Origin of the sequence: Paraburkholderia oxyphila NBRC 105797 (assembly GCF_000685075.1) — a bacterium.
GTDB classification, from domain to species: domain Bacteria; phylum Pseudomonadota; class Gammaproteobacteria; order Burkholderiales; family Burkholderiaceae; genus Paraburkholderia; species Paraburkholderia oxyphila.
Map to the genome: position 1 here is coordinate 1 of NZ_BAYD01000073.1, position 44,279 is coordinate 44,279.

Genomic DNA, 44,279 nt, shown 5'->3' on the forward strand with positions numbered 1-44,279 from the left:
GGGAAGAATGAGCCCCTTGTCACCAAGGCGGAGTGTGCGAGAAGACGGATGCCCCGGAGCCGCTCCGATGGACAGGGCAGTGGTGAACTGCGTCACACTGGCGGTGTGAGCGGCTTTCTTTTGCCTACTTTTCTTTGCCGCGGCAAAGAAAAGTAGGTGCCGCCCCGCACAGGGGCAACGCCCGCGGCCCGCCGCGAAAACAAGTCAAGGCCAAAGCGGCCATCAAAGGCGCCAATCCCGACTGCGCGATCAAATTTCTACGCGCGCCCCCAACTCAATAACCTGATTAGCAGGCAACTTAAAAAACGCCGCAATATTGCCAACGTTATGAAGCATCACAGCAAACAGCCTCCCGCGCCAGAACACCATACCCCGGCCTGGCGCGGCCACGACCATCGCCCGACTCAGGAACCAGGAAGTCTCCTTAGGCTCGAACACGAGCCCGGCCATCTTGGCATCGGCAAGCGTGAGCGGGAGGTTCACATCGTCCTTGAACCCATAGGCGACCATCACCTGATAACACCCCGGCTCCAGCAACACGACCTTTAGCCGCTCGTTCTCGGGCACATGCGGCACGCTCTGCGTCGTGACCGTGAGAAACACAACACGCTCATGGAGCACGCGGTTATACCGCAGATTATTAATCAGCGCATGAGGCACAGACTCGGTATCAGGCGTGAGAAAAATCGCAGTCCCACCAACCCGCACAGGCGAACTGGCAAGCAACGAAGCAAGATAAGGCTTAAGCGGCTTCTTGCCCGCACGAGCACGCGCCTCTGCCATCATCATTTGCCAGCCACGGCCCCACGTGGCCATGATCGTGAAAACGATTGCACCAATAGCCAGCGGGAACCACCCCCCTTCCACAATCTTCAGCAGATTAGCCGAGAAGAACAGCGCATCGATCACGAGAAAGAACGCGGTAGCCAGCACACAAAGCGCCCAGTTGTAATGCCACGCATAGCGCACGACGAAGAACGTGAGGCACGTAGTAATAAGCATCGTGCCAGTAACGGCAATGCCATAAGCAGACCCCAGCGCGGTAGACGACCCAAACCCAACCACAGCCGCGACCACAGCAATGAGCAGAATCCAGTTGATACCAGGCACATAAATCTGCCCAAACTCACGCTCGGACGTATGGACGATATTCATACGCGGCAGGAACGACAGTTGCATGGCCTGCATCGCCATCGAGTACGTGCCGGATATCACGGCCTGCGAGGCAATGACTGTAGCGAGCGTGGCAAGCACGATCATCGGAAAGATCGCCCATTGCGGAAAGAGCCGATAAAACGGGTTCTGCACAGCACCGGGGTTTGCCAGCAGCAACGCGCCCTGCCCGAGGTAATTGAGCGCGAGCGCCGGAAACACCACGCCAAACCAGGTGAGCCGGATCGGCCGCTTGCCGAAATGGCCCATATCGGCATAAAGCGCCTCGGCGCCCGTGAGCGAAAGCACAACCGCACCGAGCGCAACAAACGCAAGCCACCGGTGATGCAGACAAAACGCCAGCCCGCGCAGCGGATTGAGCGCCACCAGCACGACGGGCGCGGAAGCGATATTGGCGATACCGGCCACGCCGATCACGACGAACCAGAGCACCATCACCGGCCCGAACACCGTGCCGATGCCTCCGGTGCCGCGCTTTTGTGCGATGAAAAGCAAGATCAACGCGGCGAGCGTCACCGGAATCACGAAGGTCTTGAGCTCCGGCGCGGCCACCTCCAGCCCTTCCACAGCGCTCAGCACCGAGATCGCCGGCGTAATCACGCTGTCACCGAAGAACAGCGACGCGCCCATCACACCCACGACGAGCAGCGCATTGCGCAACCGGGGCCGGTGCGCAACCGACGAAGCGGCAAGCGCCAGCAGCGCCATGATCCCGCCCTCGCCATGATTGTTGGCCCGCAGGATCAACGCGACATACTTGAGCGAGACCACGACCATCAACGACCAGAAGATCAGCGAGACAATGCCTACAATATTGAAAGCATTGAGCGCCAGCCCGTTGCCCGGATCGAACACGGTGGAGAGCGTGTAAAGCGGGCTCGTGCCGATGTCGCCATAGACGATGCCGAGCGCGGCAAGCGCGAGGCCGGCCAGCGCCTCGCGATGCGGCTCGGCGCCGTGCGTGGGATCGGCCGCGGGCGTGGCGGATGAGGAGTCTCCCATGTCTGCCTCCTGGCTCGTTTCGGCTTTAAATGTCACGAATACGACATGTCATTTGCTTGCAATGTGCGTGCAAGCGGGGCGGCAATCTCAGGCGCTGCGAATTTGTTCTTGTTTTATAGGCTATCTTGCGCGACCGGGGATGAATAACGTCCACTGAACCAGCGCGCCTCTAGCGCACACCATCGCATCCCTCCTCGCCCTCGCCGCCTTTTTCGTCCGACACCTCGATGCCATAGCGCTTGAGCTTGGCATACAGCAACTGCCGATTCACGTTCAGCCGCCGCGCGGCGTCGGTGCGATTGTTGTTGCTGTGCACGAGCGCGCGGCGAATCAGCATTTCCTCGAGACGCGCGAGCGCGGAAGGCAGGTCCTCGTCGGGCCAGTCGAGCAGCGGGTCTACGCCCGAGCGCTCGCTCTGGAGAAACGCGAGATCGAGCGCGTGGATGTACTCGCCGCGCACCATCACGGCGACGCGCTCCATCGCGTTCTTCAGCTCGCGCACGTTGCCGGGCCAGCCATAGCGGATCAGGTGTGCCGCGGCGTCGGCCGAAAGCCGCTTGGGCGTGCCCGCGCGCGCGAGGAAATGCTCGGCGAGCGGCACGATGTCGGAGATGCGCGCCGAAAGCGGCGGCAGATGGATCGGCACGACGTGCAGCCGGTAATAGAGATCCTCGCGAAAGCTGCCCTCGCGCACGCCGCGCATCAGGTCGCGGTGCGTCGCGGCAATCACGCGCACCTGCACGGGCACGGGCCGCCCGCCCACCGGCGTCACCACGCGCTCTTGCAGCGCGCGCAGGATCTTGGCCTGCATCGCCATGCCCATGTCGCCGATCTCGTCGAGAAAGAGCGTGCCGTGCTCGGCCTGGCGGAACGCGCCTTCGCGCTCGGCGCTCGCGCCCGTGAACGCACCGCGCGTATGGCCGAACAGCTCGCTCTCGAGCAGGTCGGGCGGAATCGCCGCGCAGTTCACGGCCACGAACGGCCCGCGATTGCGCTGCCCGTGCTCGTGGATCGCGCGCGCGACCACTTCCTTGCCCGTGCCCGTTTCACCGGTAATGAGCACGGTGGCGTCGCTGTCCGCGACCACGCCGATGGTCTTTTGCACCGTGCGCATCGCCTCGCTGGAGCCGATCAGCGTTTCGGGCTCCACGCTCGCGGCGCCCGGCTGCGGCTCGACGATGCTCGCCAGCATGCGCTCGAGCACCTGCGCGAGGTCGTTGCGGCCGATCGGCTTGGTGAGATGGTCGAAGGCGCCCAGCCGCATCGCCTCGATCGTGTTCGATGCCGTCGCGTGCGCGGTCAGCACGGCCACGGTGGGCGCACCGGGACGCTCGCGCAGGCGGCGCAGCACTTCGAGCCCGTCGATGCCGGGCATGCGCAGGTCGAGGAACATCGCATTCACGCGCTCGCGCTCGACCAGTTCGAGCGCCATAGTCCCGTTCGCCGCGAGGCACACGCTGTGGCCGAGGTCGCGCACGACTTCGGCGAGCGCGTCGCGCATGGTCTCGTCGTCATCGACGATCAGGATGTGGGCCATGGCAGCACCATTTCAAAAGTCGTTCCGCGCTCGCTGTGGGTGAAGCGCGCCGCGCCGCCGTGCGCCTCCGCCACTTCGCGCACGATCGAGAGGCCGAGGCCCGTGCCGTCCGGCCGGCCGGTCACGAACGGCTCGAACAGGTGCTCGAGGATCGCGGCGGGCGGCCCCGCGCCCACGTCGTGCACGGCAAGCACGGCCCCTTCGGGTTCGTTGCGCGCGGCCACTTCGATGCGGCTGCCGGGCGGCGCCGCGTGGATCGCGTTGAGGATCAGGTTGTCGAGCGCACGCTGCATCTGGTCGGGATCGAAGCGGGCTTCGCGCAGGTCGCCCGTGCGCGTCATCGTAACCTGCTTCGCGGCCGCCTCGTCCGTGTACTGCGCGAGGCACGCGTCGAGGAACGGCGCGAGCGCCACGCGCTCGCGCTTGGGCTCGTCGTGCTCGGTGATGCTGAGCAGGCGCCGCACGAGTGCGTCGAGGCGCTCGATCTGCCCGAGGATCACGTGCAGCGCCTGGGGCTGGCGCTCGGGGCCCGCCGCCACGGCGCTCTCGGCCTTCAGGCGCATGGCCGCGATGGGATTGCGGATCTCGTGCGCGACGCCCGCCGCCACGCGGCCGATCGCGGCCATGCGCTCGGCCGTGGCCATCTGGCGCGCGAGCGTGTCGGCGCGCTGCCGCGCGGCCGCGAGCCGGCGCGCCGCCTCGTTCAGCGCCAGCACGATGCGGTCGAGCTCGCGCTCGCGCGTGGCGGGCAGCACCGGCAGCTCGGCCACGTCGTAGGCGTTGAGCGCGCTCTCGATCTGCGAGACGTGGCGCGACCAGGTGATGGTGAGATGCGTGAGCAGCGCCGCCGCCGCCAGCACCGTGACGAGCAGCACGCCGAGGCCCGCCATCAGCTGATGGTAGCTGCGGCCCGCGAAGGTGAGCGTCCAGCTCATGGTCCACGCGGTGAGGTGCGGGATCGGCCCCGGCAGCGGGCACGCCGCCAGCAGCAGCGTTTGCGTCTGGCCGCTGTAGCGCATGCTCGTCGTGCGGTCGTTCGCGAGCGCCGCCGCGTTGAGCGCGCGAATGCGCGGCAGCTCGCCGGCGGGCGGGTCGGTGCGCTGCACCGCGCCCACGTAAGTTGGATAGGCGTAGGCCAGCGAGCCCGTCGCGCCGCTCCAGACGCCCCCCTGCACGCCGGGCCGCGTGCGCAGCGCCTTGGCCAGCAGCACGCCCAGGCGCTCGCGCAATGCGGCGCCCTCGGGGCCGTCGAGCACGACGTCGCGAATCTTCGCGTCCGCGTGAGCCCTGCTGGGCGCGCCGCTGGACGCCCCGAAGGCTCCGCTGTTGGCCCCGAAATTGGCCCGATACGCCGCCGCGATGGCATCGCATGCGCGGCTATTCTCGGCCGCCGCCTGGCCTTGCTGCGCGGCCGCCGACTGATGGAACAGCCCCACCATCAGGATGCCCGTTGCCAGCGCCGCGCCAACGAGAAGAACGAGCAGCAGGATCAGCCGGCCGCGCAAGGATCGGAGCATGTCGGTCCAGTTTCCGGTTTTCAGTCGTGACGAGAGCAGGGGCATGATCCGATGCGAAAGCCGTGCCAGCGCGCGCCGCTTGCCATGCCATTGCGCTGTCGCGCGAACGCACAGCGATGGCGGCCGAAAGTGTCGCGAATCATGACACCGCGTGTTGGGATTCACGACAGCCTCACGCGCGCCGTGTCCTTCATGGGCCCGCCCAACCCAAGCCGCATCGTTCGACGCGCGGTGGCATGGCCCTTGCAGTAGCACTTCACAAATATTATCCCTCCCCAGCGTAGACCGGATGGCCCCGCGCGAGACCGGCCCAGCCACGGCAGCACGCGCAACACGCCAGGGGCCGAGGGAAGCTAACGGGTTCCCGAACGAGGCGTCATGAAAAGAAAACCCCTCAACTGGGCGGCACTCGCTGTCGCGCTGCTGCTGATCGCCGTTGCGGCGTGGTTCTTCCTGATCCGGCGCCCCGCCGCGCCCCCGCCCGCCGCGCCACGCGGCGTGCCCGTCTCGGCCGTTGCCGCGAAGCTCGCCAATGTGCCCGTCTATATCGACGCGCTCGGCACCGTCACGGCCATCCGCACGGTCACGCTCATCACCCAGGTCAACGGCATACTCGATTCGGTCGACTTCCGCGAAGGCCAGCACGTCACCAAAGGCCAGGTCATCGCGCACATCGACTCGCGCCAGCTGGAAGCGCAATTGCAGCAGGCCCAGGGCACGCTCGTGCACGATCAGGCCACGCTCGCCAATGACCGCCTGAACCTGCAGCGCTACCAGACGCTCATCAAGACCGGCTCGATCACGCAGCAAACGCTCGACACCCAGGTCGCCACCGTCAAGCAGGACGAAGGCACGGTCACGGCCGACACCGGCAACGTGAAGAGCCTCCAGGTACAGGTCGATTACTGCACGATCACCTCGCCCGTGGATGGCGTGATCGGCCTGCGCCTCGTGGACCCGGGCAACTACGTGACGACGACGAGCACCACCGGCATGGCCGTCATCACGCAACTGGACCCCGCCACCGTGATCTTCGCGGTGCCGGAGGATTATCTCGGCCAGATTCACGAAGCGATGGCGCGCGGCCCCGTGAAGGTGCTGGCCTACGACCGCGACAAGCGCAAGCTGCTGGCCACCGGCGCGCTGTACGCGCTCGACAACCAGGTGGACACCACCACGGGCACGGTGAAAGTACGCGCCCAGTTCGATCACGCGGGCGACACGCTGTTTCCGAACCAGTTCGTGAACGCGCGCATGCAGGCCGACACGCTCGACCAGGTGCCGGTGATCCCGACCGTCGCGATCCAGCACGGCACCAACGGCGACTTCATCTTCGTGGTGGGCGCAGGCAACAAGGCCGTGCTGCGCAACGTGAAGGTGGGCCCGGTGAGCGGCGACGACACGGCCATTCTCGACGCCGGCGTGAAGCCCGGCGAGCGCGTGGTCACCGACGGCGCCGACAAGCTCGACAACGGCTCGCTCGTGCGCGTGGTGGCGTCGGCAACGGCGGCTTCAGCCGGCTCCGCCGCTCCGTCCGCCTCGTCCGCTTCCTCTGGCTCGTCTCATTCGTACTAACAGGCCGCGCTCATGAACATCTCGCGCCCGTTCATCGAGCGGCCCATCGCCACCTCGCTCCTGATGGTGGCGGTGCTGCTCGCCGGCCTGCTCGGCTACCACCTGCTGCCCGTCTCCGCGCTGCCCGAAGTCGACTACCCGACGATCCAGGTCTACACACAGTACCCGGGCGCCGCGCCCGACGTGGTGAGCTCGTCCATCACGGCGCCGCTCGAAGTCCAACTCGGCGAAATGGCGGGCCTGAAGTCGATGAACTCGACCAGCTCCAACGGCGTTTCCGTCATCACGCTCGAGTTCGATCTCTCGCTTTCGCTCGACGTCGCGGAGCAGGAGGTGCAGGCCGCGATCAACGCATCGGCGAGCTACCTACCCGCGAACCTGCCCTACCCGCCCGTCTACAGCAAGGTCAATCCGGCCGACGCGCCGGTGCTCACGCTCTCGCTCACGTCCGCCACGCTGCCGCTCACGAAGATCGAGGACCTCGCCGACACGCGTCTCGCGCAGAAGATCTCGCAGATCTCGGGCGTGGGGCTCGTGACGATCAGCGGCGGCCAGCGCCCCGCCGTGCGCGTGGAGACGAACACGGGCGCGCTCAATGCGCTGGGAATGTCGCTCGACGACGTGCGCACCGCCCTCGCCGAGGCCAACGTGAACCAGGCGAAGGGCAACCTCGACGGGCATTTTCAGTCGTATTCGATCGGCGCGAACGATCAGTTGCAAACGGCCGATGCCTACACGGACCTCGTGATCGCGTACAAGAACGGCGCGCCCATCCGCCTCTCGCAGGTCGCGCAGCCCGTGAACGGCGCCGAAGACGTGCGCCAGGCCGCGTGGACCAACGACAAGCCCTCGATCGTGCTCAACATCCAGCGCCAGCCGGGCGCGAACGTGATCGACGTGGTGGACCGCGTGCAGAAGGTGCTGCCGCAGTTGCGCGCGAGCCTGCCGGGCACACTCAAGGTGGACGTGCTGACCGACCGCACGCAGACGATCCGCGCCTCCGTGAAGGACGTCGAGTCCGAACTGGGCATGGCCGTCGCGCTCGTGGTGATGGTGATCTTCATCTTCCTGCGCAAGCTATCGGCCACGATCATTCCGGCCGTGACGGTGCCGCTCTCGCTGATCGGCACGCTCGCCGTGGCCTATGGGCTTGGCTTCTCGCTGAACAATCTCACGCTCATGTCGCTCACGGTGGCAACGGGCTTCGTGGTGGACGACGCCATCGTGATGATCGAGAACATCACGCGCCACCTGGAGATGGGCGAGACGCCGCTCGAAGCGGCGCTCAAGGGCGCGAAGCAGATCGGCTTCACGATCGTTTCGCTCTCCGTATCGCTGATTGCCGTGATGATCCCGCTGCTCTTCATGGGCGACGTGGTCGGGCGGCTCTTTCGCGAGTTCGCGCTCACGCTCGCGATTGCGATCGTGATCTCGGCAATCGTCTCGCTCACGCTCACGCCGATGATGTGCTCGCGCATGTTCAAGCCGCACGACGCCGAACATGCCAACGCGCACCACGCCGACTTCTTCGACAAGATCAATGCGCGCTACGTGCGGGCGCTCGGCTGGGTGCTCGAGCACCGCGTGCTCACACTGATCTCGGTGGCCGTGACGGCGGGGCTCACCTTCGCAATTCTCTTTTTCATGCCCAAGGGCTTCTTTCCCGAGCAGGACACGGGCCTGATCGAAGGCATCTCGCAGGCCGCGCCCGGCATTTCGTTTCCCTACATGGTGAAGAAGCAGGAGCAGCTCGTCGCGCAAATCCTGAAAGACCCCGCGGTGGCGAGCCTCTCGTCGTTCGTCGGCATCAACCAGACGAGCCCGACGCTCAACCAGGGCACCATCCTCATCAATTTGAAGGACAAGGGCGAGCGCGACAGCAGCGCCGCCGTGATCCGCCGCCTTGCCGACTCCACCGCGAGCGACGCGGGCATGCGGCTCTTCCTGCACCCTGTGCAGGACCTCACGCTCGACGACACCATCTCCACCACGAGCTACCGCGTGGGCCTGCAGGCGACCGACCCCGTGGTGCTGGGAGAATGGACCGGCAAGCTGATTGCCGCGCTGCGCGCGGACCCCGCGTTCGCCGACGTGCAGAGCCAGTCCATGCAGGAAGGTAACCAGATCCAGCTGACCTTCGACCGCGACACGGCCTCGCGCCTCGGCATCACGCCCCAGGCGATCGACGACGTGCTCTATGACGCGTTCGGCCAGCGCCAGGTCTCGACCATCTACACGCAGCTGAACCAGTACCACGTCGTGCTCGCGGCCGACCACGCATCTAGCGCCGTGGCGCATCTGCTAGACGGCCTCTATGTGGACACGTCCTCGGGCGGCGTGGCGCCGCTCGCCTCCATGGCGAGCATGAAGGTCGTGCCCGTGCCGGTGACGATCAACCGCCAGGGGCAGTTCCCCTACGCCGATGTTTCGTTCAACCTGGCGCCGGGCTACACGCTCGGCACCGCGCTCTCGCATCTTACTGACGCGGAGCGGCGCATCGGCCTGCCGACCACCGTGCAGGCGTCGCTCGAAGGCTCGGCGGCCACCTTCCAGGCCTCGCTCGCGAACGAGGCCTTCCTCGTGGCGGCTGCCATCGTCGTGGTCTACCTGATGCTCGGCATCCTCTACGAGAGCTTCATCCACCCGGTGACGATCCTCTCGACGCTGCCCTCCGCCGCGCTCGGCGCGCTCGCGGCGCTCGTGCTCACCGGCACGCAGTTCGACATCATCGGGCTGATCGGCATCGTGCTGCTGATCGGCATCGTCATGAAGAACGCGATCATGATGATCGACTTCGCGCTCGAGCTCGAACGCAATGAACGGCTCGCGCCCGTGGAAGCGATCCGCCGCGCCGCCAGGCTGCGCTTCCGGCCCATTTTGATGACCACCATGGCGTCGCTGTTCGGCGCCCTGCCGCTCGCGTTCGGCACCGGCATGGGCGCGGAGCTGCGCCATCCACTCGGCATCGCGATCATCGGCGGGTTGATCGTGAGCCAGCTCCTCACGCTGTTCTCCACGCCCGTGATGTACCTCGCGCTGCACCGCGTCGAGGACTTCTTCAGCAAGCCGGCGCAGGGCGCGGCCGACGCGGCCACGGAGTAAGCCGCGATGAACCTCTCCGAACCGTTCATCCGCCGCCCCATCGCGACCACGCTGATCGCCGTGGGCATTGCCCTCTTCGGCATGCTCGCGTTCAAGCTGCTGCCGGTGGCGCCGCTGCCCGAGATCGACTTTCCGACCATCAACGTGTTCGCGCAGCTGCCCGGCGCCGATCCGACCACAGTGGCCACTTCGGTGGCCACGCCGCTCGAGCGCCAGTTCGGCCAGATCGCCGGCATCACGGAGATGACCTCGGTCAGCTCGCTGGGCGGCACGCGCATCACGATGCAGTTCGACCTGAACCGCAACATCGACGGCGCGGCGCGCGACGTGCAGGCCGCCATCAACGCGGCGCGCACCAACCTGCCCGCCAACCTCGACGGCAACCCCACGTACCGCAAGGCGAACCCCGCCGACGCGCCCATTCTCGTCATCAGCCTGACCTCCGATACGGCCACGCGCGGCCAGCTCTACGACGCCGCCTCGACGGTGCTGCAGCAAAAGCTGCTGCAAACGCCGGGCGTGGGCGACGTGAACGTGGGCGGCGGCGCGCTGCCCGCGGTGCGCATCGAGCTGAATCCCGACCGCGTGAGCCACTACGGCGTGAGCCTCGAGCAGATCCGCTCGGCCATTGCAAACTCCAACACCGACCTGCCGAAGGGCTCGGCCTCGCTCGCCGGGGTGAACTACACCATTGGCGCGAACGACATGCTCTACGACCCGGCCGACTACGCGCCCATCATCGTCAAGCGCGTGGGCAACGACGTCGTGCACATCTCGGACCTGGGCTACGTGCGCCAGGAAGTGGAGAACCTCGAGAACTTCGGCCTCTCCGACGGCAAACCCGCCGTGCTGCTGATCGTCTACAAGGAGCCGGGCGCGAACGTCATCAACACCGTCGACAACGTGAAGGCCGAGCTGCCCTTCCTCGAAGCGTCGATCCTGCCGACCATCAAGCTCAACATCCTGATGGACCGCACGACCACGATCCGCGCCTCGCTCATCGAAGTGGAAATCACGCTGCTGATCTCGATCCTGCTCGTGACCGCGGTCGTGTTCGTGTTCTTTCGCAGCTGGCGCACGACGCTCGTGCCCGCCATCGTCGTGCCGCTCTCGCTGCTCGGCACGTTCGGCATCATGTACTTCCTCGGCTACAGCCTGAACAACCTCTCGCTGATGGCGCTCACGATCTCCACGGGCTTCGTGGTGGACGACGCCATCGTGGTGGTCGAGAACATCATGCGGCACCTCGAGCGCGGCGAGCGGCCCGTGCTCGCCGCGCTCAACGGCGCGCGCGAAGTGGGCTTCACGGTGCTCTCGATCAGCGTCTCGCTGGTGGCCGTGTTCATTCCGCTGCTGCTGATGGGCGGCATCGTCGGACGGCTGTTTCGCGAGTTCTCGGTTTCGCTCTCGGCAGCGATCCTGATGTCGATGCTGATCTCGCTCACCGTCACGCCCATGCTGGCCAGCGTGGCGCTGCGCGGCGAGCACGCAGGCCACCGCGAAACGGACTATCCCGACTCGCGCTTTCACCGCTTCTATGCGCGCACGCTCGGCTGGGTGATCCGCCATCCGCTCTTGATGGGCATCGTCACGATCCTCATTCTCGCGCTCAACGTGATGCTCTATGTGGTCGTGCCCAAGGGCTTCTTTCCGCAGGAAGACACGGGGCGCCTGATTGGCTCGATCCAGGCTTCGCAGAGCATCTCGTACCGGCTGATGCAGCAGAAGTTCCAGGCCATCTCGAAGCAGGTGCTGGCCAATCCCAATGTCGAGACCGTGGGCGGCTTCATCGGCGGCACGAACGCGATCAACACGGCGATCATGTTCGTGACGCTCAAGCCGCTCGGCGTGCGCCATGCGAGCGCCGACGAAGTCATCGCGCAGATCCGCCACACGCTCGGCAATATTCCGGGCGCGCGGCTCTACCTGCAATCGTCCCAGGACATCACGGTGGGCGGGCGGCAGAGCGCGGCGCAGTACCAGTACACGCTCACCGCCGACGACCAGAGCGACCTCGACAACTGGGTGCCGCAGGTGGTCGCCCTGATGCACAAGATCCCCATACTCGAAGACTTGAACACGGATCAGCAGGACAACAGCATGCAGGCGACGGTGGACGTGAACCGCGACGCTGCCGCGCGCATGGGCGTGAATTACACCTCGATCGACAACGCGCTCTACGACGCGTTCGGCCAGCGCCAGGTCTCCACGATCTACAAGTCGGCGAACCAGTACCACGTGGTGATGGAGCTCGCGCCCGAGTACTGGACCAACCCGGCCGCGCTCAAGGGCATCTACGTGAGCGCGGGCGCGCCGAACCCGGGCCAGGGCGGCTCGAGCGGCAGCGGCAGCCCGACTGCCCCGAGCGTCGCCATCTCCGCGAGCGAGGCCGCCGCCACTGCCGCCGCGGCATCGGCGGCGGCCGTTGCGGGCCCCGGCAGCACCACCAACACGCCCGCCACGGCGGTGCTCGCCAACGGCGAGGCACTCGTGCCGCTCACGGCCATGGCGCGCTTCTCGATTGACCGCACCGCCATCTCGATCAACCACCAGGGCACCTTCCCGGCCGTCACGGCCTCGTTCAACCTGGCGCCAGGCGCCTCGATCGGCGACGCCACGCGCGAAGTGGACGACGCCGTCGCGCAACTGCGCATGCCCGCCAGCATCACGGGCAGCTTCGCGGGCACGGCGCAAGTATTCCAGCAGGCGGTCGCGAGCGAACCGCTGCTGATCCTGGCGGCGCTGCTCTCCGTGTACATCGTGCTCGGCATCCTCTACGAGAACCTGATGCACCCGCTCACGATCCTCTCGACGTTGCCCTCGGCCGGCGTGGGCGCGCTGATCGCGCTGCTCGTCACGCATACACAGCTCTCGATCATCGCGCTGGTGGGCGTGATCCTGCTGATCGGCATCGTGAAGAAGAACGCGATCATGATGATCGACTTCGCGATCACCGAAGAGCGCGAGCACAAGCGGCCCGCGAGCGAGGCCATCACGCGCGCCTGCCTGATCCGCTTCCGGCCGATCATGATGACGACGAGCGCCGCGATACTCGGCGCGCTGCCGCTCGTGTTCGGCTCGGGCTACGGATCGGAATTCCGCAAGCCGCTCGGCATCTCGATCATTGGCGGCCTGATCTTCAGCCAGATGCTCACGCTCTATACGACGCCCGTCATTTATCTGTGGCTCGACCGGGCCTATCAACGCTTGCGTCCTCGCAAGAAGGCAGCATGACCATGACACCTGCGTTCCTCATTGCGCGGCCTTCTCACATCAGGCTCTTGCGGCCGCGAACCCTGCTGCGCCGCTGCGCGGCCACACTCGCATTGGTATGGCTCGCGGGCTGCGCGGTCGGCCCCGACTACCACAAGCCCCCGGTGGACGTGCCGGCCACGTTCAAGGAAGGGGTGGACTGGCAGCGCGCGCGGGCCAACCCGCAGGCGTCGCTCTCCAGCGACTGGTGGACGCTCTACGACGACCCCACGCTCACGCAGCTCGTCGAGCAGTCGCTGAAGGCGAACCAGTCGATCATCGCAGCCGAGGCGGCCTACCGGCTGGCGCAGGCGACGGTGGACGCGAGCGTGGCGAGCCTCTTTCCGGTGGTCACGGCGGGGATGTCGGCCACGCGCAGCGGCACGGGGCCGGGCGCCGCGACGGGCGGCGTGAGCTCGACGACGGGGACCGTGCCGGGCGTGCACAACAGCGTGAGCGTGAACGTGGCAGCGAGCTGGGAGCCTGATCTGTGGGGGCAAATCCGCCGCGAGATTGAATCGAGCAAGGAAAGCGCGCAGGCCACCGACGCGCAACTTGCGGGCGAGCGCCTGTCGATCGCGACGAGCGTGGCCGACGACTACATCGCGCTGCGCCAGGCCGACATCGACATTGCCTCGCTCAAGCAACAGCAGGCGATTGACGCGCGCCTGCTCGACATCACGCGCGCGGCCTATGCACAGGGCACGGCCTCGAACGACGACGTGCTAGCCGCACAGGACACATTGGAGCTGGTGGTGGCGACATTGCAGAGCACCGAGACGGCGCGCGAGCAGGACGAGCACGCGATAGCCGTGCTGATCGGCGAGCCGCCCGCGAGCTTCACGCTTGCGCCGCGCGAGGACTACGCATTCAACACGCCGGCGGTACCGCTGACGTTGCCATCGCAACTGCTCGAACGCAGGCCGGACGTGGTGCAGGCCGAGCGCACGGCGGCGGCGGCGAACGCGAAGATAGGCGTGGCCGAGGCGGCATTTTTCCCGGTACTGGACTTGGGTGTGCAGGGCGGCTTCGAGCACAACACGTTCGCGCAATTATTCTCGCTACCGAGCCGCGTCTGGACGCTGGGCCCGGAACTGGCGGCGACGCTGTTCGACGCGGGCGCGCGCACGGCGGCGGTGCACGAGGCACGCGCGACCTACGACGAGGCGGTGGCCAATTACCGGCAAGCGGTACTGAGCGCATTCCAGAACGTTGAAGACAGCCTGTCCTCCTGGAACCACCTGACACAACAGGAGGCTGCCTACGCGCACATATACGAGCGCAATCAGGCCTTGTTTGCGAGCACGCAGGCGCAATTGAGCGCGGGCACGGCGAGCGAGCAGAACTTGCTGACGCAGCAGCTTACGCTGCTGCAGGCAGCGCAGAGCTTGAAGGATACGCAATCGTTGCAAATGCAGAGCAGCGTAGCGTTGATCAAGAACCTGGGTGGGGGGTGGGAATGGGATGAGAAACGCGGGGCGGCGGTGTTGGGGGACAGCGCGGCTGGCAGCGCCGATAACGACGGCGAAAAAACAGTGCGGTAATCGCTAGCGGTGTCCCCGGCACTGTCGTCGCGCGCTATGCGGTGCTACGCGTCAAGGGCGCCGCTCATGCTCACGCGTGTGCTTTCATTGTGATGCGTGACGAACTTTTCGAGCAGCGCGAGGAACGCGCGGCTCTCCTCTTTGGTGAACGGCGCCAGCAACCTCTCCTTTTCCTTCTCGGCGAGCTTCGCGGCCTGGCGCAGCGTCTTCCTCCCTTCTGCCGTAATGAGAATTTCGACCTTGCGCGCATCCAGCGGACTCGGCGACTTCATCGCGAGGCCGCGCTCCGTCAGCAGCTTGATGACGAGGGCCGTCGTCGATCGATCGAGCCCGATCAGCCTCGCAACGCCGATCTGACTCACCGGCCCCGCCAGATTGAGGATGTACAACACGCCGTACTGGCTCGGCGTGAGATCGACAGGCGCGCAGGCCTCGATGAACATATCGATGGCGATCTGATGCGCCCGGCGAATCAGGAAGCCGGGACGCCGATAAAGCTCGTCCAGGACAGGTTCGGGAGCGGGTTGAGGTGCGGCTTTCTTGGTCATGGCGAATCGGAACGGGATGCACGTGTCAACGCCGATTTTACCGCAGCAAGCGACGCACGCCTGCCCTCGCCTCACCGTTGACATGACATTTCATCAACTCTAATATTAGGCAGACGTCTGCTTATTCACCTGCAACACCCCTTATTCAGCAGATGTATGTCAATTTATATTGATGCCGCTTGCCGGTGTCGACCATTGATCGCACAAGTGTGCCTGGAGGAGAAATGTCGAAGGAATGTGACGTACTAGTAATTGGCGCAGGCATCGGCGGACTGACGCTGGCGCTCGCCCTGCACGATGCGGGAATCAGTTGCCGCGTGTATGAGGCCGTGCCGGAGCTTCGCCCGCTCGGCGTCGGCATCAACGTCTTGCCACATGCAACGCGCGTGCTCGGCCGTCTCGGGCTTAACGAGCGTCTGGGCGAGGCCAGCATCGCGACGAAGGAGGCCGCGTTCTTCAATCGTCATGGTCAGCTCATCTATCGGGAACCGGCCGGTATCCCGGCGGGTTATGCAACGCCACAGTTTTCGATTCATCGCGGCGATCTTCAATCGGTCTTGCTGGACGCGGTACGCGAGCGCCTGGGGGCGCACGCCGTGGTGCTCGACCACAAATGCACCGGTGCATCAAGCTCGGACGATGAAGCGACAGTCCATTTCGTCGATTCGAAAGAAAACACCTATACCGCGAAAGCCTCGGTCGCCGTCGCGTGCGACGGCCTGCACTCGGCGCTGCGCAAGCAGTTCTATCCCAACGAAGGCATGCCGCGCTATTCCGGCGTGAACATGTGGCGTGGCGCGGTTCACTGGAAGCCCTTTCTCAGCGGCGCGACGATGGTTCGTGCAGGCGCGCTCGTTCCGGGTGTCGGCAAGATGGTGATCTATCCGATCAGGGACAACGTCGATGCGCAAGGACGTCAACTCGTGAACTGGGTGGCGGAGATCAACGCGCCGCAACCCGCGCGCCGCGACTGGAACGGCGCGGGCCGTCTGGAGGACTTCTTTCCGGCGTTCGCCGACTGGCATTTCGACTGGCTCGACGTGGCCGGCATGATCGAAGCCACGAGCGGGATTCTTCAGTTCCCGATGGTCGATCAGGACCCGCTGCCGCGCTGGACCTTCGGCCGCCTCACCCTGCTCGGCGATGCAGCCCATCCGATGGTGCCGCGCGGCTCCAACGGCGCAGGCCAGGCGATCGTCGACGCAGACGTTCTTTCGAGGCGCTTCGCCGAACTCGGTGTCGGCCCGCAGGCGCTGCTGGCCTACGACAAGGAACGCGTGAAGGCGACGGGCGACGTCGTGCTGACCAACCGCAACGCGCCGCCCGACAAGATCCTCCAGGTCGTGCATGAGAGAACGAACGGCCAGCCGTTCTCGTCGCTTGCCGGCATCATCGACGATGCAGAGCTTCAAAGCATCACCGCGAGCTACAAGCAGGTCGCGGGTTACACGGTAGCGGGTCTGGAAGCGGCTGAACGCATGTGAGGAAAGCAGGCGTGCGCCCCTCGTTGCGAAACGAGGGACGCGAGACTGACTGGGGGACACCTAGAACATGTGCCGCACGCCGAGCGCGGCACCCACTGCCGCGCCCGCGCCTTCGTTCAGCGCGCCGTTGACGGACAGGCCCGTGGTCATCGCGCCGTGATTGTTGACGACGCCCACCTGTCCATACAGCGTGGTGGCTTTCGACAGAAAGTAGTTGACGCCCATCGCGCCAAGCAGCGAATGATTGGCCGTATCGTTGCGGTCGCTGGTCACCCAGATGCCCGCGTTCACGTCGAGCGCGGGTGTGATCAGATAGTCGGCGCCGCCTCCCCAGACGCTATTGCTCCCCGCGCCAGCGACTTTGTAGCTCGCATACGATGCCTTGACAGTCAGGCTGCCGAAGCGGTAACCGGCTCCGATCATGCGCCCCACGAACTCGATCGTCGTGGGAATTGGCGTTGCCGCCGCGGTGCCCCCTGCGTTGCCGTTGTACATCGACGCCGCCAGCAGCAGACTGCCGTTGTCGTACTTCACGCTAACGGAATACTGCTGGCCCGCCCGGAAGTTGCCGGCCGATCCGCCCAGCGCATACATCGCGCTCGCCTCGACTCCGGCTATGACGGGACTCGTGTACGAGATGGCATTGGCGTTGGTGAGGCCGGTGCCGACCACACTGTTGACGTATTGAACGACACCGCTGCCGAACGCCGTGAGGCCGCGCGGATCGAGCTCATAGAGCGTCAGGAAGAAAGGCGAAAACTGCAGGCCCATCTTCAGGCTGCCGAGATCGCTGCGCAATTGCATCCACGCCTGCCGACCGAAGAGGTTGCCGTTGGAGTCGTTAAACGATCCGTTCGTCATATTGATGCCGCTTTCCAGATCGAACGCCATCTTCAATCCGCCGCCGAGATCCTCCACGCCCCTGAAGCCAAACTGCGATGGCGAAAGGCCGCTATCGATCAACGCCCAGCTCTTGCCCGCGCTTTGCCCGGAGGCATTGAGCGATTTGCTTGCATAGAACAGACCGCTGTCCGCCACGCCATAAAGCGTGACACTGCTTTGCGCGCTCGCATGCGCGCTCAAGGCGAAAAACCCCATGGCGATCGCAGAGCGTACCGCCGCCGATTTCTTCAACATTGACCGTCTCCTCCTGTCTTTATGTTACGAGACTTTCCTGATTTTTTATTTCGTATATCTAATTTATATTCGCAGCGCCATTGAACAGACCGGAAAATATGCGCTCTCGACCGATAACATCGAGAAGCAATTCGATTCTAGAGTCGGCTGCTGGCTCGAACCAATCGCCGCGCTCTAAGGTTCGATACAAATGCGGTCTATAGCAGTGATGCGCGCATCAATGAAAACGCCCCGGAGATTACGCATGAGCGGCATCTCCGGGACGTCATGGAAACAATCGGATCGTTGGCGCGTTAGCGCCTAGAGCGCGAGAAATCCTCCGTCGACGGCAATCTCGGCGCCGGTCACAAAAGACGACCGGTCCGACAGCAGCCACACCACGGTATCCGCGACCTCGTTCGGCGTGCCGAGGCGTCCGATCGGATGCCGCCCTTCCAGCTCCGGCAACAATCCCGAGAATTGTGGCTGCTGGATGAGCGACTCGATCATCGGCGTGCGGATGATGCCCGGCAGCACCGCGTTCACGCGGATACCCCGCGCGCCGTACTCGACCGCGGCGCTCTTTGTGACACCGAGCACCGCGGCTTTCGATGCGCAATACTCCGCCGCGTTCGGAATGGCCACGCGCCCGAGACCCGACGACGTATTGACGATCGCACCGCCACCCGACTTCAGCATGGCGGCAATCTCGTGCTTGAGGCAGAAGAACACACCCTTCAGATTCACGTCGAGCACGAAGTCCCACTGCTCTTGCGTCAACTCGTGCAGCGCGGTATTGCGTTGTTCGACGCCCGCATTGTTGAATGCACCGTCGATACGCCCGAACGCTTCGCGCGCACGCTCGACGAACGCTGCGACATCGGACTCGCGCGCGACGTTCGTCTTCACCGCGATCGCTTTCGCGCCCGATCGCTCGACGCGCTCCGCCGTTTCCAGCAGACCGTCTTCGTCGAGATCGGCCAATGCCAGTGAAGCGCCCGCATCGGCCAGTGCATGGGCCGCCGCCCGCCCGATGCCGCGTCCCGCGCCGGTCACGATCACGACCTTGTCTTCCAATGGCTTGTACATCATCGTCCTCGTGAATGGAGCGTCAGTGAACCGCAGGTGCGAACACGGGCGAAAGATCGGTGTAGATGCGGTAATCGTCGATGCGTCCGTCCTCGATGTGATGCAGGATCACCGAGCACGGCACCTCCACGTCGTTGCCGTCGTGGCGCGTATAGACCGTTTTGAAGCGGAGCACGGTCGTCTCGCCGACCTCCCATTTGCCGGTGATCTCGTGACTGAGGGCCGCGATGCTGGTATAGAAACTGGCCACCCCCTCTCTCACCGCGCCCTTGCCGTTCAGCGGCGAGGCATTGGCGAACTGAAAGACCACGTTATCGGCGAGATTGGCAAGAAAGCCGTCCACGTCCTTCGCGTCGATGTTCGAGAACATCGTTTCGATGTTGCAGCGCATCTCTGTCTCCGTCGTTGATGAATTGTCGTGAGCGCGCGTTGCGCCCTGTTTCAGACTTGCGCGGACAGTTCCTCGCGAATGCGCCGCAAGGTCGTGCGCACCGCATCCAGATAGGCCTGCTCCATGCCGGCCGCGAACTCTGCTTCCTTCGCGCTGCCCGGCTCCACGCCGTCCAGCACGAGATCGAAAGTAAAGCGCAGGACCAGGCTGTGGTCCTTGTCCTCTTCGATGATGTTGCGGATCAATCCCTTCGCATGTCCCGAAAGACGCACGAATTCGACCCGCTCTTCCGGGAAGAAGAGAATCAGCTCGCGCAGCGTCTCCCCGTGCAATACGACCTGGCGAATCAGGCGCTCCGGCTGCTGCTCGACGATGTCGCACTTCGTGATCGCTTCCACGTACGGCACGGCGTTTTCCGCTTTGCGCACCAACCCTTGCCAAACTTGCTGGCGATTCAGGCGAATCTTCTCCGAACCATCGGCGGGATTGACTTCCAGTTTTCGACTGACGCTGATCATTGCTGTCTCCTGTTTGAGTGGATCACATGTGGCAAGGCGATGAGCTCGCTCCATGGCACTGAACCGATTCTAGGAGGCACGCGCCGGAACAACCATCAGTGCGCTCTATTCCGGGGTATCAGTGCGCTCTATGCGGACATTGCGCCTCACGTGCTTCGCGCACGACGCCGCATACGCGTGCCCGGGTCATATAAATCGCATTGAATGCTGCGTATCAATCGCGTTATGTGGATTCGCCCCCACCGCGAACCGAGAATTCCGACACCGTCATTGCGCAGGTCCGTTGCATCGAACACGAACCCAATCGCGCACTGACCCTGCACGCATCGGAACCAGGAGAACACATGTCAAATTCCACGCCGCCACCGTCGAGGGCAGTCGCCATCACCGGCGCCGCTTCGGGGATCGGCGCACAGACTGCGCGCCTGCTCATCGCTCAGGATGTCGAAGTCATCGCGCTCGATCGCCATGCGCCCGATTTCGCTGTCGCGCGCTTCATCCAGGTCGATCTGGCCGATCCTGCATCGATCGACGCCGCAGCCACGCTGCTTCCCGATGCGCTCGCAGGCCTGTGCAATGTCGCGGGCGTGCCGGGCACGGCGGGCGCGGACAAGGTCGCGCGCGTCAACTATCTGGGCCTGCGTCAGCTGACCGAAGCCGCATTGCCGAAGATCGCGCGTAGCGGTTCGATCGTAAACGTCGCTTCCACAGCAGGTCAAAACTGGCAGGACCGGCGTGCGCTTCACGTCGAACTCGCGGCGACGCGCAACTTCGACGATGGCCTCAATTGGCTTGCGCAGCATCCCGTTTCCGACCCAGGCGCCTATGCATACTTCAAGGAAGCGCTGATCGTCTGGACGATGACGCGCGCGGCCGCGCTGCGCAGCGCGGCCGGCATCCGCATCAACTGCATCAGCCCCGGCCCCACGGACACCCCCATTCTCAAGGACTTCCGCGTGACGCTCGGGGCCGCCAACGTCGATGACGCGATCCGGCGCGCGGGCGGCGTCGGCACGCCCTTGGCGATCGCACCCGCGATTGTCTTCCTGCTGCAATCGGAAAGCGCGTGGATCACCGGTGCGAACCTGCCGGTCGACGGCGGCCTGCTCGCCTCGCGTATTCTCGATCCGGTCTGATACACCGCATCCGCTGCGGTCAACTCTCACATCAAAGGAGTCGTTCATGTTCGTCAAAAACGCGTGGTATGTCGCTGGATGGAGCAACGAGATTCAACGCTCGTTGACGCAACGCTGGATCATTGGCGAGCCGCTCGTGCTCTATCGCACGCAGGCGGGCAAGGCCGTGGCGCTCACGGATCGCTGTCCGCATCGGCGTGCCGCGCTGTCGAAGGGCGACCTGATCGGCGACACCGTGCAATGCGGCTATCACGGCGTCACGCTGGATTGCAGCGGCGCTTGCGTCGCGATTCCCGGCCAGCAGCAGATTCCGCCTTCGATGAAAGCCCGCACGTATCCGGTCGCCGAAAAATGGCAATGGGTGTGGGTCTGGATGGGCGACCCCGAGGCCGCCGACGAAGCGCTGATTCCCGACTTGCGCTACAACAGCGAGCCGGGCTGGGTATCGACGGGCGGTTGCATCGACGTGAAGGCAAACTATCAACTGCTCACCGACAATCTGCTCGATCTCACCCACGAAACTTATGTCCATACGCGCACCATCGGCAACTCGGCGATCGTCGAGACGCCGATGACACAACGCATCGAAGGCAACGAAGTGCACGTGCAGCGGGTCATCAAGAACGCGCCGCCGCCGCCGTTGTTCTCGCGCGTGCGCGAGCTGGACGGCAACATCGACCGCTGGCAGGTCATCCGCTTTCAGCCGCCTGCGAGCGTCACGATCGATGCACGCGCCTACCCAGCGGGCGCTGACGAACTGAGCCTGCGCTGGTTCTCCATCAACTCGATCACGCCCGTGGACGCGCGCACGAGCAAGTATTACTGGACCATCACGCGCTGCTTCGCGCAGGACGACGCAGAGATCACGAAGCTCATTCACGATTCCATCTTCACCACCTTCATGGAAGACGTCGAAGTGCTCGAAGCCCAGCAGATCATGATCGACACCGACACCTCGATGCAGGGCGAAGTCGGCGTGCGTGCCGACAGCGGCTCGGTTGCGGCGCGCCGGATTCTCGAGAAGCTCGTACGGCAGGAGTCGACGGCGCTTGCGTCGTGATCGCGACATCGATCAAGCATGACTCGATGTCGCGCCACGGAGTGAAGCCTATGGAAGCCAGTCAACAGCTCGTCGTGTCCAAAGTGATACACGCGACGCCCCGCATTCGCGGATTCGTTCTCCGCCATCCAGAAGGCAAGCCGCTTCCCGCGTTCGAGGCCGGTGCGCATCTCGATGTATCGATTCCGCTCGCATCGGGCGAGATTGCGTTGCGCTCGTATTCGATCGCGAGTTCGCCTGCGGACCGCAGCCACTATCTGCTCGGTGTGCTGCGCGAGGATGCGGGCAAAGGCGGATCGGCGGCAATGCACGCGCATGTCGGCGTGGGTCGCCTGCTGACTTGCAGCCTGCCGAAGAACCACTTTGCGCTCGCGCCCCAGTCGCCCCACTACCTGTTGATCGCGGGCGGTATCGGCATTACGCCGCTGTTGTCGATGGTGCGCGTGCTCGCATCCGCCAAAAGCGATTTCAGCCTTTACTACTGTGTGCGCAACGGAGAAGACGCCGCGTTTCTCGACGAAATCGAACACCTCGCGGGTTGCCGGCTCACGTTGCACTGCGATGGCGGCGATCCATCGCGAAGCGTCGATCTCGACGCATTGCTGCGCGACGCGCCGCCCCGCGCGGATGTCTACGTATGCGGCCCGCGTGGGCTCAACGAAGCGGTCATCGAGGCTGGCAAGCGCGCAAACTGGCCGCCGCAGCGCGTGCACTTCGAGTTCTTCGCGACCGCCGCGCCCGCTGCGAGCGACAGCGCGTTTCGCGTCGTGCTTCAGCAGAGCGGGCAGACGGTCGACGTCGCCCGCGACGAATCGATTCTCGATGCGCTCCTGCGCCACAACGTCGAACCGCTCTACGACTGCAAGCGCGGCGAATGCGGCTTGTGCGCGACGACCGTCATCGAAGGCGACGTGGAGCATCGCGATTACGTGCTCTCGCCCGAGGACAGGAACGAGCGAAATCTGATGTGCGTGTGCGTGTCACGCTCGAAGCGTGGCGACCTGATACTCGATCTTTAAGCAAGGAAGACCATGACATCTTTCAATGAAAGCTTGTTGCGCAATCGCGCCTATGTCGGCGGCGAATGGGTCCCGGCGATTTCCGGCGCGACCTTCGATGTCCGCAATCCCGCGACGAACGAACTCGTCGGCACCGTGCCGCACATGGCGCCCGAAGACGTGGAGCATGCCATCGCCCAGGCGCAGCGCGCCTTCGGCGAATGGAGCGCGCGCTCCGCGAACGAGCGTGCCGAGCCGCTGAAGGCGTGGGCGCAACTGATCGTGCTGCACGCGGCGGATCTCGCCGCCATTCTGACGCGCGAGCAAGGCAAGCCGCTCGCCGACGCGAAGAACGAAGTACTCTTCGCCGCGTCGTTCGTCGAATGGTTCGCGCAGGAAGCGCGCCGCACATACGGAGACGTCATTCCCGCCACGCGCCGCGACACGAGCTTCACCACGGTCAAGGAACCGATCGGCGTCGCGGCCGGCATCACGCCGTGGAACCTGCCGTGCGCGATGGTCACACGCAAAGCGGCGCCAGCCCTCGCCGCCGGTTGCACCATGGTGCTCAAACCTGCCGAGCACACACCGCTGTCCGCGCTCGCACTTTGCGCGCTCGCCGAACGAGCGGGTATTCCGCCTGGCGTGCTCAACGTCGTTACCGCCGAGCGCAGCGCGGCCGAAGCGATCGGCCGTACGCTGAGCACCAGCGCATCGGTCGGCAAGCTGAGCTTCACGGGTTCGACCGCCGTCGGCAAGCTTCTTTTGGCGCAATGCGCAGGCACGATGAAGCGCGTATCGCTCGAACTCGGCGGCAACTCGCCGTTCATCGTCTTCGCCGACGCTGATCTCGACATCGCCGTCTCCAGTGCGCTGTTCGCAAAGTTCCGCAACGCGGGACAGACGTGCATCGCGCCGAACCGCTTCCTGGTTGAAGACTCGGTGCATGACGCGTTCGTCGAGCGGATGCTGGCCGCCATGCATACGTTGAAGGCGGGTGACGGCATGGATCCCGACGTGACGCTCGGCCCGGTCATCAGCGAAGACGCAGTGAAGAAGATCGAACGTCATATCGCGAATGCGCTCGACCGGGGCGCGACACTCGTCGCCGGCGGCAAACGCGTGCACCGCGAAGGTTACTTCTTCGAGCCGACGTTGCTGACCGGCATCACCGCGGATATGGCGATGTCGTGCGAGGAGACTTTCGGTCCCGTGATGGGGCTTGCGACGTTCAGCTCGGAACGCGAGTTGATCGAGCGCGCCAACGCGACGCGCATGGGCCTCGCCTCGTATCTCTTCACCCGCGACGCGTCGCGCGTCCATCGCGTGTCGCACGCGTTGCAAGCGGGCATCGTGGGGGTGAATACCGGCATGATCGCCACCGAAGTCGCGCCGTTCGGCGGCTACAAGGAATCCGGCATCGGACGCGAAGGTGCGCGCGAGGGCATCGACGAATTCATGGAAACAAAGTTCATTTGCCAGGCGTTTGCCGCCTGAGTCGCGCACAAAACACGCAAGTCGGCGCGCTTCTGCGACGCTTCAGCGACGCGGCGCCGACGTGCGTTCACGCTTTTGCGCGCTCACGGGAGGTGCGTGATGGTCGGCCCCGCGTCGCTCTTCCGGCATCGCCTGCACCTTGAACGGCTCGGCAAGAATCTCCAGGTCGTGGTCGCCCGAGGCGGGCTTGCTGATTTCCTTGCGAAAGAGATCGACGATCAGCGAACGGAACCAGCGATTGGCCGGATCGTGATGGTAGCGGTCGTGCCAGTACAGGGCGATTTCGAATGGCTCGAGCCCGAGCGGCTCGGGACGATATATCAGCGGATAGTGACGACAAAGCGTCACCGCGAGGATCTCAGGCGCAACCCAGACGAGATCCGATGCGAGCAGACAATGGGGCGCCGCGAGATATTGAGGAATGCGAACCTTGATGCGCTCCTTCGCGCCCGCCTCGATCAGCGCGCGTTCGAGCAGCAAATGGCCGCTCCCGCCGTATTCGACCAGCAGATGATCGAGCCGCGCAAAGGTCTGCATATCTAGCGGCCCGCGCGCCATTGGATGTCCTTTGCGCATCACGCAGACATAGCGCTGCTTGAAAAGCGGCTTGCGGTGAATGTCCTGCTCGAGCGTCGGCAGATAGCCCAGGGCCACGTCGATGCGGCCATTGCCGAGCGCCGGAATGGTGTCCTCGATGCGAGTAAACATCGTATGCAGCTTGATATCTGGTGCGACGCGATAGAGTTCGCGATAGAGCAGCGGCAGCATCACGACTTCGCCAATATCGCGCGTGCGAATGGTAAATTCGCGCTGCGACTTCTCGGGGCGGAACGGCTGCGGCACGCCCGTGGTCTTGCGGACCAGATTCAGCGATTCGAGCAGCGCTCCCGCGATATCCATCGCGACGGCCGTGGGCTCCATGCGTCGTCCAACAAGCACGAATAGCTTGTCGCCGTACGTCTCGCGCAGTCGCTTGAGCGAGGCGCTCACCGCCGCCTGCGTCAGACCCAGATTGTCGGCAGCCGCCGTGACGGATCTGTCGCGCCACATGGCTTCGAACACGTAGAGTAGATTGAGGTCCTTCATTGCGAGCCGTTAGCCCCCTGTTCATCCCGTGCGAACTGTCCGGCACGCGCATAAATTGAGTTTATATAAGGCGTCAAGCGCGACGCATAGGGGTAAACGCGCTTCATCGCCCCCTTCGCTCGGAAAGCGCCCGCCCGTCCCGTTTCGCGGATCCATAAATCATATTAATACCTGGAAATAATCGCCGTTTGCTCGACGGAGGGTGCGCTGCGGCCCAGAATTCCGGCACATGTATCGCATCGAGAACCGGGAAAGGAGACAGCTCTTGAAAACAGTCGGAATGATCGGCCTGGGGCAGATCGGGCTGCCTGTCGCGACCAATCTGATCGAGGTGGGCGCCCGCGTGCTGGGCGTCGCGCGCACCGGCGCCCAGGCCTTCGCGAAAATCGGCGGCATTGCGCTGGACGATCCCGCGGCCGTGTTGCGGGAAGCGGACGTGGTCCTGCTCTGTCTGCCCAGCGAAGCTGCGCAGCTCGAGGTGCTGGAAGGCGACCGCGGTCTGCTCAAGGCAGGCGTGCGTGGCAAGACGATTGTCGAGCTCGGCACCTACAGCCTTGCGTTCAAGCTCGACATCCAAAAGCGCCTGAACCACGCCGGCCTCGACGTTCTCGAGTGCGAAGTGAGTGGTTCACCGCCCCTCGTGCTGCAAAAAAAGGCGGCTTTGTTCATCGGCGGATCGCAGGACATCTACGCGCGATGCAAGCCCGTGCTGGATCTGATCGCTCCGGCGCAATTCCATCTCGGGCCGTTTGGCGCGGCGTTGAACATGAAGCTCATTGCCAATGCGTTGCTGGCCGTGCACACGCTCGCGGCCGCCGAAGCGATGAATCTCGGCGCGCGCGCGGGCTTCGATCCGAGCGTGGTCGTGGACGCGATCCGGCACAGCGCGGGCGCATCGACGATGTTCAACATCCGCGCACCGTTGATGGCCGCCCGGCAGTTCGAACCCGCGCCCGGTCCGTTCACCACGCTGGATAAGTATTTGCAGCTGGCATCGGAGCTGGCGACGGTTTCCGGCAGCGCGATGCCGCTGTTCTCAATCGCTGCGTCCTATTTTCGCCGCGCAATGCAACAAGGTATCGGCGAGCAGGATATCGCGGCGGTCATCACATTACTCGAGGAAGAATCCGGCGAACCCGTGAGGCACCCTTCATGATTATCGAACAACGAACCTACACCCTGAAGCCTGGATCGGTGCAACCGTTCCTCGCGCTCTATCAGTCCGATGGACTTGACGTGCAAGCCGAAGCGCTCGGCAATCTCCTTGGCTACTTCGTGACCGAGACCGGCGAGCTGAACCGCGTCGTGCAGTTGTGGGGCTTCAGCACATTCGAGGACCGTGTGCAGCGCCGCCGTGCGCTCTCGCAATCCGAAGCGTGGCGCGCATTCCTGGCGAAGGCGGGTGCCTTCGTCACCGGACAGCGCAGCGAATTGCTGATGCCCGCACCCTTTTCTCCCATCCGTTGAGAACGACATGATCCGCAGCCTGAATCACGTTGGATTGATCGTACCGTCGCTTGAAATCGGTCGAGCTTTTTATGAATGCGCCGGGCTGGAAACGCGCGCCTCGGGCCGCGACCTCGTGTGCCGCTGCGAAGGCCGCGACCAGGACCAGATCCGCCTGATCGAAGGGCCGAAAAAGCGGCTCGCCTATGTATCGTTCGGCACGCACGCGGGCGGCCTGAGCGAAGTGCGCGCACGGCTCGAGGCGGCCGATGTCGAAATCGGCCATGCGCCGGTTGAGGTGCCGTTCGGGGGCATCTGGTTCAAGGACCCGGACGGCGACTGGATTAACGTGCAGGAAGCGGACGACGCGCCTTCCACACTGCCGCCGCCGCCCGAGATCAACGCGCCGCAGCGTTACCGGCGCATCGGCGTGCGCGCATGCGATGTGACGTCGTCGCACAAGCGCGCGCGTCCGCGCCGTCTAGGACATCTGATTAAATTCTCGCCGGACGTCGATCGTGCCGTGCGCTTCTACAGCGACGTGCTCGGCCTGCTCGTTTCGGACCGCGCGCTCGACATCCTCGCGTTCATGCGCTCGCCCTTCGGCGGCGATCATCACATGCTCGGCATTGCAAAGTCCTCGCATACGGGGCTCCACCACCTGAGCTTCGAAGTCGGCGATATCGACGAGATCGAAATGGGCGCGCAGCATCTGCTCGCATCGGGCTACAAGGACGGTTTCGGCTTCGGACGGCACGGCGCGGGCTCGAACTATTTTCACTACGTCCGCGATCCGTGGAACAGCCTGATCGAATACTTTTGGGACATCGACGTCATTCCCGAAGGCGCGGACTGGACGCCGATGGGCGCGAGTGAAGACGAAATGCGCGCGGTGCTCGAAGCCGTGTGGTCCGGCACGCCCGCGCCGAAGGATTTCATCATGAATTTCGAGGAACCCGATTGATGGCCGGATTCGCCGCGAACCTCACCCGCTCCTTATCGAAGGCCACCATTCGACCATGAACGATCTCGACGCCATCCTGCGCAATATGCTGAACAAGACGCTCTACGTCGCGCTGCGCAAGCCGCGTAATCTGCATCGCGTGTCCGACGCGCTTCCCCGCCACATCGAATGGATGCTCGACGCGGAGCGCCATGGGGACATCTTCCTGTCGGGGCCGTTCATGGGCGAAGGACAGCCCGGTGAGCACGGCGGCATGACGATACTTCGCGCGCCGTCGCTGGACGGCGCGCAACGGCTGATCGCGGCCGATCCTTTCATTGCCGAAGGCGTATTCGACGCCGAAGTGAAACCCTGGCTTCTGATGGAAGGAAGCCTCACCTGCACGATCCGCCTGTCGAACCAGCGGGCCAGCATCGACTGATAGCCATTCATGACCTACCAGCTTTTTACCTTTGTCGACCGGGCGGGCGCATTGCGGCCCGGACTTCTGCATCGCGGACGGCACTTCGATCTGCACAGGCTCGCTTCCGCTCTGGCGGTTCCGGCGCTCTTCAATCACGCACACGACGGCGTCGATGCCCTGGTCGAGGACTGGCCAGACGCGCATGCGCGGCTCACGACGCTCGTGCAGGCGCTGGCGCGAGAGCCCTGGATCGGCGAGGCCGCGCGCCTGGCGGATGGGACGATTGCGTTTGCGGCCCCCATCACGCGCCCCGGCGTCATCTATGCGTGTGGCGCGAATTATCGGGACCACGTCGAAGCCATGGGCCGCGCGTTCAACACGCCACTCACGCTCGATCCGCGCGCCGCCGGCATCGCGCCATGGCACTTCATCAAGGCGGGACGCGGCACGCTTGCGGGCCATCGGCAGCACGTCGCGCATCCGTGCCACACCGAGCGACTCGACTGGGAAGCTGAACTCGCGGTGATCGTCGGGCGTCCCGCGCAAAATGTCGATGTCACCGATGCGCTCGACTACGTCGCGGGCTACAGCATCGCCAACGATCTTTCGGCGCGCGACAACCTCAGGCGCGACAAGGTCGATCCAGCGTCGCCCTTCCGCTTTGACTGGATCGGCCACAAGTGCTTCACGGGATCCTGTCCTCTTGGACCATACGTCACGCCAGCGGAATTCGTGGTGTCGCCCGAAAAGCTCGGCATCAAGCTGTGGCTCAACGAGACGCTCAAACAGGACTCGAACACTTCGAACCATCTCTATTCCGTTGCTGACCAGATCGCTTACCTCAGTCAGCGGCTAACGCTTTATCCCGGCGACATCATTCTCACGGGCACGCCGGCAGGCGTCGGCATGGAAAGGGGCGAATTCCTCAAACGCGGCGACGTCATGCGCGTATGGATCGAAACATTGGGTGAACTGGAGACGACCATCGTCTGACACTCGAGCGAGCGCGCGGCCCTATGTTCGCGCGCATGCCGGCCGCTGCGCCTCACGCGCCAGCGGCCTAATTCACCTGCTTTTCCCAGGCCTTATCGCCAGCGCCCGCAACTGCCCCGTTCCCATCTTCAACCGAGGAAAGCGCCTCAAGCGACACATCCTTAGTCTCAATCCCGAGCACCCAAACAGCAACCGCAGCAACCGCAAACGAAAGCGCCCCAAGCGTAAACACGCCACCTTGCCCAAACTGCGGCAGCACAACGCCCACGACATAGGGTCCAATAAGCGACCCAACGCGCCCAACAGCCGAAGCAAACCCCGACCCCGTAGCCCGCGCACCGGTCCCATAAAGCTCCGGCGTATACGTATAAAGCGCCGCCCACATAGCAAACAGAAAAAACTGCATCACCAGCCCGGTGCCGATGAGCAACGCGATGCTCGCCCCGTGCAACGCCGTTTGCCCGTACGCGAACGCCATCACCCCGCCCCCCACGAGCGACGCGATGCAAGTAGGCTTACGCCCCCAACGCTCGACGAGCCACGCCGCGCAGAGGAAGCCGGGAATCCCGCCCAGCGAGATCAACACCGTATAGAGCACCGACTTCGTAACCGCGAAACCCGCTTGCTGCAGCAGCGCACCGAGCCACGAGGTGAGCCCATAGAAACCGAGCAACGCAAAGAACCAGAGCAACCAGACCATGACCGTGCGACGCCGGTAAGCGCGACTCCAGATTTCGCGCAGCGCACCGCGCCGATGCGAAACCGCGGGCGAAGCGATCAACGCGGGCGCGGGCAGACTCGACAATCCCACCGAGCGCATCACACGCGCCTCCACCTCCGAGACCACGCGATCCGCGTCGGCCAGCCGCCCACGATGCTCGAGCCAGCGCGGCGACTCCGGCACGATCCGCCGCACGACGAGCACGAACACGGCGGGAATCGCGAGCAAAGCGAACACGGTGCGCCACCCGAGCGCCGGCAGCACGAAATACGCGACGATCCCCGCGGTAATAAAACCGAGCGGCCAGAACCCATCCATCAACGCGACCATGCGCCCGCGCTGCGCAGACGGCACGAACTCGGAAAGCAGCGCCTGCGCAATCGGAAACTCCATGCCCATCCCGAACCCGAGCAGGATCCGGTAGACGATCAACGAATTCACGTCATGCGCCGTCGAGCACAGATACGACGCGACACCCCAGAGCACCATGCTCCACTGAAACACCGGGCGCCGGCCAAAGCGGTCGGCAAGCAGCCCCGCCGCCGCGGCCCCCAGCGTCATGCCGAAGAAACTGGCACTCGCCACAAGCCCCGCCTGCGCGCTCGACAACCCGAACTCCTTCTTGATCGAGCCGAGCACAAAGGTCATCGTGCCGAGATCGACCGAATCGAAGAAGAACGCCAGCGCGATGATGAGAAAGATGAGCTTGTGATAGCCGGAAAACGGCAGGCGTTCGAGCCGTGCGGCCGCGCTCGCGCGCGATGCTGTGGTTGGAGAAGCGGAAACGTTGCGCATGACGTCCTCTAAAAGGGAACGGCTGCGCTACGGGAGGCGGCGCAACCGTTCCCCTCAGTAGACGTGACCAAAATGCCCTGCCATAGAAGCGGAACGGCATGGTGACAGAACGCAGGCGTCATGCGCGCGGGCCATCGCGCCAAATCACCCCATCGCTGCCCCAGGCTGGCGCTCTTCTTGCTTCACTGCATCGACACCGGGCGCACGGCGTCCGACCGCCATGGGCATCACGGATCAGGACGACCGTTCCTTTCCCCCGATGCACGACGCACTACGCCAGCGCATTCTCCACGGCGCCGCCGGAGCCGAAGCGAGCGGTGCGGCACCGGCATTGGCATACCGAACGCCCCGTCCACTTGCGCTACACCTCCGCGCGTCGCTCCAATTTACCCGACGATTGGGCAGACATTTACCGGCACTGAAAACGCTACCAGCCCAGCGAAATTAGCGAAAAAGACTGACGATTGTGTTTCCGTGAATCGATTGTGCTCCCGCACATTATTTCGGATATCTATCTATTTCCCGAAAAATGCAGCACAGCCGATCGATCATCGAGCGCCTCTTTCCAGGGGAATATACGGACGATACACACCCGCCACGCTTGTTGCATAATGACTGCGCGACACTTGCTCGCAACCCTCCTCAAGCCGCCCGCTCCAAGGGCCAAAGACTAAACGCCTGTGCGTCGTGACACCGTAGCGCCCGTCTCGTGAGTTCCGTCGTCCAAGTAAAGGCTGCATTCAGCCGCTTCGTCATTCGTCGTTTGCCGCATTGATCTTGCAAGCCAGGTTTCAGGTTTCTTGCCAACGGCTTTCCGTTGACCCTCGTGCAATGCTGTCCGCAAGCATGCAGCGGAACTGCTGCTGCTTTGCGGCATCCCTTGCCGAATAAACCAACATCGGAGACAGACATGCTCAGCCCCCACGAATTCGCCACCCTGATGCTAGTCAAGGATTCTCCCGACCAAATCGATCTCACGCGTGAAGAGCTGGACGTCTTGCTGGAACGCCAATTGATTGCGATGGAACAGCTCGCGTCCGGCATGCATCGCCCCTGCCTGACTGACGATGGAGACTCCTTGCTTCAGAGCGTCATGCGCATGCACTGAGCGTCTTCTGCGCACAGGGGCCGTATTCGCTCCACGACATGCCCACGGGAGTTTCAAGCGGCAACTCACGCCGAAGGGCCCCGATGCTCCGTCAACCGGTATCGCGCAAGGAAGCGCAAACGCTCTCGATGAGCGCGCTCAATTGCGCGACAGCAAACGGCTTGCGCAACGACGCGCAGGCGAATCCGGCTTCTTCGGTGGCCGGCGCCTCGTTTCCCGAGACAAAGATCACGTTCAGGCCGGGACGCAGCCGCAACGCGGCTCTCGCGAGCTCGATTCCCGACCCGCCAGCCAACGCGATATCGGCAATCAGCACCTGGGCCGCCTGCTTCTCCAATGTGCGCAACGCCTCGCGCTCGTCTGACGCCTGCCGTACTTCGTAGCCCATTTCCACGAGCAACGCGCTCACGGCTTCGCGCGAAGAGGTATCGTCGTCGACGACGAGTATCGACAACGGCCTTTGCGCCCGCGCCGGGCAATCCGGCTGCGCGAGCGCGGGCGGCATCGAATCGGGCCTTCCCAGCAAGTACCGTAATTTTGCCGCAAGCTGCGCGCGGCTATACGGCTTGCTCAGAAGTTGCACCCCCTCGTCGAGGCGGCCGCCATGAACGATGGCGCTTTCCGCATAGCCCGAGGTAAACAGCACCTTGAGGCCGGGCAGCACGCGCACCGCCATGCTGGCCATGGCCGTGCTGCTCAAGGCGCCCGGCATCACGACATCGGAAAACAGCAAATCGATCTTCGCGCCGCTTCTCACGATCACGAGGGCGCTTTGCGCGTCGTCCGCCTTGAGGACGGTGTAGCCCAGTTCGCTGAGCGTCTCGACCACCGCCGATTGAACGTATCGGTCGTCTTCGACAACCAGTATGGTTTCCTTGCCGCCTTCGATTCGCGCGGGCAGTAGCGGCTCGTTCTCGGCCACGCGCTCCATCGACCTCGGCAGCCAGACCTTGACCGTGGTTCCGTTGCCGGGCTCGCTGTAGATGCGCATGTCGCCGCCGCTTTGCTTGACGAAGCCATACGCCATGCTCAGGCCAAGCCCCGTGCCCTCGCCTTCGGGCTTGGTGCTGAAGTACGGCTCGAACGCGCGTTCAAGCACCTCGCGGGGCATGCCGGTCCCGGTATCGGTGACCGCGAGCAGCACGTAGTGTCCCGCTTCGACGCCCCCCGCGAGCGTGCTGCCATGACTGTCGAGCGTCGCGTTCGACAGTTCCAGCGTCAACTTTCCGCCCCCGCGCATGGCATCGCGGCCGTTAATGGCGAGATTGAGCACGACGCTCTCGAGTTGATTGGGATCGACGAGCGTATTCCAGAGGCCGTCGGCGACGGCGGTCTCCACTTCGATCAACTCCCCCAGCGCGCGCCGCAGCATGTCGTCCATATTGCTCAACATGGCCGCGAGATTCACCACACGTGGCTGCAGCGCCTGGCGGCGGCCGAATGCGAGCAGTTGCGAGGCGAGTTTCGCGCCGTGCTCCACGGCGCCGATGGCTTTGTCCAGACGCTCGCGCGATACGGGATCGTGCCCGTGACGCCGTTCGAGCAGTTCGAGATTGCCGCGCAGCACCTGAAGGACGTTGTTGAAATTGTGGGCCACGCCCCCGGTCAGCTTGCCGATCGCTTCCATCTTCTGCGCTTGCAGCAGCGCGGCGCGCGCGCGCTCGAGCTGCTCCTGAGCGGCCTTGCGCTCGGTGACGTCTCGCGTGATCTTCGCGAAGCCCACGAGCTTGCCGTCCTCGTCGCGAATCGCGTCGATCACGACGTTCGCCCAGAAGCGGCTGCCATCCTTGCGTATGCGCCAGCCCTCGGTCTCGAAGCGGCCCTCCTGCGCGGCAATTTGCAGGCCGCGTTCCGGCAGGCCTCGCGCGGCATCTTCAGGCGTGTAAAAGCGCCGGAAATGCGTGCCGATGACTTCGCTCGCCTCGTAGCCCTTGATGCGCGCCGCGCCCATATTCCAGTTCGTCACCTTGCCGTCGGGCGAGAGCATGAATATCGAGTAGTCCGTGACGCCCTGCACGAGCAGCCGGAACTTGCGCTCGCTTTCTCGCAGCGCGTCGTAGGCGAGCCGCTTGTCGGTCACGTCCCGGACGATCTTGGCGAATCCGCCAGGCGTGCCGTCCGGCGCGCGAAGCGGCGTAATCAGAATGCTGGCCCAGAAGCGCGTGCCGTCCTTGCGCACGCGCCAGGCCTCCACAGCGAACTGACCATCGTCGCGGGCTTTCTGCAGCGCCGCCGCGGGAGCGCCCGCCTCCCTGTCCTCGGGTGGATAGAACACCGAAAAGTGCTGCCCGATGATCTCGACAGCACGGTATCCCTTGATACGCTCGGCGCCCGCGTTCCAGCTCGCCACTTCGCCGGTCTTCGTCAAACGGAAAATCGCATACTCGCAAACGCCCGCGATCAGGGTCCGCTCCCAGCAGTCTTCCCGGTTGCTTTCCGAAGCGGGCCGTATTTGACTCATGCGATTCTCCGTGGCGAGGCCGGCCTGCCGCCTCAACGCGTGCCCTCAGCGCCGTAATGCGCCGAACAGCAGACTGACAACGAACAGGATAACGAAAATAAAGAAGAGAATCTTGGCGATACTCGCCGCGCCAGCGGCGATGCCGCCAAACCCCAGGACAGCCGCAACGAGGGCTATCACGAAAAACACGATCGCGTAATAAAGCATTGTCTGGCTCCTTGATAGCGTTGGGCACAGGGCGTCGGCCAGGCCAGACCTGGGGCCTGGGCACGCTAACCCCTACTTCGTGTCGTCACGCGAATGGACACGCAACCTGCGTGCCCTGCGCCGGCGCGGCCGCGTGGGCATAAGGCCAGGCCGTGGCGGGCGCGCACAAAGCAGCGCCTCGCCTTGCGACTTCGAAAGTTACTTTTCAAGGATTACGCGTAATCGCTACAAATTGGGGCCGAGGCGCGCCTCAGCCGCCGGTTTCGGTGATCGCGCTGTACACCAGCGTGCGCAGTTGACGGCGCGCCGGATACGCGCTCGACGGCAGGAGCTGGGTGAGAAACACCACGATCAGGTCCTCGCGCGGATCGACCCAGAAGAAGGTGCTGGCCGCGCCGCCCCAGAAGAAGTCGCCCGCGCTGCCGGGAATCAGCGTGGCCGCAGGCGTGATGGTGGTGGCGAAGCCAAGCCCGAAGCCGACGCCCTCGTAAGTCGCCTCGCTGAACATCGAGCGCGACAGGCGCGGCAGGTCGAGGCCGCCCGGCAGATGGTTGGCCGTCATCAGCGCGAGGGTCTTCGGCCCCAGCAGCCGCACGCCTTCGAGCTCGCCGCCCTGGAGCAGCATGCGCGCGAAGCGCATATAGTCGGCCGCCGTGGACACGAGACCGCCGCCGCCCGAGATGAACGTGGGCGGCTTGAGGTAGGGGCTCGTGCGCGGATCGTCCTGCAGCTCCGGCCCTTGCGCGGAGACCACCTTCGAGCCGAGCGCGCCCACGGCGTAGCACGCGCAAAAGCGCGCCACCTTTTCCTCGGGGACATGAAACGCGGTGTCGACCATGCCCAGGGGATCGAAGATCCGCTCTTTCAGGAAGACATCGAACGGCATGCCGCTGACCTTGCCGACGATATAGCCGAGCACGTCGGTAGCCACGGAATAGTTCCACGCCTCGCCCGGCGAGAATTCCAGCGGCAAGGTGGCGAGCTTCTCGATCATCGCGTCGAGTGTGCCATCGGTTGCGAGCTCACCCACCTTCAGCCGGCGATAGGCCGCGTCCACGTTGGTGTTCTGCTGAAAGCCGTAGGTCAGGCCCGAGGTATGGCGCAGCAGGTCGACCACGAGCATGGGGCGCGTGGGCGGGCGCGTCTGGAAGCTGTCCATGAAGCCGCCCGCGTGTACGCCAAGCTTCTCCCATGCCGGAATGTATTTGCTGACCGGGTCGTCCAGCGCGATCTTGCATTGCTCGACCAGCATCATGACCGCCACCGACGTGATGGGCTTGGTCATCGAGTAGATCCGGAAGATCGAATCCTCGGCGATCGGCACCTGGCGCTCGCGGTCGGCGAAACCGAGCACCGAATTCAGCGCGAGCCCGCCGCGCCGCCATACCTGGGTGACGGCGCCGGCCAGCTTGCCGGTAGCGATATAGGTCTCGTCGACGAAACGCTCGATGCGTTTGAGGCGCTCACTCGACATCCCATGCTTGTCAATGCCTTCCATACCCTGTCTTCTCCTTTGCCTGGCGCCGCTTGCGACTTCTGGGCGAATTCCGAATATCGGTGGGTGAAGCAATGGGATTCAAAATAGCTGTACGCTCGAAAGCGCAACACAATGACGGCTCTTTGAATCGCATTTGACCGGTTGGGCCACAGTATCCGTTATTCGGAGGCTTTCGGCAAAAGACAGGGGCATGCGTGCCGCCGCGAGCGGCGGCTTCTTCAGGGTGCGTCGTGAAAGATCAGTTCCAGGCCGATGCGCTCGCCACTGCGCACGCGGCTGACCGCGTGCTTGAGCTTGACGCGGTAATGGCCGTGCGCGCCTTCAACGGGACGCTGCGCGCTCGCGATGATAGCGGCGTCGCCGAGCGCGAGCGGCACGACCATCGGCCGCGACTGCATGCGCGGGCGCTGCTCGGTCATGACGAATTCGCCGCCCGAAAAGTCCCGCTGCGGCGCGCTCAGCAGCGCGACCACCTGAAGCGGAAACACCTGCTCGCCCTCGTCGTGACGATGCAGCGCGAGACGATCGCCCTCGCGCAGCCGGCTCAGATGCGATTGCGGCCGATGCTGCCCGGCGCGACGGTTCGCATCGAGAAAGGCCTCGAACTCGGCGGGAAAGCGCGTTTCGAGGCCCGCAAGCACCTGCCAGCGGTTCGCCACGGGCACGAGCCAGCGATAGAGCGCTTCGCGCCACGCGTGCAACAGCGGCGGCAGGCTTTCGCCGAAATAGCGCAGTTCCCCGCCGCCCGGCTCCACCGGCGCGAACGCAGCCGGTATGCGCCCGGCATCGCACGTCTCACCGCGCCATGCATCGAAGCCCTGTGCGAGCGCGCGCGCCTCGTGGGGAGCGAAGCAACTGGGCAGCACCGCGTAGCCTTCGGCATCGAGTTGCGCGCCGATGACGCTCGCATCGAAACGCTCGATCATGGCGTGCGCATTCATGCCGCCTCCCCAGCCGATGCCGATGCCGACGGCTCGCGCGCGTCGTGAAAGATCAGCCCGAGCGTGTGCCGCGTGCCGCTGCGCACGACGCTCACGCCATGGCGCATGGCCACCCTGGGCACGCTCGCACGCGCGCGCGTGCGCCCCGCCATGTCCGGCCGTTGATTGACGGCGAACACCACCGCATCGCCCTGCCCCAACGCAACGACATCGGCATGCTGGCCGCGGCTTGCCGTTTCGGTCATCACGAATTCGCCGCCCGTGAAATCGTCGCCCGGCGCCGAAAGCAGAATCGCCACCTGGAGTGGAAACACATGGTCGCCGTAGAGGTCCTGATGCAGGCAGTTGTAGTCTCCCGCGCGGTAGCGGAGCATGAGCGGCGTGGGCCGCGTCTGGCCTGCCGCGTGGCAGCGCGCGAGAAACGCATCGAGCTCGGCGGGATACTGGATGTCGAGGCCCATCTGCCGGTTCCAGCGGTTGGCGATGGGCGCGAGGCGGCGGTACAGCGCGTGGCGCAAGCGTTCGAGCAACGGCGGCAACGGATAGGCGAAGTACTTGTACTCGCCCCGCCCGAAGTTGTGACGCGCCATCACGATGCGCGAACGAAAGCAGTCGTCGCGCGCATACAGTGCGGCCAGCTGCTCGCACTGCCCGGCGTGAAGCACGGACGGCAGCACCGCATTGCCGTGGCGATCGAGCGACGCGGCCGCGTCCGCCCAGATCGCGTCCCAGTGTGCTGCCTGCTTCGCATCGGCCATGGCCTTGATTCCGGTGATTGATCGAACCCGTCCAGTCTAGCGCTGCCATGGCCGCATGAAACTCCGCACCTTGCGCTGCAATTGCTTGCGCGCAGCGCCGCCGGGGCTCCAGGCGAACTAGAACTAGCAATGTTAGTATATGGCCCGCCGTATAGGCCCATTACTTCAGTCATGACCGACCCGTTCTCCCCTCGCGCGGCCACGCCTGCGCGTGCAAGCAATTCACCGCGCTTCCTGCTGGCCCTGATCTGCCTGTATGCGTCGGCGGGCCAGCTCGCGATCGACATCTACGTCCCCGCGCTGCCCGCGATGGCGCGCTACTTCGCGACCTCGCCGCAGGCGATCCAGTCGAGCGTGTCCGGCTACATGGCCGCATACGCGCTCGGCCAGCTCATCTTCGGCCCGATCGCCGATGCCCATGGGCGCAAGCGCGTGCTCGCGTTCGGGCTCGTGGTCTACACGATCGGCTGCGTGCTCTCGCTCGGCGCGCCCAATCTGGAGACGTTCGTGCTGGCGCGCTGCTTGCAGGGCTTCGGCATCGCCACGACGAACCTGCTCGCCAAGGCGATCATCACCGACACGTTCCGCGGCAAGGCGCTCATGCATGCGTTCACCTATATGTCGATCACGTGGGGGCTCGCGCCGATCGTCGCGCCCGTGATCGGCGCGCACCTGCAGACGTGGTTCGGCTGGCAGGCGTGCCTCGTGTTCCTGCTGCTCTATTCGCTCGCGATGTGGGCGCTGCTGTGGCGCTATCGCGAGACGCTGCCGCAGCCCGTGCACCTGGAGCTGCGCACGCTCATGACGAACGCGGGCAAGGTGCTGGCGAGCCCGGTGTTCCAGAGCTGCTTTCTCGCCCAGGGACTGTGCTACAGCATCCTGCTCGTGTTCAATATCGTCGGGCCGTTCATGGTGCTGAACACGCTGCACAAGCCGCCGACCTATTTCGGCTACCTCGCGCTTGGCATCGGCATGATGTACTTCCTTGGCGGCCTGTCGAACCGGGTGCATGGCCCGGGCCTGCCGAGCGCCGAGCGGCGGCTGCAGATCGGCTCGCGCGTGATGGCGGGTGCCGCGATCGCGATGCTCGTGCTCGCGCTGACCGTGGGCCTGCAGGTCTGGACGCTCGCGACGCCGGTGCTCGTGATGGGGCTGTGCGCGGGCGCGATGTATCCGACGCTGATGGCCAAGGGCAATTCGCTGTTCCCGCACATCGCGGGCCTGACGAGCGCGATACTCGGGTGCGCGCTCCTGCTCGTTTCCTCCGCGATGATGGGGCTCGCGGGCTTCGTCTCGGTGCATGTGCTCACGCCGCTTGCCGTGTTCTTCGTGATCCTCGCGGTCACCGTCGTCGTGATGGTGACGAAGCTGCTGCGCTATCTGGAGCGGATGGAATCCGAAGCGCTCGCGAAAGGCCGCGAAGAAGCCGTGTGAGCGGCGCCCCGGGACAACGACGTCTCACGTAGCGCCACGCAGCATTTCGAATTCGTCGACGAGAACCAGCAGCTGCGTCATGAGCCGGGACTTCTGCTCGCTCGGCGCCTGATTCCAGAGATGGTCGAGCCACGCGGCGGCCAGTCTGTACTCTTCATGCGTGAGCGGATCGGCACCCGCTTCTGCGCGCGCATGCGCGATGTCTTTATTCCTGCGGGAGACCGGAATGCGCTGCCGCGACGGCGCTTCCGGTAGAAGGCTCAAGCGAGATCCGAAAATGGACACCGGTCGTGCTCCTGGACGGTTCATAGGTTTTCTTCAATACTACGCAGTACGGAGTGAATCGGCGGCTGCACCTCGCGCTGGCACGGCATCCCGAGCTCAGCGCAGGGGCAGCCGCACCCGGGCCACGAGGCCGCGCGGCCTGTTCGCAAGCAGTTCGAGCGTACCGTCATGCTGCTTCGCGATCCGCTCCGCAATGGCCAGGCCGAGGCCCGAGCCGTTGCGCTGCTCGCTCTGCGGGCCGCGCCGGAACGGCTGCTTCATCAGCGGCAACAGCTCGGCCGGCACGCCGGGGCCCTGGTCCTCGACATCGATCGTCACGCAGCCATCCGCCACCCGGGTCCTGACCGCCAGCCCGACACGGCCGTACACGACCGCGTTCTGCATCAGGTTCATCAACAGCCGCTGCATCCCCGTGGGCCGAAAAGCGAACTCGGGCAGCGCCTCCAGCGAGAGGTCGAAGACATACTCGAGCCCGACGTAGTCGGCCGCGAGACGCTCGATCAGCGCATTGAGGTCGCCGCGCTTCGCGGGCTCGCTGTCCCAGCCGCGCGCGAAATCGATGAACTGCTGCACGATCAGGTCGATTTCCTCGACGAAGCGCTCCGCGCTCTCCGCCGGCGCTTCGACGGACTCCGGCGCCTCGAGCACCATGCGCAGCTTGGTGAGCGGCGTGCGGATGTCGTGCGAGATGCCTGCCAGCATCTGCGCGCGGGTCGTCTCCAGCTCCTGGAGCGACGCCGCCATCCGGTTGAATGCGTCCGCAACCATCGCCAGCTCGTGCGCGCCTTCGACGGGCACGGCCTCGGGCCACGCCCCATGCTCGATCGTGTCCGCCGCGCGCGCAAGACGCATCAGCAGCCGCTCGACGGGCCGATGAATCAGGAAGGCCACCAGCGCCGGCACCGTGGCGATACACAGCAGCAGGCTGATGAGCGTCCACGGCAGGCTCGGAATCGCATTCGGCGCGCCCGCGAGCACCATCCAGTAGTACGCGTCGTCCACGCGCAGGCGGACCCAGACACGCTGCGCGCTGCCTTGCTCGAAGCGAATCTGGTCGCCGGCGCCGAGTTCGTGCGCCAGCCGCGAGACGAAATAGCGGGCGACGAGGCCCACCGGCAGCGGCTGCGCGGCATTCGCCGGCGGCACCTCGCCTTGCGATACGCCATTGATCGCCAGCAGCTGCTGCTCGCGCGCCGCTGGCGGCAGCGCGGCGAGCAGCCGGCTCGCCGTGCGTATTTGCGAAGCGATGAGCGCCGCCGCCTCGTCCACGCGCGGGCGCTGGACGAAGAACAGATAAACGGCGCCCGCAAAAATCTGGCTCGTCAGCACCAGCACGATCAGCGCCAGCACGTTGCGCACCAGTAACGAGCGATACCAGCCGAACATGGCCCTCCCCAATGGATGCCGGATAGTCAACGGCGGCACGATACGGTGTTGCATATCGGGCCGCGCAATCATCCGAGCTTATACAACGAACGTGGCAAGGCAATCCTGCATGCCGCTCAGGCCCAGTGTCCGGGCATCCAGCACCAGGTCACGCCACGCGCAACCCAGTGCCCCGGCATCCAGCGATAGCCGGGCCGCACGGCCTGCCAGTGCCCAGGCACCCAGGCATACGCGCCCGCGCACCATAGCCAGTGACCGGGGTCCCAGACATAACCGGGCCGCGCCACCGGCACCGGCTCGAAACGAACCGGCGGAGGCGGCACGGGCGCCACCAGCACCGCCTGTGCAAATACCGCCGATGCGCCGAGCGCCGCCAGAACAGCCGCGCCCGCGCGAACAAGATTGCGTTTTTTCATACGAGGTCACTTTCTCTTCGAACAGGACAGGCACGCAATATAAGCGCTGGCGCCAATACAACCTGCAACGAGTCATGTCATCCGGTTACAGCGCCCCGCATCGGACAATCAAACAATCAGGCATCGAGCTTCGCGACGAGCATATAGCCCACGCCCCATACCGTGCGGATATGGCGAGGCGAAGAGGCATCCGCCTCGATGATCTTGCGCAGGCGCAGCACCTGGACATCGATACTGCGCGTGTTCGCTTCGTACAGACGCCCATGGGCGCGCTCGATCAGGTTCTCGCGGCTGACCGGCCGGTTCGGCGTCTCGGCCAGCGCGCACAGCAGCCGCATCTCCGCCGCGCCGACTTCGATCGGCTCGCCCTCGAGCGTCAGCTCCTGGGCATGCGGCTTGAGCAGATAGTCGCCAATGCGCAGCGCGAGCACGTCATCGTCGCCCATCGCGCTCGCCATCGCGCCGTGCTGCCGCGCGAACAGCTGCTGGCGTCGCAGCATCGCGCGCACGCGTGCGACCAGCTCGCTCGGCAAGAACGGCTTGCCGAGATAATCGTCGGCGCCCATTTCGAGGCCGACGACGCGGTCGATTGGATCGCCGCGCGCGGTCAGCATCAGGATGGGGATCATCTGCCCCTGGCTGCGCAGACGCCTGCAGATCGACAGGCCGTCTTCGCCGGGCATCATGATGTCGAGAATCAGGAGGTCGAACGGATGCCGCTCGAGAAACGTATCGAGCTGGTTGCTGTCTCGCGCCGCGCGCACCTCGAAACCCTGTGCGCTCAGAAAGCGTTGCAGCATATTGCGAATCTCGAGGTCGTCGTCGAGCACGAGAATACGGCCTCGGGGAGCGGGGTTCATCGTCTGTTCGTCGGCCGGTTTGGGTGGCGGCATGGCGGTACGGGGCGCTCGCGGCAAGAGGAATGGATACGAGTGTAGAACCCGATGCCAACCGGTGCACGGCACGCGCGCGGTGTGCGAGCGCGCGCGTGACATGAGCATCGCGGTCGGCGGTTCAATATGGGGCGTAATAATACTGGGCCGGCGCGTAAACCACGGCCGGCGCGGGCGCGACGACGACCGCGCGCGTCACCTGGGGCGCCGCGATCGTGTTGCCCTTTGCGGTGATGCACTGCGCGTACGCGTTGTCGTATTGGCGCTGCAGCGCCGCTTCGCTGCCGGCGTACTGGTTACGGCCCGCCGCGCTGCCGAGCAGCAGGCCGGCCCCTGCCCCGATTGCCGCGCCGGCGCCGGCATTGCCCGCCCCTGCGCCAATCAGGGCCCCGGCCGCCGCGCCGCCGGCCGCGCCCAGTGCCGGAGCGGCCAGCGCGGAGTTCACCACGGCCGGCGACGAGGCAACCGGATTGACGATCTGCGCCGCGTAGGTGCGGCACGCGTAATCGTCTTGCTGGAACGCGGCGATGGTCTTGCCCTGCGCGGGCAGCGCCATCACGGTTGGAGAGCTGGGCGGCACGACTGCGCACCCGGCAAGAGACGCCAACGCCATGGCGGCGGCAAGCGCGGACTGATGCTTGAATAATTTCATGGCACGACAAGTTCCGTTTCAGTGCATGGCCAGCTAAAAGCGCAAGCATGCGCACGGCAATGCGATATCGATTCGATCAGGCTTGATGGGCTTAACGCGTACGCGCAGCGCGTGACGCTTGCGCGGATCTGCGGAGTTGCCGCGCTATCGCACGACCACGACGCCGCGTCCCCAGTAGCCGTATCCGCCACGAACGACGACGGCGGGCGGACGCGCGACGTAGACAGGCGCGGGCACGACCGCGGGTGGCGGGACCACGACCGGCGCGGCAACGACAGCGGCGGGCACGGCGACAACCGGTGCAGGCACCGGAGCAACCACGTAAGCAGGCGCGGGAACGGCAACGACCGGCGCGGGCGCCATTGGAATGCTGATGCCCACCGCAACGCTGGTTGCCGACGCATAGCGAGCAATGCACGCGCCGACGAGGCCAATGGCAAACGAGACGAGAGAACGGATTTTCATGGCAGCTCCTGAATGGATGGACAACGGTCGCAGGCCTTGGGCGCGACGGTGGTCACACCTTAGAGAAGCGGCACATTCCAGGCTATTCAAAAGTTATGTCAACGTGTGTCGATGCGGCATGGGGCGCAATAAAGCGAATCCGCTTTGGCAAAAGCGGATTTTCGAAGGGGGTGTGCATCGGGCGGTACATCGAGATGATGGGGAAGGCGACGACTAGCGGCGACATCATGAGTCGTCGTCTGGACGGCGGGCAGACCGCGCCGGTTCCTTGCATGTCAGCTGGCTTGAAGCGCGGCGCGCCCTTTCAAAGCCGGATTGAAACAAACGTGATTGCAGGCGGATTTATTGACCCCGCTTTTTCGCGAATTGAGCGATGTCGTCGAGCGTCACATAGCCCTTGTGGGTCGCGTCGATCTGATCGAAATTCTTGGCGACGAGCGGCATGCCGGCTTGTGCCTCGGCTTTGGTGAGCTTGCCATCGTGATTGGTGTCGGCCGCTTCGAAGCGCGACTGCAGTTGTTGCATCCTGGCGTCCTGGGCGAAAGCGGAAGTGGCCATGGAAGTCGCCATCAGCGCCGCGGCCAACATCAGACAAATGCGTTTCATTTTCTCTCCATGAAGAACGATGCAGCGATTCAGGGCTCGCTTGGCGTGCAAGTGTAATCGCGGCCTCCGGCGAGCGGTTTACTGAATCGTTGGAAAAGGATGTCAAGGTATGTCATGCAGGGGGGATGTTGGTGGCGGCCGAACATCTGGTGCCGATTAGGGGGCATCCTGGCGTTGTGATGCCCGGGTTTTCGTTGGGGGGCCTCCTGGCGTTGGCCTTAA

General features: G+C 64.6%; 38 protein-coding genes. 16 read left to right on the plus strand and 22 right to left on the minus strand.

Features of this window, described 5'->3' with window-relative positions; all coding sequences use genetic code 11:
• Positions 1–249 precede the first annotated feature (249 nt).
• The 3 genes from BO1_RS33360 to BO1_RS33370 form a co-directional block, all read right to left on the minus strand.
• Entirely contained in the window at positions 250–2,175 is a 1,926-nt protein-coding gene (locus BO1_RS33360) for a potassium transporter Kup (RefSeq protein ID WP_028221272.1), read from the minus strand.
• 169 nt (positions 2,176–2,344) lie between these two features.
• Entirely contained in the window at positions 2,345–3,712 is a 1,368-nt protein-coding gene (locus BO1_RS33365) for a sigma-54-dependent transcriptional regulator (protein ID WP_028221273.1), read from the minus strand.
• Positions 3,697–5,229 carry a sensor histidine kinase gene (locus BO1_RS33370; RefSeq protein ID WP_028221274.1) on the minus strand — a complete coding sequence of 511 codons (1,533 nt, stop codon included), beginning with the start codon at positions 5,227–5,229 and terminating at the stop codon, positions 3,697–3,699. The genes BO1_RS33365 and BO1_RS33370 overlap by 16 nt, the downstream gene beginning before the upstream one ends.
• Positions 5,230–5,607: 378 nt before the next feature.
• On the opposite strand from BO1_RS33370, the gene BO1_RS53795 reads away from it, so the two are divergent.
• From BO1_RS53795 to BO1_RS53800, 4 genes are read left to right on the plus strand one after another with little or no spacing between them, the layout of a single operon-like run.
• Positions 5,608–6,804: an efflux RND transporter periplasmic adaptor subunit gene (locus tag BO1_RS53795; RefSeq protein ID WP_084688386.1), complete on the plus strand. Its 1,197-nt coding sequence runs from the start codon at positions 5,608–5,610 to the stop codon at positions 6,802–6,804.
• A 12-nt stretch (positions 6,805–6,816) separates the two neighbouring features.
• The gene (locus tag BO1_RS33380; protein ID WP_028221275.1) at positions 6,817–9,906 is read left to right on the plus strand and encodes an efflux RND transporter permease subunit; all 3,090 of its coding nucleotides are present in this window, start codon (positions 6,817–6,819) and stop codon (positions 9,904–9,906) included.
• Between the two features lie 6 nt (positions 9,907–9,912).
• Positions 9,913–13,140 (plus strand): efflux RND transporter permease subunit, encoded by a 3,228-nt coding sequence (locus BO1_RS33385; RefSeq protein WP_028221276.1) that lies wholly within the window; start codon positions 9,913–9,915, stop codon positions 13,138–13,140.
• Positions 13,137–14,702 (plus strand): efflux transporter outer membrane subunit, encoded by a 1,566-nt coding sequence (locus BO1_RS53800; RefSeq protein WP_084688388.1) that lies wholly within the window; start codon positions 13,137–13,139, stop codon positions 14,700–14,702. The genes BO1_RS33385 and BO1_RS53800 overlap by 4 nt, the downstream gene beginning before the upstream one ends.
• A 44-nt stretch (positions 14,703–14,746) precedes the next feature.
• Here the strand turns inward: BO1_RS53800 and BO1_RS53805 are convergent, their stop codons facing one another.
• Positions 14,747–15,250 carry a MarR family winged helix-turn-helix transcriptional regulator gene (locus tag BO1_RS53805; protein WP_043287626.1) on the minus strand — a complete coding sequence of 168 codons (504 nt, stop codon included), beginning with the start codon at positions 15,248–15,250 and terminating at the stop codon, positions 14,747–14,749.
• Positions 15,251–15,474: 224 nt separating this feature from the next.
• Here BO1_RS53805 and BO1_RS33400 point away from each other — a divergent pair, with 224 nt between their 5' ends.
• Positions 15,475–16,734: a flavin-dependent oxidoreductase gene (locus BO1_RS33400; RefSeq protein ID WP_028221277.1), complete on the plus strand. Its 1,260-nt coding sequence runs from the start codon at positions 15,475–15,477 to the stop codon at positions 16,732–16,734.
• Positions 16,735–16,794: 60 nt separating this feature from the next.
• Here BO1_RS33400 and BO1_RS33405 read toward each other — a convergent pair whose 3' ends face one another.
• From BO1_RS33405 to BO1_RS33420, 4 genes are all read right to left on the minus strand, one after another.
• The gene (locus tag BO1_RS33405) at positions 16,795–17,871 is read right to left on the minus strand and encodes a porin (RefSeq protein WP_028221278.1); all 1,077 of its coding nucleotides are present in this window, start codon (positions 17,869–17,871) and stop codon (positions 16,795–16,797) included.
• Between the two features lie 300 nt (positions 17,872–18,171).
• On the minus strand, positions 18,172–18,939 hold the full coding sequence (locus BO1_RS33410; RefSeq protein WP_028221279.1) for an SDR family NAD(P)-dependent oxidoreductase: 768 nt from the start codon (positions 18,937–18,939) through the stop codon (positions 18,172–18,174).
• 22 nt (positions 18,940–18,961) lie between these two features.
• A complete protein-coding gene (locus BO1_RS33415) occupies positions 18,962–19,330 on the minus strand; it encodes a nuclear transport factor 2 family protein (RefSeq protein WP_028221280.1) in 369 nt (122 codons plus the stop codon).
• Between the two features lie 50 nt (positions 19,331–19,380).
• The gene (locus BO1_RS33420; RefSeq protein ID WP_028221281.1) at positions 19,381–19,848 is read right to left on the minus strand and encodes an SRPBCC family protein; all 468 of its coding nucleotides are present in this window, start codon (positions 19,846–19,848) and stop codon (positions 19,381–19,383) included.
• Positions 19,849–20,192: 344 nt separating this feature from the next.
• On the opposite strand from BO1_RS33420, the gene BO1_RS33425 reads away from it, so the two are divergent.
• The 4 genes from BO1_RS33425 to BO1_RS33440 are packed head-to-tail and all read left to right on the plus strand — an operon-like array spanning position 20,193 to position 24,539.
• Positions 20,193–20,984 carry a coniferyl-alcohol dehydrogenase gene (locus tag BO1_RS33425; RefSeq protein WP_028221282.1) on the plus strand — a complete coding sequence of 264 codons (792 nt, stop codon included), beginning with the start codon at positions 20,193–20,195 and terminating at the stop codon, positions 20,982–20,984.
• A gap of 46 nt (positions 20,985–21,030) precedes the next feature.
• Complete coding sequence (locus tag BO1_RS33430) at positions 21,031–22,044, plus strand: aromatic ring-hydroxylating dioxygenase subunit alpha (RefSeq protein WP_028221283.1); 1,014 nt, start codon at positions 21,031–21,033, stop codon at positions 22,042–22,044.
• Positions 22,045–22,094: 50 nt separating this feature from the next.
• Positions 22,095–23,063, plus strand: coding sequence for a PDR/VanB family oxidoreductase (locus BO1_RS33435; protein WP_043287636.1), 969 nt, complete (start codon positions 22,095–22,097; stop codon positions 23,061–23,063).
• 12 nt (positions 23,064–23,075) lie between these two features.
• The gene (locus tag BO1_RS33440) at positions 23,076–24,539 is read left to right on the plus strand and encodes an NAD-dependent succinate-semialdehyde dehydrogenase (RefSeq protein ID WP_028221285.1); all 1,464 of its coding nucleotides are present in this window, start codon (positions 23,076–23,078) and stop codon (positions 24,537–24,539) included.
• A 42-nt stretch (positions 24,540–24,581) separates the two neighbouring features.
• Here the strand turns inward: BO1_RS33440 and BO1_RS53810 are convergent, their stop codons facing one another.
• The gene (locus BO1_RS53810; RefSeq protein WP_084688392.1) at positions 24,582–25,625 is read right to left on the minus strand and encodes a LysR family transcriptional regulator; all 1,044 of its coding nucleotides are present in this window, start codon (positions 25,623–25,625) and stop codon (positions 24,582–24,584) included.
• A 265-nt stretch (positions 25,626–25,890) separates the two neighbouring features.
• Between BO1_RS53810 and BO1_RS33450 the strand changes: the two genes are divergently transcribed.
• The 5 genes from BO1_RS33450 to BO1_RS33470 are packed head-to-tail and all read left to right on the plus strand — an operon-like array spanning position 25,891 to position 29,431.
• Positions 25,891–26,781: an NAD(P)-dependent oxidoreductase gene (locus BO1_RS33450; protein ID WP_028221286.1), complete on the plus strand. Its 891-nt coding sequence runs from the start codon at positions 25,891–25,893 to the stop codon at positions 26,779–26,781.
• The gene (locus BO1_RS33455) at positions 26,778–27,092 is read left to right on the plus strand and encodes an NIPSNAP family protein (protein ID WP_028221287.1); all 315 of its coding nucleotides are present in this window, start codon (positions 26,778–26,780) and stop codon (positions 27,090–27,092) included. The genes BO1_RS33450 and BO1_RS33455 overlap by 4 nt, the downstream gene beginning before the upstream one ends.
• A 7-nt stretch (positions 27,093–27,099) precedes the next feature.
• Positions 27,100–28,035: a VOC family protein gene (locus tag BO1_RS33460; protein WP_028221288.1), complete on the plus strand. Its 936-nt coding sequence runs from the start codon at positions 27,100–27,102 to the stop codon at positions 28,033–28,035.
• 55 nt (positions 28,036–28,090) lie between these two features.
• Positions 28,091–28,456: a YciI family protein gene (locus BO1_RS33465; RefSeq protein ID WP_028221289.1), complete on the plus strand. Its 366-nt coding sequence runs from the start codon at positions 28,091–28,093 to the stop codon at positions 28,454–28,456.
• A 9-nt stretch (positions 28,457–28,465) separates the two neighbouring features.
• Positions 28,466–29,431, plus strand: a complete 966-nt coding sequence (locus tag BO1_RS33470) for a fumarylacetoacetate hydrolase family protein (protein WP_028221290.1) — start codon at positions 28,466–28,468, stop codon at positions 29,429–29,431.
• 67 nt (positions 29,432–29,498) lie between these two features.
• Here the strand turns inward: BO1_RS33470 and BO1_RS33475 are convergent, their stop codons facing one another.
• A complete protein-coding gene (locus tag BO1_RS33475; protein ID WP_028221291.1) occupies positions 29,499–30,947 on the minus strand; it encodes an MFS transporter in 1,449 nt (482 codons plus the stop codon).
• 910 nt (positions 30,948–31,857) lie between these two features.
• Here BO1_RS33475 and BO1_RS33480 point away from each other — a divergent pair.
• Positions 31,858–32,055: a hypothetical protein gene (locus BO1_RS33480; RefSeq protein ID WP_028221292.1), complete on the plus strand. Its 198-nt coding sequence runs from the start codon at positions 31,858–31,860 to the stop codon at positions 32,053–32,055.
• Between the two features lie 91 nt (positions 32,056–32,146).
• Here BO1_RS33480 and BO1_RS33485 read toward each other — a convergent pair whose 3' ends face one another.
• From BO1_RS33485 to BO1_RS53815, 5 genes are all read right to left on the minus strand, one after another.
• On the minus strand, positions 32,147–34,516 hold the full coding sequence (locus BO1_RS33485) for a PAS domain S-box protein (RefSeq protein WP_028221293.1): 2,370 nt from the start codon (positions 34,514–34,516) through the stop codon (positions 32,147–32,149).
• A 45-nt stretch (positions 34,517–34,561) separates the two neighbouring features.
• Positions 34,562–34,723 carry a DUF1328 domain-containing protein gene (locus BO1_RS58260; RefSeq protein ID WP_028221294.1) on the minus strand — a complete coding sequence of 54 codons (162 nt, stop codon included), beginning with the start codon at positions 34,721–34,723 and terminating at the stop codon, positions 34,562–34,564.
• A 250-nt stretch (positions 34,724–34,973) separates the two neighbouring features.
• Complete coding sequence (locus tag BO1_RS33495; RefSeq protein WP_028221295.1) at positions 34,974–36,221, minus strand: serine hydrolase domain-containing protein; 1,248 nt, start codon at positions 36,219–36,221, stop codon at positions 34,974–34,976.
• 218 nt (positions 36,222–36,439) lie between these two features.
• The gene (locus BO1_RS33500; protein ID WP_028221296.1) at positions 36,440–37,162 is read right to left on the minus strand and encodes a 2OG-Fe(II) oxygenase; all 723 of its coding nucleotides are present in this window, start codon (positions 37,160–37,162) and stop codon (positions 36,440–36,442) included.
• Positions 37,159–37,920, minus strand: a complete 762-nt coding sequence (locus BO1_RS53815) for a 2OG-Fe(II) oxygenase (protein ID WP_043287630.1) — start codon at positions 37,918–37,920, stop codon at positions 37,159–37,161. The genes BO1_RS33500 and BO1_RS53815 overlap by 4 nt, the downstream gene beginning before the upstream one ends.
• Positions 37,921–38,091: 171 nt before the next feature.
• Between BO1_RS53815 and BO1_RS33510 the strand changes: the two genes are divergently transcribed.
• Positions 38,092–39,354, plus strand: a complete 1,263-nt coding sequence (locus tag BO1_RS33510; protein ID WP_028221297.1) for a multidrug effflux MFS transporter — start codon at positions 38,092–38,094, stop codon at positions 39,352–39,354.
• A 24-nt stretch (positions 39,355–39,378) separates the two neighbouring features.
• On the opposite strand, the gene BO1_RS33515 is transcribed toward BO1_RS33510, so the two are convergent.
• The 7 genes from BO1_RS33515 to BO1_RS33545 all read right to left on the minus strand — a co-directional run bounded on the left by BO1_RS33515 (position 39,379) and on the right by BO1_RS33545 (position 44,057).
• Complete coding sequence (locus BO1_RS33515; RefSeq protein ID WP_028221298.1) at positions 39,379–39,618, minus strand: hypothetical protein; 240 nt, start codon at positions 39,616–39,618, stop codon at positions 39,379–39,381.
• Positions 39,619–39,735: 117 nt separating this feature from the next.
• The gene (locus tag BO1_RS33520; RefSeq protein ID WP_028221299.1) at positions 39,736–41,025 is read right to left on the minus strand and encodes an ATP-binding protein; all 1,290 of its coding nucleotides are present in this window, start codon (positions 41,023–41,025) and stop codon (positions 39,736–39,738) included.
• A gap of 116 nt (positions 41,026–41,141) precedes the next feature.
• Complete coding sequence (locus tag BO1_RS33525) at positions 41,142–41,441, minus strand: YXWGXW repeat-containing protein (protein ID WP_028221300.1); 300 nt, start codon at positions 41,439–41,441, stop codon at positions 41,142–41,144.
• A gap of 116 nt (positions 41,442–41,557) precedes the next feature.
• Positions 41,558–42,301, minus strand: a complete 744-nt coding sequence (locus tag BO1_RS33530) for a response regulator (RefSeq protein ID WP_028221301.1) — start codon at positions 42,299–42,301, stop codon at positions 41,558–41,560.
• A gap of 154 nt (positions 42,302–42,455) precedes the next feature.
• On the minus strand, positions 42,456–42,986 hold the full coding sequence (locus BO1_RS33535) for a glycine zipper family protein (protein WP_028221302.1): 531 nt from the start codon (positions 42,984–42,986) through the stop codon (positions 42,456–42,458).
• A gap of 144 nt (positions 42,987–43,130) precedes the next feature.
• Positions 43,131–43,451 (minus strand): hypothetical protein, encoded by a 321-nt coding sequence (locus BO1_RS60635; protein WP_028221303.1) that lies wholly within the window; start codon positions 43,449–43,451, stop codon positions 43,131–43,133.
• Positions 43,452–43,793: 342 nt separating this feature from the next.
• Positions 43,794–44,057 (minus strand): EF-hand domain-containing protein, encoded by a 264-nt coding sequence (locus BO1_RS33545; protein WP_028221304.1) that lies wholly within the window; start codon positions 44,055–44,057, stop codon positions 43,794–43,796.
• Positions 44,058–44,279: the final 222 nt, after the last annotated feature.

Bases quoted from the DNA above. Each gene is read 5' to 3' on its own strand.
- BO1_RS33360 (WP_028221272.1), bottom strand. From the start codon at position 2,175: ATGGGAGACTCCTCATCCGCCACGCCCGCGGCCGATCCCACGCACGGC.
- BO1_RS33365 (WP_028221273.1), bottom strand. From the start codon at position 3,712: ATGGCCCACATCCTGATCGTCGATGACGACGAGACCATGCGCGACGCG.
- BO1_RS33370 (WP_028221274.1), bottom strand. From the start codon at position 5,229: ATGCTCCGATCCTTGCGCGGCCGGCTGATCCTGCTGCTCGTTCTTCTC.
- BO1_RS53795 (WP_084688386.1), top strand. From the start codon at position 5,608: ATGAAAAGAAAACCCCTCAACTGGGCGGCACTCGCTGTCGCGCTGCTG.
- BO1_RS33380 (WP_028221275.1), top strand. From the start codon at position 6,817: ATGAACATCTCGCGCCCGTTCATCGAGCGGCCCATCGCCACCTCGCTC.
- BO1_RS33385 (WP_028221276.1), top strand. From the start codon at position 9,913: ATGAACCTCTCCGAACCGTTCATCCGCCGCCCCATCGCGACCACGCTG.
- BO1_RS53800 (WP_084688388.1), top strand. From the start codon at position 13,137: ATGACCATGACACCTGCGTTCCTCATTGCGCGGCCTTCTCACATCAGG.
- BO1_RS53805 (WP_043287626.1), bottom strand. From the start codon at position 15,250: ATGACCAAGAAAGCCGCACCTCAACCCGCTCCCGAACCTGTCCTGGAC.
- BO1_RS33400 (WP_028221277.1), top strand. From the start codon at position 15,475: ATGTCGAAGGAATGTGACGTACTAGTAATTGGCGCAGGCATCGGCGGA.
- BO1_RS33405 (WP_028221278.1), bottom strand. From the start codon at position 17,871: ATGTTGAAGAAATCGGCGGCGGTACGCTCTGCGATCGCCATGGGGTTT.
- BO1_RS33410 (WP_028221279.1), bottom strand. From the start codon at position 18,939: ATGTACAAGCCATTGGAAGACAAGGTCGTGATCGTGACCGGCGCGGGA.
- BO1_RS33415 (WP_028221280.1), bottom strand. From the start codon at position 19,330: ATGCGCTGCAACATCGAAACGATGTTCTCGAACATCGACGCGAAGGAC.
- BO1_RS33420 (WP_028221281.1), bottom strand. From the start codon at position 19,848: ATGATCAGCGTCAGTCGAAAACTGGAAGTCAATCCCGCCGATGGTTCG.
- BO1_RS33425 (WP_028221282.1), top strand. From the start codon at position 20,193: ATGTCAAATTCCACGCCGCCACCGTCGAGGGCAGTCGCCATCACCGGC.
- BO1_RS33430 (WP_028221283.1), top strand. From the start codon at position 21,031: ATGTTCGTCAAAAACGCGTGGTATGTCGCTGGATGGAGCAACGAGATT.
- BO1_RS33435 (WP_043287636.1), top strand. From the start codon at position 22,095: ATGGAAGCCAGTCAACAGCTCGTCGTGTCCAAAGTGATACACGCGACG.
- BO1_RS33440 (WP_028221285.1), top strand. From the start codon at position 23,076: ATGACATCTTTCAATGAAAGCTTGTTGCGCAATCGCGCCTATGTCGGC.
- BO1_RS53810 (WP_084688392.1), bottom strand. From the start codon at position 25,625: ATGAAGGACCTCAATCTACTCTACGTGTTCGAAGCCATGTGGCGCGAC.
- BO1_RS33455 (WP_028221287.1), top strand. From the start codon at position 26,778: ATGATTATCGAACAACGAACCTACACCCTGAAGCCTGGATCGGTGCAA.
- BO1_RS33460 (WP_028221288.1), top strand. From the start codon at position 27,100: ATGATCCGCAGCCTGAATCACGTTGGATTGATCGTACCGTCGCTTGAA.
- BO1_RS33465 (WP_028221289.1), top strand. From the start codon at position 28,091: ATGAACGATCTCGACGCCATCCTGCGCAATATGCTGAACAAGACGCTC.
- BO1_RS33470 (WP_028221290.1), top strand. From the start codon at position 28,466: ATGACCTACCAGCTTTTTACCTTTGTCGACCGGGCGGGCGCATTGCGG.
- BO1_RS33475 (WP_028221291.1), bottom strand. From the start codon at position 30,947: ATGCGCAACGTTTCCGCTTCTCCAACCACAGCATCGCGCGCGAGCGCG.
- BO1_RS33480 (WP_028221292.1), top strand. From the start codon at position 31,858: ATGCTCAGCCCCCACGAATTCGCCACCCTGATGCTAGTCAAGGATTCT.
- BO1_RS33485 (WP_028221293.1), bottom strand. From the start codon at position 34,516: ATGAGTCAAATACGGCCCGCTTCGGAAAGCAACCGGGAAGACTGCTGG.
- BO1_RS58260 (WP_028221294.1), bottom strand. From the start codon at position 34,723: ATGCTTTATTACGCGATCGTGTTTTTCGTGATAGCCCTCGTTGCGGCT.
- BO1_RS33495 (WP_028221295.1), bottom strand. From the start codon at position 36,221: ATGGAAGGCATTGACAAGCATGGGATGTCGAGTGAGCGCCTCAAACGC.
- BO1_RS33500 (WP_028221296.1), bottom strand. From the start codon at position 37,162: ATGAATGCGCACGCCATGATCGAGCGTTTCGATGCGAGCGTCATCGGC.
- BO1_RS53815 (WP_043287630.1), bottom strand. From the start codon at position 37,920: ATGGCCGATGCGAAGCAGGCAGCACACTGGGACGCGATCTGGGCGGAC.
- BO1_RS33510 (WP_028221297.1), top strand. From the start codon at position 38,092: ATGACCGACCCGTTCTCCCCTCGCGCGGCCACGCCTGCGCGTGCAAGC.
- BO1_RS33520 (WP_028221299.1), bottom strand. From the start codon at position 41,025: ATGTTCGGCTGGTATCGCTCGTTACTGGTGCGCAACGTGCTGGCGCTG.
- BO1_RS33525 (WP_028221300.1), bottom strand. From the start codon at position 41,441: ATGAAAAAACGCAATCTTGTTCGCGCGGGCGCGGCTGTTCTGGCGGCG.
- BO1_RS33530 (WP_028221301.1), bottom strand. From the start codon at position 42,301: ATGAACCCCGCTCCCCGAGGCCGTATTCTCGTGCTCGACGACGACCTC.
- BO1_RS33535 (WP_028221302.1), bottom strand. From the start codon at position 42,986: ATGAAATTATTCAAGCATCAGTCCGCGCTTGCCGCCGCCATGGCGTTG.
- BO1_RS60635 (WP_028221303.1), bottom strand. From the start codon at position 43,451: ATGAAAATCCGTTCTCTCGTCTCGTTTGCCATTGGCCTCGTCGGCGCG.
- BO1_RS33545 (WP_028221304.1), bottom strand. From the start codon at position 44,057: ATGAAACGCATTTGTCTGATGTTGGCCGCGGCGCTGATGGCGACTTCC.